Here is a 55237-nt window from a genome sequence, read left to right as displayed (position 1 = left end):
CCAGCTGGACACGCTGGACGCATGGCTGCGGTGGATGTACACGGAGGCGGCGACGCGCCTGCTCTCGCGGCCGCCGGTGACCGCGCGATGGATCCAGAGGGGGCGGCGCGCGCCGGCCCGGCCGGACCGCGATGCGATCGACCTCTCGAACGACCACGTGCGCGACGAGGGCGTCTACGCCGGCGAGGCGGTGCTTCGTTCAGGCGATTACGAGGTGGTCTCGCCCGTCCGGCTCGCCGGACACCTCGAGCCGCTCGACGGTCGCTACCACTGGTACGGCACCGTCGACGACCTGGAGATCGGCGCGGCGCTCAAGAAGATGCCCCGTGGCAGCGTGACCGTGTCCGTCGGCGGGGGAGAAGCCGCGCCGGCGATGGTCACCGATAAGACGGTATGGGGCACCTACCGCCTGGTCGGCGTGGGCGCGCCGCCATATCCGCTCTGACTCAGCCCATCTCGGCCGCCGGCCCGGAGACGAGGCGTCGGATCTCCTCGACGATCAGCTCCGGGTCGGTCATCGGCACGAGGTGCCCCGAGTTCTCCGCGAGCACGTGGCGTCCCCGCGGAGAGGCCTGAGCCCGCGTGGCGTGAGAGTCGTTGGCGGCGGCGCGCATCGACGCGTTCATCCCATCGCCGGCGTTCGCACCCGAGATCACGGTGACCGGGATGTCGCCGAGGTCCGGAGCTCCGCCGCGCCACGCCGCGAGCTCGGCGAGGAAGGTCCGCGCCTGCCGGCGATGGGTGGTCATCACGCCCGGTGTGAAGGCCTCACGGTGCGCGTCCTCGCGGACATCGGCGGGCGCATCCGCGAACTGGGCCGCGTAGACCCGCTCCAGCAGGCCCAGCCGGGCGAGCACCCAGCCGACCCGGACCATCACTTGCTCGAGGATCCTGAACGGCGCACCGAAGAGCACGTCGGCGGCCTCGTCCGTCGGATCGACGAGCACCAGAGCCGCGATCCGTTCAGGGCGGCGGGACGCCGCGAGCCGCACGATCGGGCCGCCGGCGCTGTGGCCGACGAGGATGAACCGCCGGTCCGCACCGAGCCCGTCGAGAAGGTCATTCAGGTCGTCGGCCATCCGATCGAGCGTGCGCGCCACGGGATCCGGTGCGCTGCGGCCGAGGCCGGACCGGTCGTAGGCGACTGCCGTCGCGAACCCAGCGACCGCCGGCTGGACGGCGGCCCAGGTGGATCGGCTCGCCGCGGCGCCCGCCTCGAAGACCACGATCGGCGCGTCCTCCGGCCCCGGCAGGACCGCCGCGTGGAGCGTCCGTCCGTCGCGGGTGGGCAGGTGGGCGCTCTCGCCCTGTGTGTGCATCGGACCCCCGTCATCGACTACTAAGGCGAACCTAACACGGAAGGTCCTCGCCGCGCCTGTCCGGTTCTGGCAGGATCGAGGTATGGCAGCGGCGCTGTGGCTCATCGGAGCGATCCTGCTGGCCGTCGCGGAAGTCGCGGCCGGCGAATTCACTCTGCTCATGCTGGGTGGCGGAGCCCTTGTCACCGCCGGCGTCACCAGTGTCTTCGATGTACCGCTGTGGGCGCAGGGCCTCGTATTCGCGGTGTCGTCCGTCCTCCTTCTGGTGCTCGTACGGCCGCCGCTGCGGCGATACGTCGAGAGCAAACGGGGTGAGGCACCGTCGTATCTCGAATCGCTCCCGGGCACGACGGCGACTGTGCTGCAATCCGTCTCGGGCGAGGCCGGCCGGGTGCTGATCGGCGGCGAGGAGTGGTCCGCGCGGACGCCGTACGACGGTGCGCCGATCCCCGTGGGCGTGGAGGTGACCATCGTCGAGATCGACGGCGCGGTCGCCGTCGTAGTGGACAGTTGAGCCGACAACGAGAGGCATATCCATGGATGGCATAGGAATCGGACTGGTCGTACTCCTCGTACTGATCCTCGCGGCGGTGGTCGTGCTGGTGAAGTCGCTGGTGCTCGTCCCGCAGGCGCAGGCCGCGGTGATCGAGCGGCTCGGTCGGTACACGCGAACGGTTTCCGGCCAACTGGCGCTGCTGATCCCGTTCGTCGACAAGGTCCGCGCACGGGTAGACCTGCGTGAGCAGGTGGTCTCGTTCCCACCCCAACCGGTGATCACGCAGGACAACCTGACGGTGAACATCGACACCGTCGTCTACTTCCAGGTGACCCGGCCCGAGGCCGCGGTGTACGAGATCAGCAACTACGTGGTCGGCGTCGAGCAGATCACCACGACCACGCTGCGCAACGTGGTCGGCGGCATGACGCTGGAGGAGACGCTGACCTCGCGCGAGAAGATCAACGGCCAGCTCCGCGGCGTGCTCGACGAGGCCACGTCGCGGTGGGGCCTGCGCGTCGCCCGGGTCGAACTCAAGTCGATCTTCCCGCCCCCGTCGATCCAAGAATCGATGGAGAAGCAGATGAAGGCCGACCGCGAAAAGCGGGCCACCATCCTCTCCGCCGAGGGGCACCGCGAGGCCGCGATCAAGTCAGCCGAGGGTGACAAGGCCAGCCGGATCCTGCTGGCGGAGGGCGAGCGGCAGGCCGCCATCCTCGCCGCGGAGGCCGACCGGCAGGCGGAGATCCTGCGGGCCGAGGGTCGCCGCGCCGCCGCGTACCTGGAGGCCCAGGGCGAGGCGAAGGCCATCGAGACCACGTTCTCCGCGATCAAGTCAGGGCGTCCGACGCCCGAGCTGCTCGCCTACCAGTACCTGCAGACCCTGCCGGAGATGGCGCAGGGCGACGCGAACAAGGTGTGGGTGGTGCCGAGCGACTTCAACGCGGCCCTGCAGGGCTTCATGCGCAACCTCGGCACGCCAGGATCCGACGGGGTCTTCCGGTTCGAGCCTTCCGAGGACGCGCCCACGACCGCACCGGACATCAACACCGAAGGCTGGTTCGATACGCCGGAACCCGTGGCGCCCGTGGTCGTGACGAAGGACGAGGTGCCCGATGCGCCGATCGGGTCCTCCGCGCCGTCGCCCTCTGCGCGTGCGACGGCACCGGACTTCCTCTCGGACGGCACCGCACAGCTCCCGAGCGGCCAGTCGGCGAGCCAGCTGGGCCAGGGGCACACGCGCTGGCAGAGCCTCGCGCCGTCCGAGGCGCAGCAGCCGGAACAGGTGCCGCCGCAGGAGGGTTGACGCCGCGCCGGATAGGGAGCTCCGCGGCGGTCAGCGCCCCAGGGCCACGGCGACGCCGGTGCACGCGACCGCCCACAGCACCGAGACGAAAGTGCCGATGATGAACTGCTCCGCAGCGCCTGGGTGGCGCAGCTCGGGGTAGCGCGCGAGGCCCTTCGCGGCGATGATGACCGCGAGGCCGCCGCCGAAATTCGCGAGCACGCACACCGCGATGGCGGCCCGCTCGAGGACGCCGATCGCCAGCCCGCCGCGCAGCGGCGAAGCGGGCACGGGCTCATCGCGCGGCTCGTCGTTCGGCGCGCCGCCCGCCCGGCGGGTTTCGTCGCCATCGGGTGATCCCTCCGAGCCGTCGGGAGTCGGTGCGTCCGTGCCATCCGCGGGCGCCGTTTCGGCCTCGGACTCGGACTCGCCCGCGGGTTCGTCCTCCCCGGTGGCACCGGCTAACGCGAACGCAGCGGTGACCAGGGCGCTGCCGCCTGCCATGGCCGCGAGCACCGCGGCGACGCGCACCGCGGCCAGGCCGAAGCCGCTGGTCGCCGGCGCGGCGAGCGCGACGACGGCCGCCGCGCCGACGAGGACCGCCGGAACCGCTGCCCACGCCAATCCCGCCGGTCCGCGCGCGCCGCGTCGCGCGACGAGGACACCGGCCACCGCGGCGGCGAGCAGCAGTGCGACGACGACGCCGATCATCGAGTCGCCTCCGTGCCGAGATCGGCCGCGGCCAGCAGCTCGACAGCGAGGGCGCGGCCTGCCGGCTCCACCGACCAGCCCGCTGCCGCCGCGCGCTGCGACGCTGCCTGCCGCGAGACGCCGAGCTCCGCCGCGGCCGCCGTGATCGACATTCCCGTGTTCAACAAGGCGGTCACCTCCTGTCCCTCCCGTGATCTGCGGCCCACGATAAGGCCGAGCACCGACAGGATCGCCTCGGCGCGGGCCGTTGCGGCGGCGTCGTCGCCTCGGACCTGCAGGGGAACCGCGGCGCCCTTGGCTGCCTCGACCGCCTCCCGTGCCTTCTCGAAGGCACGGCCGCGGCCCGCGCGGGTCTGGGCGGGAAGTGGTGACTCGACCGGGCCGGCTCCGAGGCCGACGCTCCAGTGCCCGTCGGCGAGGAGGGCCAGCGCCGCGTCGACGGCGACCGTGGGGTCGTCGGTGACCGCCTGCAGTTCATCGCCCGCGGTGCGATCGGGCGGACGGAGCCATGCGAGGGAGGCCAGGAGGGCGCGCGCCGCCTCGACCCGGTCGGTGTCGGTGCGGCTGCTCCGTTGGTCGGCGGTGAGGACGATCACATCGCAAGTGTAATGACTTGCGATGAGCGGAAGCAAGTATTGAGGCTTGCTTTCTGTGTGGGGAGGCTCAGGCCGTGAGTTCGGGGTGACGGAGCAGCGCGCCGCTGACCACGGCGCGGGCGACGGTGCCGCGTGCGGCGGCCACCCAGCCGGACACCAGGCCGAGGAAGAAGACGACCGCGAGCACCGCGTATCCGGTGGCGCCCGTGGCCGCCGCCATCGCGCTGAAGCCGGTCGCGCAGGTCCCGATGGGGAAGGTGAAGGACCACCAGGTCAGCGCGTACGGCAGGCCTTCGGTCGTGCCCAGGGCGGTGCGGGCGGTGAGCACGAGCGCGACTGCGGTCCACATGAGGACGACCACCGTGACGGTCCAGCCGTAGTCCGTACCGAAGCGCTGCAGGCTCGCCGCGAGGTCGCGGTCCACCGCGAGGTGGGCCGTCGATCCGAGGCCGTTCGCCGCGGTGATCGACTGCCCGAGTGGGCCGAGCACGATCCACGCGGTGGGGATCATCGGTGCCGCCCAGAGAGCGCCGCGGAGGAGGCGCAGCAGGACGGCTGGCAGCACGATCAGCGACGCGGCGAGGGTGAAAGCGAAACACCCGTAGCTGAACCACAGCAGCGCGACGCGCACGCCGCCCTCCGCCGCGTAGGGCAGCAACACCGCGCCACCGGCGGCGGTGACCATGGGGGAGACGACGGGCATCAGCCAGCCCGCGAATGCGGCGTCCGTGCGGTAGTGGCCGCCGCGGACCATCAGTACCGGGATCAGGATGGCGAAGAACAGGCCGAGCACCGAGCCGATCACCCAGAGCGTGGTGCCCAGCGCGAGCGCGGCGGTCAGGCCGATCCAGTCGCGGCCCACCAGGACGGCCCCGATACCGACGGTGAGGAAGGCCATCGCCATGGCGCCGTAGAAGTTGCCGATCACGGGGTCGCGGTGGTGGCGGCGGGCGAACGCGGGGTACCGGATCCAGTGTGCGACGGTGCCGAGGGTGAGCATCGTGAGCAGGACGGCAGCCAGGACCCACACCGCGGCGGCCGCGGTGCGCAGGCCGGGCACGTGGACGGGGAGCCCCACGGCCGCGTTGGCGATGATGCCGGTGCCCATGACCGAGGCGAACCAGTTCGGCGTCAGGTTGGAGACGGCCTCCCAGGGGCTCCGGAGGTCGCGCAACAGCCCGGTCGGGGCGGGGCTGGCGGCGCGGGTGGCGGTGGTCATGACGTGCATGGGACCACTCTGTCGCCGGATCGCAGCATTCAGAACCCACAGGGCGCCTATCTACCCATAGGATGGGACTATGGACATGCCGTCGGTCGAATCTCTGCGCCTGCTGGTGGCCGTGGCGGATCTGGGATCGATCTCGGCGGCAGCCCGGGAGTGCTCGATCTCCCAGCCCAGTGCCAGCTCCCGCCTGCGCCACCTCGAGCGCCAGCTCCGGCTCGATCTGCTGGACCGGCGCACCCGCGGCGCCGAGCTGACGCCTGAGGGCGCAGCTGTCACGGAGTGGGCGCGGTCGGTGGTGACCGCGATGGCGGCCCTGCAGACCGGCGCGGAGGCGCTGCGCTTCGACCACACCGTGCGGATCGCCTGCAGCCAGACCATCGCCGAGTACCTCATGCCCGCGTGGCTCGCCCGCCTGCGCGAGCACACCGACGAGCCCGTGCACCTGACCGTGGGCAACTCCGCCGCGGTCATCGCCGACGTGCGTGCTCACGTCGCCGACCTGGGCTTCATCGAAGGCCCGACGGTGCCCGACGACCTCGTCTCGCGGACCGTGCGGACCGACCGGATGGTGCTGGTCGCGGCGCCGGAGGACCGGCTGGCGCGGCGGCGGGACGACCGCCCCGTCACCGCCGCGGAGCTCGCGGAACTGCCACTGGTCACCCGCGAGCCCGGGGCCGGCACCCGCGACGCGCTCGAGGCCGCGCTGCGGAGGGTGGGGCTCGAGCCGGACCCGCGATCCATCGCGCTCGGCACGAACGCCGCCGTGAAGATCATGGTCGCCGCGGGCGGCCGGGCCGCCGTGCTCAGCGAACTCGCGGTGAATGCGGAGCTGCGCGACGGCCGGCTCGTCGAAATCCCCACCGACGGCGTCGACCTGCACCGACGCCTGCGCGCGGTGCGGCGCAAGGACGCCGCACCGCGCGAGGTGGTCGATACGTTGCTGGCGGTGGCTAGCGGGCGCGCCGCCGGAACGCCGAGAGCACGCCGAGGATCACCACGGTGATCAGAACCAGGAACATCGTGTTCGCGGCCGCGCCGAACAGGTCCCCGCGATCCGACTGGGTGAACACCGTGACCGGCAGGGTCCGCCACGACGCCGGGTAGACCATGATGGTTGCGCCGAGCTCGCCCATGCACAGCGCCACCGACAGTCCGGCCGCCGCGGCGATCGACGGCAGGAGCAAAGGCAGGCGCACCGTCAGCAGCAGCCGCAGCGGGGACGCGCCGAGCGAGCCGCCGACCTTGTCGAGCATCGGATCCAGCTGCGAGACCGCCGCCGAGACCATCGAATAGGCGAAGGCGAAGACCAGGATCGCCTGTACCAGGATCACGATCGACGGGGTGCCGCCCAGGACGATCGGAGGCGCCGAGAAGGCCACGAGCACACCGAGGCCGACCACCACCGAGGGCACGGCGACGGGCAGGTGGAAGAACGCGTCGATCGCGCCGCGGAGTTGCGCGGGCAGACTCGGCACCGCCAGCGCCGCCCACGTCCCGGTCGCGACTGCGAGCGCCGAGGCGAGGAGCGCGGTCTGCACCGAGACGCCGATGCTGGCCGCGTTCTCCGGCGTGAAGACGTCGGCGACGTGGTCGGTGGTCAGCGCGGATGGCAGTACCGAGGTCCAGCTCGCGCTGAACGCGGTGATCACCGTGACGGCGATCGGCGTGATCACCAGCGTCACCAGGACGACGGCGAAGGCGGCCCAGACCCCGACGCGGGCGGCCGGATTGCGCACCAGCATCAGCGCACTCCCTTCTTCACGAGCACGCGGTACGTCACGTACGCACCGATGGAGATGAGTAACTGCACCGTCGCGAGGACGGCCGCCGACGCGAAGTCCTGGCCCACGATCGACCGGGTGTAGATCAGCATCGGCACCGTGATCACGTCCTTGGCGCCGGTGAACAGTACGATCCCGAACTCGTTGAGCGTGAGCAGGAAGGTGAGCGAGCCCGCGGCGGCCAGCGCGGGCAGCACCGCCGGCAGGATCACGCGGGCGATGATCCGGAGCGGCCCCGCGCCCAGCGACGACGCGACGTCGATCTGCACCGTCGGGAACTGGCCGAAGGCGGCCAGCATAGGGCGCACCACGAACGGCGTGTAGAAGGCGATCTCCGCGAGCACCACGCCCCACAGCGACGTGGTGAACGAGCCGGTCGGGACGCCGATCGCCTGCGCCACGCCCACCGGGCCGAGCAGCACGCCCAGGGCGAGCGGGATGAGGAAGCTGGGGAAGGAGACCACGACCTCGATCAGCCGGGAGATCGCCGCCGCGCCCGGGAAGGGCACGAAGGCCAGCACCAGCGCCAGGAAGGTCCCCGCGACGAGGCAGCCGGCCGTCGACAGCGCCGCGACCTTCACCGTCGTGCCCAGGGCGCTCAGTACGGCACCGTCGGTGAGGGTCTCGCGCCAGGTCGCGAGGCCGGCCGGGCGCTCGGCCTTGTCGGTGAACGTGCGCGCGACGATCCCGACCAGCGGGTACACGACGGCGACGAGGATGAACGCCACCGGCGGCAGTACCCACACCCAGCGCGGCACCGCGAACGACTGTCCGGCGGGCGGGGCCGGGGGCGCGGGCGGCGCGTCCAGCACGGCCGTCATCGCGGCACCACCATCACGTCTGCGGGGTCGACCTCGGCCCACAGCGACTCCGCCTTGAGCGGCGCCTCGGTCAGCACCGGCACGTCGACGCCGATCGTCTCGCCCGTCTCGGCGACCCGCGCCGTCACGTGCCGGACGGCGCCGCGCCACTGCTCCTGCTCGACGGTCACCCGTAGGCCGTTCGACGGTGCCGTCCGCGTGAACCGCCACGCCCACGGGCGGACCGCGAGCAGGTGGTCACCGTCGGGCAGCGGCCGTGAGGTGCGCAGCGCCCCACCCGGCAGAACGTCGGCGCCGCCGAGGAAGGTCGCGGTGAAGCGGGTCGGCGGGCGGTGGAAGAGCTCGTCGGTCGTGCCGATCGCCTCGAGTCTGGCGTCGCGCATGATCGCGACGCGATCCGCCAGCGCGAGCGCCTCGCTCTGGTCGTGCGTCACGTAGACCATCGCGACGTCGGGCAGCTCGGCGCGCAGGCGCTGCAGCTCGCCGAGCATGTCCTTGCGCATGCCCGCGTCGAGGGCCGAGAGCGGCTCGTCGAGCAGCACGACATTCGGCCGGGTGGCCAGCGCGCGGGCGATCGCGACGCGCTGCTGCTGGCCGCCGGACAGCTGCCGCGGCAGGCGATCCGCGTACTCCGCCATCCCGACCATGCCGAGTACCTCTGCGACGCGGGGCGCGATCGCCGACCGGTCGGCGCCGCGCGAGCGGAGGCCGAAGGCGACGTTTTTCGCCACGGTCATGTGCGGGAACAGGGCGTAGCTCTGGACGACGATGCCGATGCCGCGCTTCGCGGGGGACAGGTGCGTGACGTCGCGGCCGTCGATGGTGACGGCGCCCGAGGAGACCCGCTCGAAGCCGGCGATCGCCTTGAGCGCGGTCGACTTTCCGGATCCGGACGGCCCGAGCAGCGCGACCGTCTCCCCGCGCGCGACCTCGAAGCTGCAGTCCCGCAGGGCGACGGTGTCGCCGTACGTGACGCTCACGTCGGTCAGGCCCACGGCGACCGTGCGGCGGACCGTCCGGTCCACGGCGTCGTCGTCCAGGCCCTTCGGCGCCTGAACGGTGCGCTTGGGGGCGGTCACTGGCCGGTTGCCTTCTCGTAGGCCTTGACGTCGGCGTCCAGCCCGGTGAGGACCTGGTCCCAGTTCGGGTACCAGATCTCGACGCCGTCGATCGCCTTCTGGAAGGCGTCCCATTGCGGACCCGACGGGGTGACATCGCTGCGGACCGGTGCTCCCCAGGCACGGGCGGGCACGTTCTGCTGGACGTCCTTGGACAGCAGGTGCTCCATGAGCTTCTTACCGTTCGCCGCGTGGGGCGCCTTGTCGGCGAGACCCATGTAGTACGGCAGTGGCAGCGTGGTGCGCTTTCCGCCCCACGCGGGGTAGAAGACCTCGTAGGCGACCTTGTCGGCGGCGATGGCCGCGAGGGCCATCTGGACGTCCGAGTTCGCGACGGTGAGCTCGCCCTTGGAGGTCTTCGGGCCGAGCTTGCCGGTGGACGTCGACGGGCCGACGTTGTTCGGCTGGAGATCGGTGAGGTACTTCAGCGCGGCTTCCTTGCCCATGACGTGCTGGAGAAGGAGGAGCAGGGCGGTGCCGTCGCCGGCCTTGCCGGGCGTCGAGTACTGGATCTTCTGCTTGTACGCGGGACTGGTGAACTCGGCCCAGTCGGCGGGCATCGGTTGCGCGGCCGTGTTGCGGATCATCGCGAAGTAGTTGTTGACCACGGCGACGTAGGTGCCGTCGGCGGCCTTCAATGTGTCGGGCACCGCGGAGGTGTCGACGTCCGACTTCACCAGCGAACCCTGCTGCTGTGCCTGCTGGATGAACGGCGGCAGCGTGACGAGGACGTCGACCTGCGGGTTCGCCTTCTCCTTCTGGGCCCGGGAGACGACCTCACCCGAGCCGGCCTCGACCAGGGCGACCTTGACTCCGGTGTGCTTGGTGAAGTCCTCGAATTCGGCCTTGTACCAGTCGCCGAGGCCGTCGGCGCTGTAGACGGTGACGGTGTCGGAGGAGCCGGCGCCGCCGCCGGTGCCGCCGCACGCGGCGACCGCGAAGACCGCGGCCACGGCCGTGATCGCGGAGAGGGATCGGGTGATGCGCATGAGGGATTGCCCTTCGTTCGAGTGGAGCGGAGGTGAGGTGGTGGTGGGACGAGGTGTTCGGTCGGGTCAGATCGGGAAGTGCCGGCGGGCGAGGCCGTGGGCGATGGTCATACCTACGCCGGAGGTCACGATGCGCACGCTGAGGCGCTTCTCCGGCTCGGCGATGAGGTAGGGGTGCAGGGGGCTGGAGGCGTAGACGCCCTGCCAGCGCTCGATGATGCGCAGCCGGTCGACGCCGAGGACGCGGGCGGCTTCGGCGCGGAGAGTCTCGGTGACCGCCTCGTCGAGGAACGGGGCGACGGTGCGCGCGGTGTGGTGCGAGTCGCCGATGAGCAGGGTGCCGTCGGGACGCTGGGTGAACATGACGTTCGCGTCGATGTCCAGCAGGTCGGGCCGGTCGGTCTCCATTCGGGTGCGGAGCGCTGCGGCGCTGGCGGTTTCGGCGAACGCGGGGTAGCGCAGCAGCGAGGTCGCGGTGAGCACCGCGGGCGTGACGACCGCGCCGGGGTCCGCCGCGCGGGCCATCTGCAGGGCGCACCGCTCGATGCGGTGCTCCTCCGCGAGTCCGGGGTACAGGTGGTCCAGGTCGTGCCCGACGCAGACGATCACCCGCTGCGCTGCGATGGGGCCGCGGCTGGTGTGGGCGCGGGTGCCGTCGAAGCCGAGGTACGCGGTGCCGAACCGAACCTCGGCGCCCGCCTGCGCATCGACCCAGGCGGCCAGTCGCGCGACGGTGACGCGCGGGTCCACCCGCAGGTCCGCGAGCAGCGCGGCGCCGCCCACGACGTCCTCGGCGCCGCCGCCGGGGAGTTCGGTGCGGACCTCGTCGGCGGTGCGGAGCTCGACCTCGTCGGGCCGGGCCGCGGCGAGTTCCTCGAGCACGGCGAGCTCGGTGGCGTGGCGCGCGACGGCGAGGCCGCCGGTGGCGCGGGCGCCGAGGCCGGCGCGGCCGTCCAGGTCGAGCCAGCGCTCGCGCGCCAGGTGCGCGAGGTCGGCGAGGTCGCCCGACTGCCCGGTCACGCACGCGTGCCCGAAGTTGCGGATGGAGGCGCCCACGGCGCGGCTGTCTCGCTCGACGACGGTGACGGTGAGGCCCCGGTCGAGCGCCTCGACGGCGTGCGCCAGGCCCACGACGCCGGCGCCGACGACGAGGACGTCCGTTGCGGTGTTCATGGCACCCAGCGTGGCGTCCCGACGCCGAGCTTGGCAAGCCCGAACGTTCGATGTCTATACAAGTTGGTCCGATGTACATCGAGGTAACGCGGTTGTTCATCCCATGTTCACCGTGCGTGCAGCCGGGCAATGCTTTAACTTGTATACTCAATGGCGTGGTCGCAGCTCAGCCGCTTCATCAACGTCTCGCCGCGGAGTTCCGTTCGCGCATCGCCTCCGGTCGTTGGCCGGAGGGGGAGCAGGCACCCAGCGAGGCGTTGCTGTGCGAGGAGTTCGGCACCTCCCGCGGGCCGGTTCGCCAGGCGCTCGCCACCCTGCGCGCGGAGGGGCTGATCGTCGGCGGTCAGGGCCGTTCGCCGATCGTCCGCCGCAACGTCCCCAGCCACAGCGCGAGCGCCCTCGGCTCGTTCACCGCCTGGGCCCGCGAACAGGGCCGTGAACCCGGACAACGCACCACGCTCCAGGCGCGCGTCCCTGCGTCGCCGGACATCGCCGAGCGCCTGCAGGTGGAGCCAGGGGAGCCGGTGCTCGAGCTTCGCCGGATCCGCACGCTCGACGGCGCCCCCGCGCTCTGCGAGACCATGTTCTTCGTCTGGGCGCTGGGCAAGCGCCTCATGGAGTTCGACCCCGACTCGGGCTCGGTGAACCGCTTCCTGCTCGACGCCGGCGCCGACCTCTACGCCTCCACCCATCAGATCGACGCCGTCGCCGCGACTGCCGAGGACGCGGTACAGCTCGGCCTGTCCGAGGGTGCCCCGCTGCTGCGGGTGCGCCGCACCACCACCGACGCCGCCGGCGACGTCGTCGAATACTCCGAGGACCGCTACGTCCCCGGCGTGACCACCGTGATCGTCGAGAACCGACTCTTCGCAGCGCCCACCGCGAACCCGCCCGTGCTGCGATCAGTACCCGTCAGGAGAGACGCATGACCGAATCCGACCGCACCATCGAGCTCGTCGCGCTGGACATGGCCGGCACCACGATCGACGACGGCGGCGCCGTCTACGAGGCGCTCCGCGGCGCCGTCGAGGACGGCGGGGCCACCGTGGCGCAGGCCGACCTGCAGGTGTGGATGGGCACCGACAAGGTCGAGGCGATCACCAATCTGCTCCGTCTCGGCGGCGTCGAGCCGACGACCGAGCGCGTCGACGCCGGCTTCGACCGGTTCCGGGAGCGTCTGCAGGAGGCCTACTCGTCGACCCCGCCCACCGCGATCGACGGCGTGCCCGCCGCCCTCTCCGAGCTCCGGGGTCGAGGGATCAAGGTGGCTCTCACCACAGGATTCGACGATGCCGTCGCCCTCCCGCTCCTCGCCGCGCTCGGCTGGAAGATCGGCGACGGTGCCGACGCGGTCGTCGACGCCGTGGTCACCACGTCCGACGTGGCCGCGGGCCGGCCGGCGCCGTACATGATCCACCGCGCGATGGAGCGCACCGGCGTCCGCGACGTCCGCCGCGTGCTCGCCGCGGGCGATACGGCCGTCGACGCGCAGGCCGCGACCAACGCCGGCGCCGTCTCCGTCGGCGTACTCACCGGCAAGGCTGACCCGCAGGTACTCGCCGACGCGGGCGCCGACCACGTGCTCGCCGGCGTTGTCGACATCCCCGGCCTGCTGAACATCTAGAGGCAAGGTCAGAAGCTTGCGATAAAATCAATCAAGCCTCTGGCCTTGCGGGCATGCGGGCGTCGAGGAGTAGTCCCGCGATCCCGGTGGCCATGAGCGCGCCGCTGATCACCACGAGCCACGGCGAGGATTCCCCGGTCAGCGCATCGCCGAGGAGGACGACGGCGACGGTGCCGGGCGCGAGGCCCGCCACCGTCGCGCCGAAGTACGGCCAGAACGGCACCGGGGACAGCGCCGAGGCGTAATTGACGAGAGAGAACGGCGCGGCGGCGATGAGCCGCAGCGACCCGACGGCCAGCCACCCGCGCGCTCGGAGTCGGGCGGCGATCGGCGCGTAGGCGCGGTGCTCGCGGGCGCGGGCGATCACGCGCGAGGGATGGCGCCGGTCGATCTCCCGAACGCCGAGGAAGGCGACGGACGCCGCGACGGTCGACGCTGCCATACAGACCGCGATGCCGACGACGGGCCCGAACAGGAAGCCCGCCGAGACCGTGAACACAGTGCGGGGGATCGGGAACACCGTGATCACGGCGTGCGCCACAAAGAACAGGGCGAGGAACCAGGGCCCGGTCGAATCCGCCCACGCCCGAATGGTGGCGGCCCCGGGGTGCGGAAGGAACATGCCGAGCGCGACGAGCCCGAGGATGGCGGCACCCCCGCCGACCGCCCGGATCACCAGTCCGCGGTCGCCGGGCCGGATCCGAGAGTCGTTGGCACCCACGGGACGACCCTACTGGGGCGTAGCAACAGCAATCGGTTAACGTGGGTTCTCGGCCGCCGATGTGACGCGACGGCCGGTGCCCGGTCGTGCGTGTGCGCGGCCACAGGTGAGGAGGCCCACGTGGTGGACAGTCCCTTTCAGGCATGGCGCGAGTCCGTCGGCGCCGTGCTCGCGAAGTCGCGCGGCGGCACGCCGCCCGAGGACCCGATCGCCGCGCTGACCACCCTCACCGAGGACGACGGCGTGCAGATCGCGCCGCTGTACTCGCAGCGCGACGAGCTCCCTGAGGCCCCGTTGCCCGGCACCTTCCCCTATGTGCGCGGCGGCAACCCCACCCCGGACGTCCGCCTGGGCTGGAAGGTCGCCGAGCGGTTCGACGCGACCACCGACTCCGCCGACGTGCTCGGCGCCCTGGAGTCCGGCGCGAGCGCCCTCTGGTTCATGCGCCCCGACCCCGCGCCGCTCCTCGACGGCGTCTACCCGGACATGGCGCCGATCCTGCTCACCGCCGGCGGTCGTGCCGCCGAGGCCGCGGCGCAGGTGTACGCGGCGCTGGACAAGGCCGCCGAATCCGACGCCTACCGCGCCGACCTGGTGCGTGTCAGCCTGGGCGCCGCGCCGCTGACCTCCGAGGTCGTGGGGCGCGCGGACGTCTCCCTCGACGAGGCCGTCGAGCTCGCCCGCACCGCCGATGCCCGCACCGAGGACGTGCGTGCCCTCGTCGCCGACGGTGCCGACCTGCACAACGCCGGTGCCACCGCCGCACAGGAGCTGGGCATGACTGCCGCCGCCGCCCTCGACCAGGTGCGCGCCCTCACCGCGGCCGGCCTGACCACCGCCGCCGCGCTCAACCAGTTCACTATCCGCCTGGCCGCCACCGACGACCAGTTCCTCACCCTTGCCAAGATCCGCGCCTGGCGCACCGTCTGGGCCCGCGTCGCGCAGCATCTCGGCGCGCCCGAGGCCGGGAACCCCCCCGTGCACGCCGTCACCTCGCTTGCCGCGACCACGCAGCGCGACCCGTGGGTGAACCTGCTGCGCACCACCGTCGCCGCCTTCGGCGCCGGTCTCGGCGGGGCGGACTACGTGACCACCCTCGACTACGACGAGGCCCTGCCCGGCGGCATCGAGGGCTACTCGCCCGCCTTCGCGCGGCGCATCGCCCGCAACACGCAGCTGCTCCTGCTCGAGGAGTCGAACCTCGGCCGCGTCATCGATCCCGGTGCCGGCTCGTGGCACGTCGAATCCCTCACCGACGACCTCGCCCGTGCGGCGTGGGGCGTCTTCCAGTCCGTCGAGGGTGCGGGGGGCTTCGCCCGCGGCGCCGCGGAGGAGACCGTCGCGAGGCAGCTCGGTGAGTCCGCGGACCGCCGGGACGATGCCGTGGCGCGGCGCGCGCGCAAGCTCACCGGCGTCAATGAGTTCCCGAACCTGGCCGAGCCGCCGATCGACCCGTCGGCCGCGACCAACGGCCCCGTCGTGCGGTCGTACGCCGCGCCGTTCGAGTCCCTGCGGGCCCGGTCCGACGCCTTCCTCCGCGAGCACGGCGTCCGGCCCCGGATCCGAATGGTGACCATCGGCACCGTCGCCCAGTACAACGGCCGGTCCACCTTCCTGACGAACTTGCTCGCCTCCGGCGGCATCGAAACGGTGCTGGACGCGACCGAGCAGGCCGCGGGCACCGCCACGCTCGACGGTTCGCCGGGGGCGCGGATCGCCGCCCTGGCCGGATCCGACCCCGGCTACGCCGAGGAGGGCGAGGCCCTGGCCCGCTCGCTGCGCGAGGAGGGCGCCCTCGTGCTGCTCGCGGGCGCGCCGGGCACCGTCGACGACGGCCTGATCGACATCTACCTGCACGCGAAGATCGACGCGGCCGCCGCGCTCGACGACCTGCTGACCCGGCTGGGGGCCTGAGATGACCGACACCACCATCGGCAGCTTCGCCGACGTCTCGTTCGACGACGATGCGGTCACGGCAGCCCCGGCGCCCACCGGCGCAGACGTGGACGCCTTCGTCGAGGCCTCCGCCGCGGCCTACGCGTACAGCCCGGACCAGCTGACCTGGACCACCCCCGAGGGCATCGACGTCAAACCGGTCTACACCCGCGCCGACCGCGACGCCGTCGCCGAGGCCGGCTACCCCGTGGACTCCTACCCGGGCGCGGTGCCCTTCATCCGCGGCCCGTACCCGACGATGTACGTCAACCAGCCGTGGACGATCCGGCAGTACGCCGGTTTCTCCACCGCGGCCGAGTCGAACGCCTTCTACCGGCGCAACCTCGCGGCGGGCCAGAAGGGCCTGTCGGTCGCCTTCGACCTGGCGACGCACCGCGGTTACGACTCCGACCACCCGCGCGTCACCGGCGACGTGGGCATGGCCGGCGTCGCGATCGACTCGATTCTCGACATGCGGCAGCTCTTCGACGGCATCGATCTGGGCGGCGTCTCCGTCTCGATGACGATGAACGGCGCGGTCCTGCCGATTCTCGCGCTCTACGTGGTGGCGGCCGAGGAGCAGGGCGTCGGTCCGGAGAAGCTCGCGGGCACCATCCAGAACGACATCCTCAAAGAGTTCATGGTTCGCAACACCTACATCTATCCGCCGGTGCCCTCGATGCGGATCATCTCGGACATCTTCGCGTACACCTCGCAGAAGATGCCGAAGTTCAACTCCATCTCGATCTCCGGGTACCACATCCAGGAGGCCGGGGCCACAGCCGATCTGGAGCTCGCGTACACGCTGGCCGACGGTGTCGAGTACATCAAGGCCGGTATCGAGGCCGGGCTCGACGTGGACAAGTTCGCGCCGCGCCTGTCCTTCTTCTGGGGCATCGGCATGAACTTCTTCATGGAGGTCGCGAAGCTCCGCGCCGCGCGCCTGCTGTGGAGCGAGCTGGTCTCCGAATTCGACGCGAAGAACGCCAAGTCGCTGTCGCTGCGCACGCACTCGCAGACCTCGGGCTGGTCGCTCACCGCGCAGGACGTCTTCAACAACGTCGCGCGCACGTGCGTCGAGGCGATGGCGGCGACGCAGGGGCACACCCAGTCACTGCACACCAACGCCCTCGACGAGGCGATCGCGCTGCCGACGGACTTCTCCGCCCGCATCGCCCGCAACACGCAGCTGGTGCTGCAGCAGGAGTCGGGCACCACCCGGCCCATCGACCCGTGGGGCGGCTCGTACTACGTCGAGACCCTCACCCACGAGCTGGCCGAGCGCGCCCGCGCCCACATCCGGGAGGTGCAGGAGGCCGGGGGCATGGCGAAGGCCATCGGCGAGGGCATCCCGAAGCTGCGCATCGAGGAGGCTGCGGCCCGCACTCAGGCCCGTATCGACTCGGGCCGCCAGCCGGTGATCGGCGTCAACAAGTACCAGGTCGCCGAGGACACGGCGATCGAGCTGCTCAAGGTCGACAACTCGAAGGTCCGCACCGAGCAGCTGGCGAAGCTGGATCGGCTGCGCGCCGAGCGGGACCCCGAGGCGGTCAAGGCGGCCCTGGCGAACCTGACGCGTGCGGCGGGCTCCTCCGAGGGCGGTCTGGAGAACAACCTCCTCGCCCTCGCGATCGACGCGGCGCGGGCCGGCGCCACCGTCGGCGAGATCTCCGACGCGCTCGAGCAGGTCTACGGCCGCCACCAGGCCGAGATCCGTACGCTCAGTGGCGTGTACCGCGACGAGGCCGGCGCGGCCGGCAACATCCAGACGGCCACCGAGCTGGTCGAGAGGTTCGAGGAGGCCGACGGCCGTCGGCCCCGCGTGCTCATCGCCAAGATGGGCCAGGACGGCCACGACCGCGGCCAGAAGGTGATCGCCACCGCCTTCGCCGATCTCGGTTTCGACGTCGACGTGGGCCCCCTGTTCTCCACACCCGAGGAGGTCGCGCAGCAGGCCGCCGACAACGACGTGCACGTCGTCGGCGTCTCCTCACTCGCCGCCGGCCACCTCACGCTGGTGCCCGCGCTGCGCGACGCACTCGCCGAGGTCGGCCGCCCCGACATCACCATCGTGGTGGGCGGTGTCATCCCGCCGGGCGACTTCGACGAGCTGTACGCGGCCGGCGCCTCGGCGATCTACCCGCCCGGCACCGTCATCGCGGACGCCGCGGTGAACCTGCTGTACGAGCTGGGGAACAAGCTGGGGTACCAGCTGGCGTGATCACCGTCGCCGAACTCACGGACGGGGTCCGGGCCGACAAGCGCGCCCTGCTGGCGCGCGCCATCACCCTCGTCGAGTCCCGGCGCCCCGACCACCAGGCCCTCGCGCAGGAGCTGCTGCTCGCGGTGACGCCGGGACCGGACGCGCCGATCGCCACCCGCGTCGGGATCACCGGCGTGCCCGGGGTGGGGAAGTCCACCACCATCGAGGCCCTGGGCAACCATCTGATCTCGTTGGGCCACAAGGTCGCCGTGCTCGCGGTGGACCCGTCGTCCACCCGCAGCGGCGGCTCCATCCTGGGCGACAAGACCCGGATGGGCACCCTCGCAGTGAACCCGCGCGCGTACATCCGGCCGTCGCCCACCTCGGGCACGCTCGGCGGCGTCGCGAAGGCCACGCGCGAGACCATGGTGCTGATGGAGGCCGCCGGCTTCGACGTCATCCTGGTCGAGACCGTCGGCGTCGGGCAGTCCGAGGTCACCGTCGCGAACATGGTCGACACCTTCACCTTCCTCACCCTCGCGCGCACGGGCGACCAGTTGCAGGGCATCAAGAAGGGTGTGCTCGAGCTCGCCGACGTGGTGGCCGTCAACAAGGCCGACGGTGACCACGTGGTCGAGGCGCGCGTCGCGGCACGCGAGCTGTCGAGCGCGCTGCGCCTCATCCACCCGCGCGGCTCCCTGTGGCGTCCGCCCGTGCTCACGCAGAGCGCCGTCGAAGGCACTGGCATCCCCGAGTTCTGGGACGCCGTCCTGCGGCACCGCAGCACGCTGCAGGAGGCGGGGGAGTTCGACCGTCGCCGCCGGCAGCAGCAGGTCGACTGGACCTGGACGATGGTCCGGGACGCCATCCTCGGCCGGGTCGAGCATTCCGACGGTGTGCGGTTCGTGCGGTCCGGCGTCGAGGCTTCCGTGCAGGACGGCTCGCTGACGCCCGCCCTCGCCGCGCAGCGCATCCTCGACGCCTTCGACGGCCGCTGACCGGTACTGACGCCGTGCCCGAGCTCACGCCGCAGGAGGACGCGAACCGCCGACTCCTGCGGGCGCGGGACGCGATGGACCGGCGCTACTCGGAGCCGCTCGACGTCGCGGCGGTGGCGCGGATCGCCCTCATGTCGCCCGCCCACTTCTCCCGGGAGTTCGCCGCCGCCTTCGGCGAGACGCCGCACCGGTACCTGCAGCGGCGCCGGATCGAGCGGGCCATGGCGCGGCTCCGCGACACCGACCGCGCGATCACCGAGATCGCCTACGAGGTCGGCTTCGGCTCGTCCGGCACGTTCAGCCGGACCTTCCGCGCGATCGTCGGGCGCTCGCCCTCGGAATACCGGCGCGACGTGGCGTCGGTGCGCGCCCCGGGCTGCGTCGTGCGGGCGTGGACCCGTCCCGTGCACTGAGCAGTTTCGGATAAGCGGTGTCCGCTCGGGCTTCGTAGGCTCGGTCCCATGTTCACTTCGATCGCTATCACGTCCGTCTTCGTTCTCGACCAGGACGAGGCCCTCGACTTCTACGTCGGCAAGTTGGGCTTCGAAGTCCACGACGACGTCGATATGGGCTTCATGCGCTGGCTCACCATCGCCCTGCCGTCCGACCCCCAGCGCGAACTGGTACTGGAGGTCCTGGGCGTGGGAGGCGGGAGCCCGGAGACCGTCGCCGCGCAACGGGATCTGCTCACCAAGGGCGCGCTCGGTGTGGCCTGCATCCTCAACACCGACGACTGCCGCGGTGTCTTCGAGAAGCTGAGCGCGCAGGGCGTCGAGTTCACGGAGGAGCCGCAGGAGCAGCCCTACGGCATCGACTGCGCGCTGCGAGACCCGTTCGGCAACCACATCCGGATCACCCAGCGGAAGCAGGCCCCGGTCGAGGTCACGCAGGCCGACGTGGACCGCTGGTCCGGAGCGTGACCTGCTGATCCGTGCCACGATGGGATCATGTCGGCACTCGTGATCTGCGCGTCCAAGCACCACGGCAACACCCGGAAGGTGGCCGATCGGATCGGCGGGGTCCTGAACGCGCCGGTGCTCACCCCCGGGGAGGTGACGGCGGATCAGATCGACGCCGCCGACCTGGTCGGTTTCGGCTCGGGCGTGTACTGGATGGCCTTCGACCCGGCCCTCGTCGGCCTCGTCCGCGGCCTCGCCGCGAAGCCGCGCGGGACGGCCTTCGTCTACGCCACCAGCGGACTGCCCGAGACGCCGCTGCGCCGGTACACCCGTACGCTCGCGAATCTCCTCACCGACGCCGGATTCCGGCTCGCGCCCGAGGTCTTCCACTGCCGCGGGCTCGACACGATGGGGCCGTTCGCGCTGGTCGGAGGTATGAACAAGGGTCGCCCGAGCGCGGCGGATCTTGCAGGCGCCGAGGCGTTCGCGCGCAACCTGCTCGGGTAGCAGGGATAAGCGGACAGCGTTCGCCTGCTCTGTTGTGAAGCCGGTCACACCGGCCTACTGTGAGGCTTGTGACGTCAAAGGTCGCTGACAGGATTGCAAATGCTTTGTATGCGTATGGGTTTCGCCACGCATACGGCATTCACGGGGCCAATTCCGAGGACCTGTTCGCCGCACTGCTTCGCGCCCCCGAGGACCGCCGCCTCACGGTGACCATTGCCAAGCACGAGTTCGGCGCCGGCGCCATGGCGGACGGAGCGGCGCGCATGACCGGCCGGCCAGGCTGCTTGATCGCCACCTCCGGCGGCGCGGCGATGAATTGCGTCCCAGCCCTGGCCGAGGCGTACCAGTCCCGTTCGCCCGTCCTCGCACTCATCGGGAGTCCGCCGACCGCCGCCGAGGGGCGCGGCGCCTTCCAGGACATGTGCGCGGCCCCGCGCACCGTCGACGTCCTCGCCGTCCTGCGTGGCGTGACCGGCTTCGCCGCGAAGGTTTCCGTGCCGGAGGATCTCGCCCCCGCGCTCGAAGGTGCCTTTGCGGCGATCGAGCAGGGGCTGCCCGCAGCGCTGCTCCTGCCCAAGGACGTCCAGCTCGCCGACTGTCCCGGACCGGCGGGGCGCGCACCGATCCCACCCGGGCCGGAGGCACCGTCGCAGGAGGTGGTGCGGCTCGTCCGCGCGGCACGGAGGCCCTTGATCCTGCTCGGCGAGGCCGCGTCCCGGGCCCGGCTCGCCGGACCCGTCGCGGCGCTGGCGGCGGCGACGGGCGCCGTGATCGCGGTCGGCCCCAACGGGCGCGACGCCGCGCCCCGGACCGGCGTCGTGGGCGTCGCGGGCGTCATGGGGCATCCCTCGGTGCCACGGGTCGCCGCCGACGCGGACCTCATCCTGGCGCTGGGCACCGAGCTCGACCTCATGGACCGCACCGGGCTGGACGACGCGATGGACGTCACCTGCACGGTGCACGTCGCCGCCGAGCCGCCGCTGCGCGACGTGACGGTCCACGAGCCCGCCCGCGACCTCGCCGCCTACGCGAGGGCCCTCGCGGACGCGGTCGGCGCACGCGCGCGCGTCCCGTGGACCGCCGCGGCGCCCGTCCCGATCACCGTGCCGCGGAACGACTCCGGGTTGCTCACCTGCGCCGATGCCGTCGACGCGATGGCCGCCGCGATCCCCGCTGACGCACTCGTCTTCGCCGATGCCGGCAACGCCGGTGCCGCCGCGGTGCACCGCCTCCCGCTCGGCACCGGCGACCGCTTCCTCGTCGCACTAGGTATGGGCGGCATGGGGCACGGCATCGCCGCGGGGATCGGCGCCGCGATAGCCACCGGCCGGCCCACCGTGATCCTCGCCGGTGACGGTGCATTCTTCATGCACGGCATGGAGATCCACACCGCGATCGAGGCGCGGGCGTCCGTCCTACTGGTGGTGCTCAACAACGACGCTCACGGTATGTGCGTGGCCCGCGAGGGGAAGTTCTTCCCCGACCTGCCCAGCATCAACCGGTTCCGGCCCAGCCGGATCGCTGACGGCCTGGCCGCCATGTTCCCCACCCTGCCCGTCCGCTCGGCCACCACGCCCGACGGTGTGCGGTCCGCCGCGGCCGAGCTCCTGACCGGGTCCGGCGGCGGACCGTCGTGCCTGGAGATCGGGACCGACCCTGCGGAGATCCCGCCGTTCGCAGCGCTGCTGCCCGATACCGCGAAGGAGCGGCAATGATCCCCGTCATCGACATCGAAGGAACCATCCGGATCGAGAGTCACCCGCGCCCGGTGGCGCAGCCGATCCTCGTCGACCGCATGCGCTCGGTGTACCCGCACCAGCAGATCTACGGCGACTTCTGCCCCGTGCAGTCCTACGTCAACGCCCCGCCCGACGATCTCTACGACTGGCTCTCCGACACCCGCTCCCTCGAGGAGTGGACCTACAGCCTGCGCGGCTTCCGCGAGACCGACGAGGCCGGCCTGTGGGTCGCGCGCGACATGCTCGGCGCCGACACCGAGATCTACACGCGCACCGTCGCCCACCCGGACGCGCGGACCGTCGACTACCACTGCGCCTGGGACCAGGGGAAGCATCTCTGGATGATCTACCTGATGCGGATCGTCGATGCGCGGCTCGTGCTGAACAGGCCCGGCTCCGTGGTGCTGTGGGTCAACTGCCACCACCCCTTCTACGACGAGAACCCGTACCCCGAGACGGCGCCGCCCGAGCGGCCCGTCTGGGTCGGCGACCTGTGGGACACGTTCGGAGCGGGCCACCAGATGGAACTCGAGAACCTCAAGGCGATCGCCGAACACCGGCATGCGCACGGGGAGCCGATCAAGCCCGAATGGATGACGTCGTGACCGCCCCGCTCGTGAACCCGCGGATCGTCGGGTTGGCCTCGTACCTGCCCGAGAACCGGGTACCCGCCGAGTACTTCCGGGAGTTCGCCGACGCCGACAGTCGCACGCTCACCTCGAACCCGATGTTCGCGCCGCCCGCGTACCGGCACCATGCGGCGGCGGGGGAGTCGAACGTCGACCTGATGTGCGCGGCGATCGACCGGCTCCGGGAGCAGGTCGGGGACGAGGCCCTGCAGGCCGATGTGGTGCTGAGCCACTCGCAGTTGCCGGACCTGCCGGTCGTTGGCTGCGGTGGCGACGTCGTGCGCCGGCTCGGCACCCGGCCCTCGCTGGTCCTGGACATCCACAACGGCGGCTGCGCCGCCTTCCTGCTCATGCTGCAGCTCGCGCGCACGATGTTCACCGCGGGGACCGCGCGGTCGGCGCTGCTGCTCACCGCGACCAACGCGGCCGGGAACGTCTTCACCCAGGACCGGGTCCGGAACCTGCCGCAGGCCGCCATCCCGGGCGACGGTGCCGCCGCCGCGCTCGTCGTCGCCGACCCGCAGGCGGGTGGGCTGGAGGTCCGGGAGGTGATCTGCGCGCAGCACAGCGAGTACGCGGGCGACATGACCGCCGCCGTCGAGCCGCCGCGCAAGTACTGGGAGGCCGGCGAGGGGCAGCTGCACGTGGGCTTCACCGAGGCCAAGATCGCGAAGGTCCTCGCCCGGGGCAACCGGCTCGTGCCGGAGGTCGCGCTCGCCGCCGCGGCTGCGGGAGGCCTGCGCGGCCCCGACGTCGGGCACCTCGTGACCAATCAGCCCAACCGGACGTTCCTGCGTAATTGGCGCGAGGCCCTCGAGCTCCCGCCGGAGCGGCACCCCGACACCTTCGACGAGTGCGGCAACCTCTTCGCGGTCGGCGTCCCGCACACCTTCGCCATCGCCCGCGCGGACGGGCGGATCGGCGCAGGGGAGGACGTGGTCCTCGCGGCCTTCGCGCACGCCGGCGACTTCGCAGCCGGGGCGCTGTTGCGCACCTAGTCGTTCCGGGCCACCCGTTCCGGGCTAAGTGGGGAGGCCCAGGCGGCCGCCGAGCCAGTCGAGTTCCGCCGTCAGGCCGCCGGACCACACAGTGAAGTCGTGCCCGCCCCGGATCCATCGGGTGCGCACCGTCATTCCGGCTCCCGCGGCGGCGAGGGCCACCCGCTTCGCGGCTGCGGTCGACGCGGGGTCTTCCGTGCCGGCCACGAGCACGCCCGCACTGTCGGGGAAGCGCCGCAGCGACAGCTGGGTGAGCGGATCCGCCCGCGCGTACGCGCCGCGATCGCCGGCGAAGGCGTCCCGGACGGTGGCCTCGCGCCCGCCGCCCAAGTCCGGCTCCGCGTCGGGCGAGAGTGCCAGGAAGGTCCGGAAGACCTCCGGGAACCGGGTCGCCAGCTGCAGCGCGCAGGTGCCGCCGTAGGAGTAGCCGCCGACCGCCCACGCCTGCGGGGCAGCATCCACTGCCAGATTCTGGCGCACCCATGCGGGCACGTCCTCGGCGAGATAGGTCGCTGCCCGAGCGCGCCGGGTGTCGGCGCAGAGCGGGTTCGCGAACTGCCCGCCCGTCGCGTCCGGCACCACCACGACGGGCGCGACGCCGCCCCGCCGCTGCGCATAGGAGTCCATCGTCCGGGCCAGCTTCCCGCCTGAGAACCAGTCCCGCGGCGAGCCCGGCTGCCCGTGCAGGAGCATGAGCACCGGCAGCCGCTCGCGCGCACCGGACAGGTACGCCGGCGGCAGGTAGACCAGCGCCTGGCGGGCCGCGAACCGGGAGCGCGTGGGCGGCACCGTCGCCCGCACGACCACGCCGCGCTCGGCGGTCGCGCCGGGGGAGGGACGAGGCACCGTCGCCGGGTAGTCGACGGGCAGCAGGTCCTCCACCGACGGGTACGCCGAGTACAGCGAGTTCACCTGGCCGGCGCCCATCAGGACCACCAGGCCGACCGCCGCGGTGCTCAGCGCCGTGGACCGCCACGACGGTGCCCGGACCACCCGCACCCCGGCGAGCAGCAGGGCCAGCACACCGAGGGCGATCCACAGCAGCACCAGCGGGTCGAGGCGGTCAGGGAAGGGCTTCCACACGAACTCGACCAGGTAGTCCACGAACGCTGTCGCAGCGAGCGCGGCGGCCACGCAGACAAGGACGGTGCGCGTTGACCCGCCGCGACGGGTCGCGGAGATCAGGCCGGCGAGCGCAGCCGCTCCGGTGAGGAGCAGGAGGAGCGGTACGGGACCTGCCGTGAGCTGCAGGTTCCGCAGGGGATTCACCGGCCGCACTCCCGTCCTCGCACGCGTCCAGAATAGGTGCGCCCGATAAGACGGACCTGTGGGAAAGGGCGGCATTCCCGGCGTTCTACTCTGTGAGCCATGACACTCTCGGACGCCGCCGCGCACCAGGACATCACGACCGTCGAGGTCCCCACCCACTGGTACAACCTGGCCGCGGAACTGGACACGCCCATCCCACCGCACCTGCACCCCGGCACCAAGGAGCCCGTGCAGCCCGAGGACCTGGCGCCGCTGTTCGCGTCGGGCCTCATCGCGCAGGAGGCGTCCACCGAGGCCTACCACGAGATCCCGGAGCCGGTCCGCGAGATTCTCGCGATGTGGCGCCCGTCGCCGCTGATTAGGGCCCGGAAGTTCGAGCAGGCGCTCGGCACCACGTGCCGCATCTACGTCAAGTACGAGGGCGTGAGTCCCGTCGGCTCGCACAAGACGAATTCGGCCGTCGCGCAGGCGTACTACAACTCGGTGGACGGCGTGACGAAGCTGACCACCGAGACCGGCGCCGGCCAGTGGGGCAGCGCCCTCTCCTTCGCCGGTGCCCAGTTCGGCATCGACGTCGAGGTGTGGCAGGTGCGCGCCTCCTACGACTCGAAGCCCTACCGCGGCCACCTCATGCGCACCTACGGCGGCACTGTGCACCCGAGCCCGTCGGAGCTCACCGAGTCCGGCCACGCGATGCTGGCGAAGGATCCGAACACCACTGGCAGTCTCGGCATGGCCGTCTCGGAGGCCGTCGAGGTTGCCGCCCAGGATCCCGACGCCCGGTACGCGCTGGGAAGCGTCCTCAACCACGTGGTGCTGCACCAGTCGGTGATCGGGCTCGAGGCCGTCGACCAGCTGAACCTGCACGAGAAGGGCGCCGAGGTCGTCTTCGGCTGCGCCGGAGGCGGTTCCAACCTCGCGGGCCTCGCCTTCCCGTTCCTCCGGGAGAAGATCCACGGAAGGCAGGACCCGCGCATCGTCGCCGCCGAGCCCGTGGCGTGCCCGTCGATCACGAAGGGCGAGTACCGCTACGACCACGGCGACGTCGCCGGCCTCACTCCGCTGCTGAAGATGCACACCCTGGGGATGGACTTCGTCCCGGACCCGATCCACGCCGGCGGCCTGCGCTATCACGGGATGTCGCCGGCGCTCAGCCACACCGTGGAGCTGGGCCTCGTGGAGGGTATCGCGATCGAGCAGAACGACGCCTTCGCCGCGGGCGTGCTGTTCGCGCGGACGCAGGGCATCGTCCCCGCCCCGGAGTCGACGCATGCGATCGCTGCGGCCGCGGATTACGCGCGGGAGCACTCCGACGAGGTGCTCGTCATTGGTCTCTCGGGCCACGGCCAGCTCGACCTGCCCGCCTACGCGGAGTACCTCGCGGGCGGCCTGGCCTGACTGCGCTCAACTACGCCCCCGGGGTCTCCGGGGGCGCGGCGGGCGAGCCCAGCGACCGGCGGATCTCGTCAAGCTTCGCCTTCGCCGCCTTTTCCCGCTCCTCGAAGGCGCGGACGGCGTCCTGCCCGGCGGAGGTGCCGTGCGCGAGCTCCTCGGCGCCGAGCGCGGTGGTCGTGCGGCGCTCGATCTTCTCCCGCACGTGGTCGAAGGTGGGAACGCCGGCGGTGGTGTAGCCGGTGACCTGCTCGTACGACGGTGCGACGGGCCCGCTCGGCGGAAGGTCGACGATCTCCGCCTCGATGGGCTCCGAGGCGGGGGAAGCCGGGTCGGTGACGGCCGGGTCCGTGGGCGTGGGCTCGGGGGCCGAGGGCTGCGGGGGGTCGCCGGGGTGCGTCATGCCCCCAGCGTAGCGCCGGTCGACGGACACACGGACTCGTCGACCGTGAGGGTTAGGCGCCGTCGCCTTGCGGTGTTGCCCACTGCTGCAGGTGGTCGACGTCCAACGCTCGGGACCACAGGAAGCCCTGCGCGAAGTGGGCGCCGGCGGCGGCGAGCGCTGTGGACTCGGCGGGGCACTCGACGCCCTCGGCGATGACGTCGAGATCGAGGGCCCGGGCCATGGCGACCGCGGCGTCCAGCATCGCCTCGAGCTGTGGGTCGTCGTGGCCGGTCGAGGCTGTGACCACGGATCGGTCGATCTTCACCAGCGCGAGGTTCAGGTCCCGCAGTTGTGCCAGGCTCGACCAGCCGGTGCCGAAGTCGTCGAGCGCGATTCGGATGCCGAGTTCGATGAGCCGGTGCGTGGCCGCCAGCACGTGGCGCTCCGGGACGACCCTCTCGTTGATCTCGAGGATCAGCCGCGCGGGATCGAGGCCGCTGCGGTTCAGGGCGCTCTCGACGGCGTACGGCAACTGAGGGTCGGCGAGGTCCTCCGAGGTGAGATTCACCGAGACCCACCCGAGCTCCGGTGCGGCGGCGAAATCGGCGCACGCGCGATCGAGCACGATCCGCGCCAAATGGGGGAGCATCCCGAGCGCCTCCAGATGTGGGAGAAAGCCCGACGGGGCCAGCTCGTCACCGTCGGGGCCGGGCACCCGCGACAGGGCCTCCGCGCCCACCATTGCGCCGGTCGCGAGGTCCACCACCGGTTGGTAGCGGACGATGACCTCGCCGCGGTCGATCATCGAGCGGACGTGAGTAGCCAGCGCTACTCGTTCCTGCTGGGGGACCTGCAGGCCGACAGAGTGCTGGACGATTCGGTTCCGGCCGTCGCGCTTGGCCTGCAACAACGCCAGGTCCCCGTCGATGAGCAGTTGCGTGATGCCGTCGTCCGTCGCGCCCGATTCGACCAGACCGATCGAACAGGTGACGGTGAGCTGCAGGCCGTCGACCTCTACGGGTTTCGCCATCGCCGCCCGGACCCGCTCCGCCCAGTCCGGCGTCCGGCGCGCGGCGTCCACGCGCGGCCGCAGCACCACGAATTCGTCGCCACCGAGGCGTGCGACCAGGTCGGTGGGGAGGCTCGCGGACTGCAGCCGCCGGGCGACGACCTGCAGTACCTGATCGCCGAGCTTGTGCCCGAGCGAGTCGTTGATCCGCTTGAAGGAGTCGAGGTCGATCCAGAGGACGGCGAGGGTGCCGCCGTCGGCCCGTCTCTGCTCGACGACTTGCGCGGCGCGTTCGATGAAGCCGACCCGGCCGAGCAGGCCCGTGAGGTCGTCGTGGTCCGCCCGCCACCGCAGGCGGCGGTTGAGCTCCCGGATCTCCGACTCGGCGCGCCGGCGGTCGGTGATGTCGGTGTGGGTACCGATGAGGCGGATCGGCAGACCGTCGGGCCCCGTCTCCATTGCGCGCCCGCGGTCGTGGATCCACAACCATCCGCCATCCTTGGTCCGCATCCGGTGTTCGAGCGAGAACTCCGCGGCCCTCCCGTGCAAGACTTCCTGGACGATGAGCCACGATTGTTCGTAGTCGTCGGGGTGAACGCGGGAGGACCAGTCCTCGACCGTCGTGCCCACGTCCTCGGCCGAGTAGCCGAGCGTCGCCTTCCACTGCTGCGAGTAGAAAACGGTGCCCGAGGGGACGTCCCAGTCCCAGATGCCGTCGCCGGCGCCGTCGATCGCGAACTGCCACCGGGCTTCTGCATGCCGCAGCAGCGCCTGATCCCGCCGCGCGGCGGTGATGTCGCGTGAGATGCCGATGAGGCCGACGATCTCGCCGGCGGAGTTTCGGTAGGGCGCCTTGTTGGACAGATAGGTCCGTAGTTGGCCGTCGACCTCGGGGTACTCCTCGACCTCGTTGCCGATGCCGGTCTCCATGATCGCGCGGTCCGTCGCCATCAGCGTCTCCGCGATTGCGGGGAAGACGACCGTGTCGTCGTTTCCGATCGCGGGGGTGGGCGGGATACCCGCGACTTCCGCGACCCCGTAGTTGATGTACTGGTAACGCCCCTGCCTGTCCTTGATGTAGACGAGGTCGGGCGCGGCGTCGATGACAGCCTGCAGGAGGCCCGCGACCCGCTCCGAGTGATTCGCCGACTCGACCACGCGCTCCTCGAGCCGGCGTTGAGCATCGCTCATCGCTCGGACGGAGGCGACGCGCTCGGAGATATCGCGCGCCAGGCCGGCGATGTACTTGCGACCACCGACCTCGCGGACGAAGAGGTGCGCCTCCACAGGGAAGGTGCTCCCGTCCTTGCGACGATGCATCGCGGGCAGCACGAAGGACTGTCCGGCCAGCGCAATGCCCCAGCTGCGGCGGGCCTCGTCGACGGTGACCTGCGCGATGTCGAGGGCGTTCATGCGGAGGAGCTCGGCCCGGGTGTAGCCCGTGCTGGTGCAGGCTGCCTCGTTGACCTCGACCAGGCGGCCACCCTCGTCGTGGACGAAGAATCCGTCGATGGAGTGGTCGATGAACGCGCGCGCGATGTCGACTTCGTCCGGGGAGCCGTCCAGCGCGTCCCCGACTTCGTCGCTCACTGCGCCGTCGGGCCGGCGCCGGCCCGGATCTGCCCGATGACGCGCTGCACCTCGAGTCCGCGACGTACGTCCAATGGGTGAGCAGTGCTAGTCGCGATCGCGGTGAGGAACTCGTCGAGGAGCACGCGGAAGCACTCGGTCGACGAGGTGTCGCGGCGCTCGAGTACGGCCGTGCCCCGCGTGGAATGCGCGGACACGCGCATCACCGTCGGGAGCACCGGCGTGCGGAGCGACAGTGAGACGGTCGAGGCGCCGCCGCCGACGTGTGCGAGCTGCGCGGTCCAGGTGTCGCTCCCGGCGTCGTATCGAGCGGCGTCCACACCGGTGATCGGGCCGGCGACAGCGTCGAGCAGATCCAGGACATGCGGCCCTACGTCGAACAGCGCTCCCTGCTCCTGACGCCATGTGGAGGCCGCGAACTTCCCGGCGAGCGCGGCTCCGGAGAGCCACTGTGCTTCGGCAGCCACGGGGACCAGCTCGGCGGCGCGAGAGAGGAACTCTCTGGTCTCCGGTGCGAACCGCCGGGTGAAGGCGACGATCGACCGGACATCCGCGGCGGCCACCGTCTCCGCGAGTTCCGTCGCCGACGGCAGGTCCAATGCGATCGGCTTGTCGAGGACGAGATGCTTGCCTGCGCGGGCCGCCTCTGCGGCGAGGGGAGCCTGGACGTCCGGCGGTACAGCGAAGGCGACGGCATCGACGGCATCGAACAACGCGGCGGGGCTGTCGAAGGTTCGGGGGAACACCTCGGCGGCGGCGCCGGGGTCGCGGGCCCAACCGCCGACGAAGTCGACACCCGGGTGCGCAGCGAGCGCCGGGGCATGGGTTTCCCGCGCCCAGGGACCCGCTCCGACCAGACCGATGCGCACTGTCACTCGCCAGAGTCTGCCATGGTGACTTCCCGACTGGCCACAGAGCGGTGACGACCGCGCGCCGGGTGGTATTGCCCTCGTCTGCGAAGCGGCAGACGTGGACGAACCACCCGGCGCCGGGTGCAGTGCGGGGAGGCCGATCAGGCGCGCACCAGAGCGGTCTTCGCCTCGGCGATGAAGCGCTCGACGTCGGCCTCCGTGTGGAAGTCGAGGATCGGCGCGGGCTCGGAGAGCAGCCCGAACAACGCGGCGCCCACCGCATCGTCGGCGACTGCGCCGGCGAACAGCAGGCCCGCGGCGAAGGCGTAGTCCGGGTCGCCCAGGAACAGGCGGGTGACCTCGGCCGCAGCGTGGCCGCGCTCCTCCCAGTGCCGGTCGAACTGGTCGGTGATCCACTCGGCGGTGAAGTCCGAGCCGCGCGCCTCGATGGCCTTGACGAGCGCCGCGACCTGGATGAGGCCGGTCTGAGCGCCCTGCCCGGCGATCGGGTCGAAGGCGATCGCGGAGTCGCCGAGCGCAAGGACGGGACGGCCGCCGCGGGTGTGGCCGACGCCCTGGCGGACCGTCGGGGTCACGGCGCCGCGAAGCCATGAGTGCTTGTCCTCGTCGATGACGCGGAGCTTCTCGATGTCGGGGAGGTCGTCGGGGAAGTAGTCGCGGTAGACGCTGACCACCACCTCGAGGGCGCTCTGCGCGTCGGTCACCTCGCCGAACCTCTGCACCCAGTCGCCGTCGGGCTTGGCGAACCCGAGCACGCTCCACGACGCGCCCGCGTCCTTGTGCCAGTAGGGGCCGATCCAGATCTCTCCCTGGTCGGTGTGCAGGTTGAAGACATTGTGCTTCCCGGCGCCGTGCCCGCGCGCGGTGAAGACATCGTCGCCGTGGCCGAGCCCGGTGAAGGCGGCGGCCAGCAGGTGGCGCTGCGGGGCGCGATAGAGGGTGCGTGCCTCATCGACGGGGAACAGGCCGGACAAGCCGCCCTTGCCGGTGGAGACCAGCGTGAGGTCGTGCGCTCCGGCGATGTTATCGAGGTTCTCGGGAGTGACGGTCTCGACGTGGAAGTTCCCGCCGGCCTGCTCGAACAGGCGGATCCGGTCGTGCGCGCGCAAGCGCACGTCGATCCCGGCGGCGGTGTAGGTGAAGTCCGGGTCGAAGGCGAGCACCTGCTCGAGCGCACCCGGCGCCCCGGTGTTGAGACGGGTGTTCATGCCGGTCGAGAGCGGGGCGTCGGGGTAGAGCTCCTCGACGAGCGTGTGGTCGACGTCCCGGGAGTGCCCGAAGAGGACGGCGGTGCCGGTCGCGGGGACCTCGTCGCGCAGCTGCTCCGCGGTGCGGTCGCTGTAGAGGTCGACGGGGTGGCCGGCGCGGGCGAGGACGAGCGCGGCGGTGGCTCCCACCACTCCGGCGCCGATGATGGCGATGCGTGCCTGGGTCATGGTCGTGCCTTTCGGTGGTCGGACATGGGGGTGGGACTAGGAGGTGGAGGCGGTGCGGGCGCCCGCGTTCCAGGCGTAGGGCAGATCGGCGCCGTTGAGCAGGAGGTCACCGATGGCGCGGGCCTTCTGGATCGCGGGGTTGTGCACCGCGAGGGTGCGGGCGTTGCGCCAGTGCCGGTCGAGGCGCAGGTCGGCGTCGACGATCGACGCACCGCCCACCTCGAACAGCTCGGTGGTCGCCTTGAGGACGGTGTCGATGACGGCGAGCTGCGCGTGCGCGGCGGCCAACTCGGCCTCCGGCACCAGGTCCTCGTGCACCCGACGGTCCGCCAGGGCGTCGTCGAGCACGTCGGCGACGGCGAGCACGGACTGCTTCGCCGACCACGCGGCGCTGGACAGGCGGCCGATCACCTGCTGCACGAGCGGATCGTGGCGCTGCAGGTCGGCTGCGGCGTGCGAGAACGTGCGGGTGCGGGCCTGCACCCAGGCGACAGTGTCGTCGGTGGCGCGCTGCGCGATCCCGGCGAGGCCCGCGAGCTGTACCAACTGCAGGTAGGAGGTCGCGTACGTGGCGCCCGGCGCGCCGTAGCCGGGGCCGAGCAGCCGGTCTGCGGGGACGGCGACATCGGTGAAGACGGTGGTGCCGCTCGCGGTGAGGCGCTGCCCGAAGCCGTTCCAGTCGTCGACCCGCTCGACACCCGGCGCGTCCGCGTCGACGAGGACGCCGACGCGCTCACCGTCGAGGTCGGCGGCCACCAGGATCTGGTCGGCGTAGAGCGAGCCGGTCGAGTAGAACTTGGTGCCGGTGAGGCGGTAGCCGCCGTCGGGGGCCGCGGTCAATGTCGTGGCGTAGCCGCCGACCGACCCGGCGCCGGGCTCGGTGATCGCGTTCCCGACGACCGTGCCGTCGGCCGCGGCACGCAGCCACGCATCGCCCGCGGGAGTGTTCGCGAGCCGCTGGTCCTCGACGAAGTTCACGTGCACGCGCAGCGCCTGCGGGATGTTGGAGTCGGCAGCCGCCAGGTTGATGAGCTGGCGGAAGAACTGTCGTAGCGTCACGCCGCCGCCGCCGAGCTCCTGCGGCACGCGCAGGGCGGTGAAACCCGCCTCCTTGAGCTGTGCGATCGGCTCGTGGACGAGCTCGCGGTCGCGCTCGCGGGCGACGGCGCCCTCCGCGATCCGGGTGTACACGGGGCCGAGATTCGCGTCGAGCTCGGCGTCGGTCTTCGGGGGCGTCAGCGAAGTGGTCATGGCCGACAACTGTGGTCTGCGAACGATCTGCTGACGAGGGTTCGCCGCGCCGTGAACGTATTCCGGCAGGGGCCAGCGCCGCGGTGGCCTAGGTTCGACGAATGGTATGTCGTCTCGTGCACGCGATCTCCCTGTCCGCCGCTGGAACCGTCGTCGTCGCCGGAGCCCTGGTCGGGGCTCCCGCCGTCGCCGCGGGCCCGTCGACTGTCCCGACCGCCGAGGAACGTCTCTACGATGCGGGGAAGGTGCCGGGCAGCCTCGTCGCCTCCGCGGGCCTTGAGCGGTATCCCCGCGAGCTGACCCGCGCGCTGGCGCGGGCACGGACCGTCGACGACGCGGAACGCGCGGCCGAGCAGTCGTCCCGGGCCGTGTGGCGCGCGGCCGTGCAGCGCGTGCAGAGCGGCACGGACGGGTTCACGGCCGACGACCGCCCGCTGTACTGGACTCGGCTCGCCATGATCCGCGCCGTGCGCGACTGGCGGCCGGGGTTCGCCGTGCCGGATGCGCGCCGTGCCGTGATCGTGACCGCCATCGACGAGGTCTCGCGCGGCCAGCGGCGCGCACCGTCGGGCAGGACGGTGCTGGTCACCGGGTTCGACCCCTTCCGCCTGACCCGGGACATCCGGCAGGGCAACCCTTCCGGCGCGATCGCACTGGCCCTCGACGGCACCCGGATCGACACTCCGAGCGGGCCGGTGACCGTGGTCGCGATGACCTTCCCGGTGCGTTGGCGGGACTTCGGCGCAGGGATGGTGGAGCGCGCTGTGACCCCGTTCCTCCAGCCGGGACCGTCGCGCTCGGTGGGCTTCACGACCGTGAGCCAGGGCCGACCGGGCAGATTCGATCTGGAGGCGATCAACGGCGTGTGGCGTGGCGGCGCGGTGGACAACGAGGCGGCCTGCTTCCGCGGCGAGGCACCGGTGGCCGGGGTCGCGCCGCAGTGGACCCGCAGCACGCTGCCGATGCGCGCCGTCGGTGCGGCGGCGCGGGGCCGCTATCCCGTGGTCCGCAACTCCGAGATCGCCTACGCCACCGAGACGAATCCGCCGGTCTCGACGACGTGCGGCCTGCCTGCGCTCGACGCGACCACGACGACCGGCGAGCCGCCGGTGGGCGCACTCGCGCGGCAGGGTGCGGGCGGGGACTACCTCTCCAACGAGATCGGCTACCGCGTCACTCTCGTGCGCGACCGGCTCGCCGCTCCTGTGCCCGGCGGGCACCTGCACACCCCCGTGCTCGACGGGCTGCCCGCGGACCGGAGCGTCGTCGACTCGGCGCAGTACCGGGCGAATCTGGCAGCGATCGTGGCTCAGGCGCGGTCCGTGGTGGCGGTGGTGGCCCGCGGCGAGCGCGGCTGACCCACGTATCCGGGCGTTTCGCGCCCGATTCCGCCCCGCGATGCGATAGAACCTGTTACAACTAGAACAGGTTCTGTTGAGCTGAATGGCTTCGCAGGTCAGGAACAGGAGTGCGCATGAAGTTCAACCTCGCCGATGTCTTCGAGGCGGTCGTCGACGCGGTTCCGGAACGGATCCTTCTGAGTTTCGAGGGTGACCAGACCTCGTATGCGGAGATGGATGGGCAAGCGAACCAGGTGGCACACCTGTTCGCTGCGAACGGTATCGGCGCGTACGACCACGTCGCGCTGTTCCTCAAGAACAGTGTGGAGCACGTGCAATCGCTGTTGGGGCTCATCAAGATTCGCGCGGTGCCAGTCAACGTCAACTACCGGTACACCGCGACCGAGCTCGAGTACATCTTCACCAACTCCGACGCGCGCGGGATCATCGTGGAGCTGCCGGAGCATCAGCGCACGCTCGCCGGACTGATCCCGGCGCTGCCCGAACTGCGGACCGTGTTCGTCATCGGTGAGGCCGATCCGGCCCTCACCGCCGCGGTCGACGGTGCCGACGGCGTCGCGCTGGTGCCCTTCGCCGAGGCCGCGGAGCAGTCCGTGGAGCGCGACTTCGGGGAGCGCACCGGCGAGGAGCACTACATCATCTACACCGGCGGCACCACCGGCTACCCGAAGGGGGTCGTGTGGCAGCACGACGACTTCTTCCGCAAGCCGCTGTCGGCGGGCGTGCCCTACGGCGGCGAGCCGCGGCAGAACCTCGACGAGGTGGGCGAAGGGGCGAAACAGTTCCCGCCGCTGGCCTTCCTCGTGGCCGCCCCGCTCATGCACGGCGCCGCCGCGTACTCCCTGTTCACGTTCTTCGTGCTCGGCTCGCGGATCATTCTCGAGCGGGACTTCAAGGCCGAGCAGATCGTGCGGAACATCAAGCGCGACCAGACGCAGACGATCCTCATCGTCGGTGACGCCATGGGCATCCCGCTGGTCGAGGAGATGGAGAAGCAGAAGGACACCGCGGACTTCTCGTCGCTGTTCTCGATCACCTCCGGTGGCGCGATCTGGTCGAAGCACGTGCGCGACCGGATGGCTGCGATCAAGCCGGAGCTGATCCTGCGCGACAACTTCGGTGCCTCCGAGTCGGGCAACGACGGCGTGATGACGCTGGACGAGAACGGCAATCTGCACGCGCCCCCGACCGACAAGATGATGGTGGTCGACGAGTCTTTCGAGCAGATCACTGAGACCGGGCAGGTGGGGCTCATCGCCCGCGTCGGCAACGTGCCGCTGGGCTACTACAACGATCCCGAGAAGTCGGCGCGCACCTTCCCGACGCTGCCCGACGGCCGGCGGATCTCGGTGCTCGGCGACATGGGCTATCCGGCCGAGGACGGCGGCATCGTCTTCCTCGGGCGCGGTAGCCAGTGCATCAACACGGGTGGCGAGAAGGTCTATGCCGAGGAGGTCGAGGCCACCCTGCACGGGCATCCCGCGATCGCGGACGCGCTCGTCGTGCCCGTGCCGGACGCCCGTTACGGGCAGCGCGTGGCGGCGGTGGTCTCCGTCGCTGCGGGCCAGGATCGGCCGTCGATCGAGGACGTGCAGACCTTCGCGCGCAACGAACTCGCCGGTTACAAGGTGCCCCGTACGATCGTCTTCGTCGACGAGGTCAAGCGCACCCCGGCCGGCAAGGCGGACTACCGCTGGGCGAAATCGACGGCAGAGGACGCCGCCCAGGAGGCCTCGGAGGAGCAGCCGGCCTAGGCCTGCGTCGCCCGCAGCCCGTTCATCGCGACTCGACCCAGGCCAGGTACGCGGCGCCGCGGGGGGAGAGCTCGTAGCCGACCTCGTGGCTGATCGTCAGGCCCATGCCCTTGAGCTTGCGGATGTCCGCCTTCATGGGCAGCAGCTCCACGCGGCGCTCGGCCGCGAGCTCCTTGGAGACGACGTGCGGGTGGTCGCGGATCCACAGCAGGATGTCGCGGGTCCAGGGCCCGGTCTCGCGGGCGTCCAGCCGCGCCAGGCGCTTCGCGATGGCCGCGAGTTCGGCATCGTCCGGAAGTTCCTCGCGCAGGGCGAGCCGCGGGTCCTCGCCCGCCCATTCGAGGTGGACCCGGTATACGTGCTCGCCGCCGCGGGCCGACCGCTCCCGGCGGGGCGCATCCGGATTGCGGGGTGTGAGCAGCTTCCGGAGGGCCGCAGCGTCCTTGGCGCCCGCCGCCCGCGCTGCGCGGTCGGAGATCTTCTCGACGTCCGGAACGCGGGTGACGCGGGTGAACCGCAGCAGGCCCGCGGGCGTCAGCTGGGTACCGCCGACCTTCACCCGCGGGGTGTCCCAGCGGCGGTACTGCGTGGTGATGCGGCCGTCGCGGACGCCCTCGGCGATCGCCTTCGGAATGAGCATGGCTTCAGTCTGCGCGTTGCGTGACCACGTCGCGACAGATCTCCATGTGTCCGGTGTGCTGGGTGAGCTCGCGGAGCATGTGGGTCAGCACCCACTCCGGCGTCGCAGTGGCGGCGTTGCGCCGGGTGGTGCCGGTAGCCCCGGGATTGCGGATCCCGGTGGCGGCCACGGCGGCCCACCGCGGCAGGTCGTCACGCAGCCTCGCCACGATCGCCCGCGCCCGGTCGACGGTGCCGGTCGCGTGGAACTCGGAGGACCGGTCGCGCGGGATGTCCTCGCCGGCCATGAGCGAGCCGCCCCAGTAGCCCAGCGCCCCGCCGACGTGCGTGACGAGGGCGAACACCGAGTTCACCCCGGGGACCGGCGGAACGGCGTTGACGGTCGTGTCGTCGAGGTCGCCGAGCACGCGGTCGATCGTGTCCAGGGTCTCCGCGGCGACGTCGAGGAACGCCGCGATCTGCGCCTCAGTCGCGGCCACGGGCCAGCCCTGCGATCGAGTCGAGGAGGTCGTCGAAGAAGGCCGCCTGATCGGTGGCGACGGCGACCTGTGCCGTGTCGGGGCGGTTCCACGCGCCGTGCACGTCCGCGACCGTCGTGCCGCGGGTCAGCGAACCGGTGAGCTCCACGTCCACGGGATAAGCGCGGGTCTCCGCGATCGACGGGTCCAGCGCAACGGCCGCGGCGAACGGGTCGTGCATGTGCGCGATGTAGCCGAGGTCGTGGTCGCGGTGGAACTCGAAGTAGAACCGCACGGCGTCCGATGTGGCCCGGACCACGGGATTGCTCGCGGCCGACCGCGTCCCGTCGGCGTCCTCGGGGGCGAGGCACTCGGCCGGGGCGCTCCCGGCGGCGTCGGCGAGCCGCAGCAGGTGGTCCGGGGTGAGCTCGATGGTCTCGGTGAGGTCGAGCGGGCACAGGATCGGCAGCGGGGTGCCAGTGCCGTCGAGTTCGCCGTAGGCGCGCAGCACCTCCCACAGCGATTCGGGATCGACGGCGACGTTCCACTCCGAGGTGGGGGTCGTGTTGCCGGGGTGCCAGAAGACGCCGCCCATGATGACGAGGCGGCGCAGGCGGTTGAGGATCCCCGGGTCGTCGCGCAGGGCGAGCGCGAGGTTGGTACACGGCCCGGTCACGAGGGCGACGACCTCGCCCGGGTGGGCGCGGGTCAGGTCGGACCAGGCCTGCGGCCCCGAGATCTCCGACGGTCCGCGGCCAGGCGTCGGCAGCTCGGCGTAGCCGACGCCGAAGGGGCCGTGGGTCTCCTCGGTGGTCATCAGCGGCGTCGACAGCGGCGCGTCGGAGCCGGGGAAGACCTCGATGTCGGTGCGGCCCAGCAGCTCCAGCCAGCCCAGGTTGTTCTCCACGACCTGCGGCGCGGGCACGTTGCCGGCCGTCGAGACGATGCCGAGCAGGTTGACACCGGGCTTGCTCAGCAGGTACAGCAGGGCAAGGGAGTCGTCGACACCCGTGTCGCAGTCGAACAGGACCTTCGTTTCCGCCACAGGGGAACCCTAGCGCCCGACGCCGACATCGATCACCGGAGCGGCGGGGCGGCCCGTCACCAGGGCGAGGGCTTGTAGTCCTTGAGGAAGCAGCCGTAGAGGTCGACGCCGTTCTCGCCCTGCACGATCGGGTCGTAGACGCGGGCGGCACCGTCGACCAGGTCGAGCGGGGCCCGGAAGCCCTCGTCGGCGAGGCGCATCTTGGTGTGGTGCGGACGCTCGTCGGTGATCCAGCCCGTGTCGACGGCAGTCATGAGGATGCCGTCCTGCTCGAGCATCTCGCCGCTGGAGGTGCGGGTGAGCATGTTCAGGGCTGCCTTTGCCATGTTGGTGTGCGGGTGGCCGGGGCCCTTGTAGCCGCGGCCGAACTGGCCCTCCATGGCCGAGACGTTCACGACGTACTTGCGCCGCGCGGGCGACGCGGCCAGCGCGGGGCGCAGCTTCGAGATGAGGATGAACGGCGCCACGGAGTTGCACAGCTGCACCTCGAGCAGTTCGAGGGGCTCGACCTCCTCGACGGTCTGCACCCACGAGTTGGTGTGCACGAGGTCGGGCAGCAGCCCGCCGGCGTCGATGGCAGTGCCGTCCTCGATCCGCGCGGCCGACGATGAGCCGCCGCGCAGCGCCAGCGCGGTGAGGGCCGCGGGGTCGAGGGCGGCCAGATCCCCGGAGACCCCGCCGGTGTGCCCGTCGAGGGCCTCCGTGAGGGCGGCGGGGTGCGCGGAGCTCGCCCGCCCGAAACGGATGATCCGGTTCGCGAGCTCGGGCGGTACGTCGCCCGCCTCGGATTCGACCAGCGCCGAGTAGGCGCCGGGGGAGCGGCGCACCGTCTGCGCGGCGTTGTTGATGATGATGTCGAGCGGGCCCCGGGCTGCGACGGCGTCCGCCAGGGCGCTCACCTGCGACGGGTCGCGCAGGTCGATCCCCACGATGTGCAGCCGGTCGAGCCACTCGGCGCTGTCGGCGAGGGCGGCGAAGCGGCGGGCCGCGTCCGTGGGGAAGCGGGTGGTGATGGTGAGGTCGGCACCGTCGCGCAGCAGGCGTAGCGCGATGTACATGCCGATCTTGGCGCGCCCGCCCGTGAGCAGCGCGCGGCGGCCGGTGAGGTCGGTCGTGGCGTCGCGCTTGGCGTGGCTGAAGGCGGCGCACTCCGGGCAGAGCTGGTGGTAGAAGGCGTCGATCCGCGTGTAGGGCTGCTTGCAGATGTAGCAGCTCTGCGGGCGCAGCAGCTCGCCCGCGCTGTCGCCGACGGTGGGCGTGGTCAGCAGGATCCCGGCCGTCTCGTCGTCGATGCGTTCGGCGTTGCCGGTGGCGGTGCGTTCGAGGACGTCGCGGTCGGCGTCCTTGACCTTGGCGCGGGCGGACTTGCGCCGCTCGCGCTTGAGCAGCTTGAACATGTGCCCGACGGCGCGCTGCACCTCGACGGACTGTGGATCGCGGTCGTCGAGGTATGCGGCGGCCTCAAGCACGCGGTGGAACGCGGCGAGGTCTTCCGCAGAGATCGGGGCGGTGGTATCGGGCATGCGGACGATTGTCCCTCATCGCCCGAGGGGCACCGTCGCCTCGTGTGCCGTGAGGTAGACAACGACCGCGTCCTCGAACCAGCGGATGTCCGTGATCGTCAGCGCGTCGACCGCCGCCGGCACGATCCGGGCCCGCAGCGCGGTGATCCACGAGTCGATCGCCCAGGCGATGGGGATCGGTACCGGCACGACGCTGATCGGCATCGACAGGTCCGTGGCGCGCAACGCGACCCGGCCGTCCCGAACCGACACCGCCACGACGACCCGCACGTCCACGCCGAGGCCGAAGGCGACGGGCAGCGCGACGGTGACCGACACCGAGCGGCGGCGCGGGAGCAGCGTGAGGGAACGGACCACGATCGCCGCGTCGTCGGACTCCTCGCGGGCGGTGTCCACGAGGTGCCACATCCAGGACAGTCGCAGCTCGGCGGTCACATCGAGGGATCCGATGGTCACCGCCTCGTCTCCCGGCACCACGTCCGTCGCGTCGGCGGCGAGCACGAGGGCCCGCGGGTCGGCCGCGGCGTGGTGGGTGTCGACGTGCATCCGCGGGATCCGACGGTGCCGTGCGAGCGGCACCAGGATCGGGCGGGAGCCGAGGGTGACCGTCGGCACGGTGCCGAGCGGGTCGGTGGCGGCGCGGCGGATCTCCGAGCGGACCCGGGCGCGGGCCCAGGCCTCCGCGGCGAACAGGGCGAGAGCGAGGAGCAGCACGATCGCGATCGCGGCCACGACAGACACCGGCATCTGGACTCTCTCCCTCGTACGGGGTCATTATGCGTGGCCCGCCGCCGGCGTGGTCGGCGGCAGGTGCACGCTTGCGCCGCGCACGCCCGGGCGGTCGTGATCTACTCGACCGATGGCGATGATCCAGATCTGCGTGATGGGAGTATCCGGCTCGGGGAAGTCGACGGTAGGCGCCGAATTGGCCTCCCGCCTAGGCCGGAGCTTCGCCGACGGCGACGATTTCCACAGTGAAGCGAACCGCGCGAAAATGGGCGCGGGGCAGCCGCTGACCGACGAGGACCGGTGGCCATGGCTGGCCACGATCGGCGCCTACCTCAGGGACGAGATGATCGCGGGGCGCCCCACCGTCGTGGCCTGTTCCGCGCTCAAGCGGGCGTACCGGGACCGGATCCGCGCCGCGGGCGCTTCCGTCTACTTCGTCTTCCTCACGGGCAACGAGGAACTGCTGCAGGAGCGCATGAGCAGCCGCGCGGGGCACTTCATGAAGGCGGGCATGCTCGCTTCGCAGCTCGAGATCCTCGAGCCGCTGGACCCCGACGAGTTCGGGGTCACGGTCAACGTGTCCGGCGACATCCCCGACATCGTGCACGAGGCCCTCGCCGATTTCGCGGCGACGGAGGTCCCGGGCATCGCCTGATCAGCTCACGAATTCGACTGCTCGTGGGTCGGAGGTGTTCCTGACCACCTCCGGCGCATGGAACGTCGACATCGCGAGGCAGCCCGGTCAGTCGCGGGTGGCGATCGCGGCGGTGAGGCCCCCGACGGCGAGCACCGCAGCACCGCGCTGAGCGTCAGGGCCGGCGCAGCGCGCCGGAGAACATCATCGACTTGTACGGGTGGCCGACCGCGGTGTTCCACTGCGACACGACGAGTCGAGCGGACTCCAGTGTCGAGCCGGGGACGAGGTAGCCGCCGTAGAGCTGGGCGACCCGGCCCGCCGCGTGGTCCTCGTCCTGCCAGGACGAGCCCTGCAGCAGCGTCACCGGATCGGACCACGTCCCGTCGATCCGGTCGGCGAAGCGCGCGGCGATCCGGTACCCGGCGGCGTCGAAGTAGGTCAGCACCCAGGTGCCCTCCACCAACGATAGCGAGAGCTCGCCGTAGCCCTGGCCGAGCACGAGGTCCGTCGGCGGGTTGCCCCACGCCCAGCCAGTGTCCTGCCGCCAGCCCCAGGACTCCCATTCGACGTTGAGGCCCTTACGGAGGGTGCCGAGGGTCTCGGTCCGCATGCGGTGCAGCCGCAGGCCCTTGTCGCGCGTAAGGCCGCCTGTGGAGATGTTGTAGGTGTATCCGTCGGGGGCGGGGCACAGCGCCCACATGCACCAGGCGCCGTCCGCGTGGCCGGCGTTGTACTGAGCGACCTCCCGCCAGGTCGCGGCACCGTCGTCGCTGCGCCACAGGCCCGTCTGCACGACGGTGTCGAGGCTCTGCATCGTCATTGTGTGCAGGTACAGGACTTGGTCGACCCGGACGCACGAGGTGGGCAGGATCGTCGTGAATCGGCCGGTGTCGTGCGAGTAGTCGAGCAACTGCCGTGCCCGGTCGGGATCGGGGCCGGCGGGACGGCTCATGACGCCGTTGCGGTCGCCGAACAGGCCGACGGGGGAGCGCCACTCGCCTGCGCCGATGCTCAGCCCCTCGAAGGTGTCCCCGAAGACGTAGAGCACCTCGTCGCCGAAGCGGCACGCGATGCCCAGATCGGTGCCGCCGACACCGAACCGGGTGACGGGTGTGATATCGCGGAGCTTGCGGAGGCGGGTGGGCTCGATCGACCTGGGCACATCCTTCAGCCTGCCAGACGGGGCCCCGTCGCGCGGCGCTCAGGCGGCGGGGGACAGGTTCGGGGGAAGTGTTCCGAATGTCCGGTACGCCGCGGAATCCGTCGCGATCAGGCGCGAACAAGAGCACCATGAACGGCATGGAAACGTTCACGGGACGCGAACTGTACGAGGCCTTCCACGCGGACTACGACGCCGTCACCGATCGCGATGCGCGGATCTTCGACGCGGAGGGCCGGTTGCTGGCGGCGGGGCGCCTGTCGGGACTCCGGCTCGACGAATCGGGCGGCACCGAGACGGTCGAGTACAGCTTCCTGTCGCTGCACGACGACGTCGTATGGGCGCCGACGCACCGCATCGAGCTGGCGCCGCAGCCCGTGCAGTAAAACGCGAAAACCCCGGCCGTGGCCGGGGTTTTCATCGTTGTGCGCGGAGGGGGACTTGAACCCCCACGTCCATTAGTAGGACACTAGCACCTCAAGCTAGCGCGTCTGCCATTCCGCCACCCGCGCTGGGAAGCTCGTTAACCGTAATCCACGCGGGCCCGGGAAACCAAATCGGCACGTCGGGGGCGCCGTGGGCGCGACGAAGTCATCGCCCGTCCGTGGTACTCATATGGGTGTGGCTACTGCAGTGAACGCGCTCGACGAGGTCGTCGAGACCGTGAGCGCCCTGATCCGATTCGACACCTCCAACACCGGTGAGCTCGAGACCACCAAGGGCGAGGCCGAGTGCGCCCGCTGGGTCCAGGCGCAGCTGGAGGAGGTCGGATACGAGACCGTGTACGTCGAGTCCGGGCAGCCCGGCCGCGGCAACGTCTTCGCCACGCTCAAGGGCGCGAACCCGAAGCGGGGCACGCTGCTCGTGCACGGCCACCTCGACGTGGTGCCCGCGGAGCCCGCCGACTGGAGCGTGCACCCGTTCTCGGGCGCCGTCGAGGACGGCTACGTGTGGGGCCGCGGCGCGGTCGATATGAAGGACATGTGCGGCATCATGCTCGCGCTCGCGCGCCAGCTGAAGTCGATGGGCACCGTCCCGCCCCGCGACATCACGTTCGCCTTCCTCGCGGACGAGGAGGCCGGCGGCACCTGGGGCTCGCACTGGTTGGTCAAGCACCGTCCCGAGCTGTTCGCGGGCGTCACGGAGGCGGTCGGCGAAGTCGGCGGCTTCTCGCTGACCGTCGACACCCCGTCGGGCGACAAGCGGCGCCTGTACCTGGTCGAGTCGGCCGAGAAGAGCCTCGGCTGGATGCGGCTGACGGCGAAGGCCCGGGCCGGCCACGGTTCCTTCGTGCACGAGGACAACGCGGTGACGGTGCTCGCCGAGGCGGTCGCGCGGTTGGGGCGGCACAAGTTCCCCCTGGTCCTCACAGACACCGTGGTCCAGTTCCTGCGCGTCCTCGACCGGGAGTCCACCATCGACATCGACGTGGACGGCCCGGACCTCGAGGGGCAGCTCGCCAAGATCGGTGGCCTCGCCCGCATCGTCGGGGCCACGCTGCGCGACACCGCGAACCCGACGATGCTGCGCGCGGGCTACAAGGCGAACGTCATCCCGCAGAGTGCGGAGGCCGTTGTCGACTGCCGCGTCCTCCCCGGGCGGCAGGCCGCCTTCGAGAAGGAGCTCGACGACATCCTGGGGCCCGACATCGAGCGGGAATGGATCACCAAGCTCGAGCCCTACGAGACCCAGTTCGACGGTGCCCTCGTCGACGCCATGAACGACGCGATCCTCGCGTTCGACGCCGACGGCCGGACGGTGCCGTACATGCTGTCGGGAGGGACCGACGCGAAGGCCTTCGCCAAGCTCGGGATCCGCTGCTTCGGCTTCGCGCCGCTGCGGCTCCCCGAGGAGCTGGACTTCGCGGCGCTGTTCCACGGGGTCGACGAGCGGGTGCCCGTTGACGCTCTGACGTTCGGTACACAGGTCTTCGAGCACTTCCTGATGAACTCCTAGAGATCCGCGCACCACGAGAGGAATCGCCATGACTTCGTTCGATCCGTACGCGGGGCTGCCCGCCCTGCCGGCGCTGACCGTCACGTCCGAGAGCATCGTCGACGGGGCCGAGCTCCCCGTGGCGCACCGCAGCGGCATCATGGGCGCGGGCGGCGAGGACGTCTCGCCCCAGCTCTCCTGGAGCGGCGCGCCCGCGGGCACCAAGTCCTACGCCGTGACCTGCTACGACCCCGACGCCCCGACGGCCTCCGGGTTCTGGCACTGGGCGGTCGCGAACATCCCCGCCTCCGTGACGTCCCTCGCCGCCGGCGCGGGCGACGGTGCGCCGGGCTCGCTCCCGGAGGGCGCGTTGACGCTCAACAACGACGCGAGCCTGCCGCGCTACATCGGTGCCGCGCCGCCCGCCGGGCACGGCCCGCACCGGTACATCTTCGTCGTGCACGCGCTCGGCGTGGAGAAGCTGGACCTGCCCGCCACGGCGACGCCCGCCTACCTGGGCTTCAACCTGTTCGGTGCCGCCATCGCCCGTGGCTCCATCACCGCCACCTACGCGCAGGTCTGATCCGTTCGCGAAGGCCGCGCGCCCGGGAATCCCCGGGCGCGGCCTTCGTCGTGCGTGAGGGGCGTCAGCGATCGACGCCGACGGCCTCCGAGATCGAGGAGAAGCCGTCGGCGCGCAGGCGTGCGGCCAGCTCCTTGTGCACGGACCGGGTCCAGGCGGGCCCGCCGTAGATGAACTGCGTGTACACCTGCACCAGCGAGGCGCCGGCGCGGATGCGCTCGTAGACCTCGTCGGCGGTCTCGATCCCGCCGACTGAGATCAGCACCAGGTCGTCGCCCACGCGGGCGGAGAGGCGCCGCAGGACCTCCAGCGAGCGCGCCTTGACGGGCCGGCCGGAGAGGCCGCCCGCGCCCATGGCCTCGACCTCGGCGTCCGGCGTCGCCAGGCCCGCGCGGCTGATCGTGGTGTTGGTCGCGACGATGCCCGCGAGGCCGAGCTCCTTCGCGAGGTCGGCGACGGCGTCGACGTCCTCGTCGGCGAGGTCGGGCGCGATCTTCACCAGCACCGGCACGGTGACTGTGTCGACGACGGCCTGCAGCACAGGGCGCAGCGATGCGGTGGCCTGGAGATCGCGCAGGCCCGGGGTATTGGGGGAGGAGACGTTGACCACGATGAAGTCGGCCAGCGGTCCGAGCAGCATGGCGCTGATCCGGTAGTCGTCGGCCGCGCCCTCGAGCGGGGTGACCTTGGTCTTGCCGATGTTCGCGCCGATCGGCACCGCGGTGGGCCCGGCGTCGCGCTTGCGCAACTCGTTCGCGGCGGCGCCGGCGCCGTAGTTGTTGAAGCCCATGCGGTTGATCAGTGCACGATCGGCGGGGAGCCGGAACAGACGGGGCGTCGGGTTGCCGGGCTGCGCGTGTGCGGTGACGGTGCCGATCTCGGCGAAGCCGAAGCCGAGCGCGCCCCAGCCGTTGACGGCGCGGGCGTTCTTGTCGAAGCCTGCGGCCAGGCCGATGGGCGCGGGGAAGCGTACGCCGAAGACGGTCTGCTCGAGGATCGGATCCCGGTGCGCCAGGCCCCGTCGGATCCCGGCCCGGACGGGCGGGACGGCGGTGGTGCCCCGGATCAGGCCGAAAACCCAGTGGTGGATCCGCTCGGGCGAGACGAGGAACAGCACGTTCAGGAGCGACCGGTAGATCGCCTGGGACATCGCCGGCATGGTGTTCACAACCCCTTCGTGGCGTCCGGCGGCAGCATGCCGGACGTTTTCGTGCGTTTGCGGCGCAGCAGGACCCGCCGCGAACCGTCGGTGTACAGCCGCACGCGGGACAGCTCCCACCCGCCGAACTCGGCCTCGATGGCGAGGCGCATCGCCGCGGTGACGCGGGAGACCTCCCGCGGCAACCTCAGCGGCAGGAAATCGTACTCCTCGTCACTGAACGCGCCGCCGTCCCGTGCGCCTGCGGTCGTGGTCATGGGACTCCTAGCGCCTCGGGATCGCCTGGATGCCGGCGCCCGTCGCCGACTGCACGTACAAGGTCCCGGTCTTCGCGTCCACCGCGATCGCGTTCGGCTGGCGCACGGTGGGGTACAGCTTGCGCTGCTCGGGGATGCCGGTGTTCAGTGCGTAGCCGACCACCTCGTTCGTCGCGGTGCGGGTCACCCACATCAGCTTGTCGGTCTCGTCGTAGTCAACGGCCCAGGGCGAGCCCTTCTCCGGGTAGAGGAACCGCTCCATCAGCGGCGCGGCGGTGTAGCCGATCACCTGGTTCTTGCCCGTGTCCACGGCGAAGACCCGTCCATCCGGCGTGATAGTCGCGTTGGTGACGCCGCGGCCCACGCGCAGCCCCTTGCCGAACGTGCCGCCCGCCACGTCGACCGTGGACACGGAGGACTGCAGCCGGTCGACGACGGCCACGTCGGTGCCGTGAACAAGAACCCGGCTCGCCTCGACGGGCCCGCTGATCTTTTTCGGGTCCTTGGCCGTTCGCAGGGCGACGATGTCGCCGGCGGCCGTTCCCACGACCGCCCACACCGAGTCGTCGTTCAATTCGTCATACGCGGCCACCGACAGGACACCACCGTCGAGCCGCTGCGAGAAGCCCGCCTTGTCCCCGTCGATTTCCAGTACGCCGTTCGTCGTCGCCACGAGGAATCCCGCGCCCCTACGGCCCTTGGCGACGACCTGGTTCGCGCGGCCGTCGGTGGCGATCCGCGCGACCTCCTTCAGCCCGCCGTCGACGGTGTACAGCACGACCTCGTTGCCGGCCAGGGCCGCGAGGCGACGGCCGACCGGATCGAAGGCCAGGCCCTCGCCCGCGGCAGCGGGCGCGATCAGGCCGGCAGGGGCGGTGGTGGGCTCCGGCGCGACGGCGGGCTGGGCCGGGACGATCGTCGGGCGGTCCTCGCGGGCGGGCGTCGTGGAACAGCCGGTGAGGGCGACCGCGGCGACGACGGCGAGGGCGGCGATCCGGGAGGCGAAGGTGCGGGTCATGATCCCTCGAAACTACCGTCCCGGGCCGCCCGTCGGTCCGGCCGGTAGCCTGCCCGGGTGGACATGACGTGGTTGCAGGCGATCGTGCTCGGCGTGGTGCAGGGGTTGACGGAGTTCCTCCCCGTCTCGTCCTCGGGGCACCTACGGATCGTCTCGGAGCTCTGGTTCGGCGACGACGCGGGCGCCTCGTTCACCGCGGTCACGCAGCTGGGCACCGAGCTGGCGGTGCTGATCTACTTCGCGCGCGACATCTACCGGATCGTGATCGCCTGGTTCCGCGGCCTGTTCGACGCCGGCGAGCGGGGCGTGGACTACCGGATCGGCTGGTACGTGATCATCGGCACGATCCCGATCGGCGTGTTGGGCTACCTGTTCAAGGATGAGATCCGTACCGCGGCGCGCAACCTGTACCTGGTGGCGACGATGCTGATCGTCTTCTCCATCGTCATCTTCGCCGCGGAGTACGTGAGCTCGAAGGTGTACGCGAACCGCCAGCGGCCGCTGGAGCAGGTCACGGCCCGCGACGGCATCCTCATGGGCCTCGCGCAGTGCCTCGCACTGATCCCCGGCGTCTCCCGTTCCGGCGCCACCTCGAGCGCCGGCCTGTTCCTCGGCCTCTCGCGCGAGGCGGCGGTGCGACTGTCCTTCCTGCTCGCGATCCCGGCGGTCACCGCGTCGGGACTGTTCAGCCTCCCGGACGCCTTCAAGCCCGCCGGCGAGGGACTCCACGCCTCGGGCCCGCAGCTGTTGGTCGCGACCGTGATCGCCTTCGTCGTGGGCTACGCCGCGATCGCCTGGCTGCTCAACTTCGTCGCGAAGCACTCGCTGAACTGGTTCGTCGGCTACCGCATCGCGGTCGGTTTCCTGGTCCTGGGCCTGCTCTGGGGCGGCGTGATCAGCGCGACCTGAGCGCCGCCCGCGCCGCCCCGATGAGCGGGTCGCGCGCCGCGCCGCGCCGATAGGCCAGCGCGGTGTGCCGGACCACGTCCAGCGGGGTGAGCAGCACCTTCTCCGGCACGTCGACCGCCGCCAGATCGGGGATCACGGCCACACCCTGCCCGGCGTCGACGAGCGCGAGGACGGCGGCGAAGTCGTCGGTGCGGTGGCGGACGCGGGGCGTGAAGCCCGCGTTCTCGCAGGTCCGGACGGTGGCGTCGTCGCACAGCGTGCCGACGGTGCCCGAGATCCAGCGTTCCTCGGCGCAGTCGGCGAGGACGCGCGGGCGATCCCGCGCAGTCGCGAGGTACACCGCCTCATCGAAGAGCGGCTCCGTGTCGAGCGCGGGCTCCTCGCGCGTGGGCAGGCAGTCGTAGCTCTGGAGCAGGGCGACGTCGAGCCGTCGGGAGCGCAGTTCTTCGGGCGCCGTCGCGGGGTCGATCTCGGTCACGCGCACGCGGAGCAGCGGGTGGTCGCGCGAGAGGCGTAAGAGAGCCGGGGTGACCACGGTGCGCATGGCGGAGCCGAACGAACCGATCCGCAACTCGCCCGCGACCTCGGTGCCGAGGGCGTCGATCTCCGCGCGAGCCCGTTCGAGGCGTTCGAGCACCGCGTCGGCGTGGCCGGCGAGGATCCGGCCGGCCTCGGTGAGCCGGACGGTGCGGCCGGTGCGTTCGAGCAGCGGTCGGCCGGCCTCGCGTTCCAGCGTCGCGAGCTGCTGCGAGACGGCCGAGGGGGTGTAGTCGAGCGCCTGCGCGACGGCCGTGATGGTGCCGCGCAGCGAGAGCTCTCGGAGGAGGCGAAGCCGATGCACGTCGAGCATCAGTTCAGCTTACGCTCGACATCGGAATATCGTGCTGGATCTTTCGCTCGCGGTGTCAGAGTCTGAGACCATGCAGCTCACCGGCCTCCACGTCCCCCTCGTCACGCCCTTCGCCGCGGACGGCACCGTCGACCTCGCCTCGCTCGAGCGCCTGGCCCACGACAGCCTCGCCGACGGTGCAGACGGCCTCCTCGCCCTCGGCACCACGGGCGAGCCCGCGACGCTCACCCCCGCGGAGCGCGCCACCGTGATCGACCGCATCGGCGGGGTCTGCGCCGAGCACCGCGCCGTTCTCACCGTGGGCGTCGGCAGCAACGCGACGGCGGACACCGCGGCCGCGCTCGGCGGCATCGTCCCGCGAGCCGACTTCGCGCTCGTCGTGGTCCCGTATTACACGCGCCCCTCGGAGGCGGGCGTGGTCGAGCACTACCGCCGGGTCGCCGCCGCGAGCCCGGTACCGGTGATCGTCTACGACGTGCCGCAGCGCACCGGGCGCACTCTGTCGCTGGACACGCTGCTCGAGCTGGCTGCGATCGACGGGGTGGGCGGGTTCAAGCACGCCGCCGGCGGCGTCACCGAGACGACGGTGCGCCTGCTCGCGGCGATCAACACCGCGACGCCCGGCGCGATCTCGGTTCTCGCGGGCGACGACACCTTCGTCGGCGCCGTGCTGGCCCTCGGCGGACACGGCGCGATCTCCGCCTGTGGCAACGTCGCTGCAGGCGAGTTCGCGGCGCTGGTCGCGGCGTGGCGAGAGCACCGGCTCGAGGAGGCGCGGGTGATCGGCGGCGCTCTCGCGGAGCTGGCGGCGGCACTGTTCGCCGAGCCGAATCCGACGGTGATCAAGGGCGTCCTGGCCGCGCAGGGCCGGATCGCGACGCCCGCGGTGCGCCTCCCGCTGCTCCCCGCGTCCGACGCTGCCGTGGCCGCCGCGTGCGCTCTGGCGAGGTCTGTGGTCGCCGCGTAGCCGCGGACCCATCGGTTCAGCCCTGAGCGATCAGGGGGCGGGGCAGGACGTCCCGCGTGCATAGACTCGGGGCATGACCGTGATCCTGCTGCGCCACGGCCGCTCGACCGCGAACACCTCCGGGGTGCTCGCGGGACGGGCCGAGGGCGTCGCGCTCGACGATGCCGGCCGCGCCCAGGCCGCCGATCTCGTCGGCCGCCTCGCCGATGTCGAGCTGGTGGCCGCCGTCCGTTCTCCGCTCCTGCGCTGCGAGCAGACCCTGGCGCCGCTCGCCGCCGCGCACGGCCTCACGCCGGAAGTCGACGATCGGCTCGTGGAGGTCGACTACGGAACCTGGACCGGCCGCGCGATCAAGGACCTGCTGCAGGAGCCGCTGTGGAAGGTCGTGCAGCAGCAGCCCTCCGCTGCAGTCTTCCCCGACGGGGAGGGTCTCTCCGACGTACAGACCCGCGCGGTCGCCGCGATCCGCGAGGCGGACCGCCGCTTCACCGAGGAGCACGGCCCCGGGGCCGTCTGGGTGGCGTGCAGCCACGGCGACGTCATCAAGGCCGTCGTCGCCGACGCGCTCGGCACCCACCTGGATCAGTTCCAGCGGCTCTTCGTCGCTCCGGCATCCGTCTCCGTCGTGACCTACGGCCCCGCGCGCCCGCTCGTGCAGTGCGTCAACTCGTCCGGTACCGTCACGCTGCCTAAACGTCCAGCCAAGGAGGCCACGGTGGGAGGCGAGGCATGAGCCGCTCCGTCCATGTTTTCCGTACCCCCGACAGGTTCGTCGTGGGCACCGTCGGGCAGCCCGGCGATCGTGCCTTTTACCTGCAAGCCGTGCACGATTCCCGCATCGTCTCCGTGCTGTTGGAGAAGCAGCAGGTGGAGGTGCTCGCCGAGCGCATCGCCGCGCTGCTCGACGAGGTGGCCCGTCGTTTCGGCACCGCGATGCCCGCCGCCGACACGCCTGTCACCGATCTGCACCCGCTCGTGATGCCCGTCGACGCGGAGTTCCGCGTCGGCACCATGGGCCTGGGCTGGGACTCCGAGGAGAAGGCGGTGGTCATCGAGCTGCTCGCGATCACCGAGCAGGAGCTCGACGAGTCCGTCGTGCTCGCCGACGACGCCGAGGAAGGCCCCGACGCGGTCCGCGTCTTCCTCACCCCCGTCGCGGCCCGGCAGTTCGCCAACCGGTCCGAGAAGGTGCTCGGCGCGGGCCGCCCGGCGTGCCCGCTCTGCGGCGAGCCGCTCGATGCCGACGGGCACATGTGCGTGCGCCTCAACGGCTACCGCCGCGGCGCCGCTTTCGGCTCCGAGGACGAGTAGGTGGACCTGACGGTGGACCTCGAGAGCGCCGATCTGACGATCCTCGGCCGGATCACCAGCGCCTCCAACGCCACCCTGCTCTGCGACCTCGGCGACACGGGGGAGCGGGCGGTCTACAAGCCGATCCGCGGTGAGGTGCCGCTGTGGGACTTCCCCGACGGGACGCTCGCCGGGCGCGAGGTCGCGTCGTACCGGGTCTCGGAGGCGCTCGGCTGGGGCCTGATCCCCGAGACCGTGCTGCGCGACGGCCCGCTCGGGCCGGGCATGGTGCAGCGCTGGGTCGTCGAACCGGAGGATGGCCCGGACCTGGTCGATCTGTTCCCACTCGACGGGGTGCCCGATGGCTACCTGAAGGTGTTCACCGGCTACGTCGAGGACGAGGACGCGCCGGACGGCATCGCGGAGGTAGCGCTCGCGCACGCCGACGACTCGCGGCTGCGCCGCCTCGCGGTGCTCGACGTGCTCATCAACAACGCCGACCGCAAGGGCGGCCACGTCCTCACCGGTCCAGACGGTCGCGTCCAGGGCGTGGACCACGGCATCTGCCTGCACAGTGCCCCGAAGCTCCGGACCGTGCTGTGGGGCTGGGCGGGTCGCCCCGTCGGCGATGAGCTGCTCGCCGACGTCGAGGCCTTCCGCGCGGCCCCGCCGGACCTGACGGGGCTCATTACCGACGAGGAGCAGACCGCCCTCGTCGAGCGTGCGCAGATCCTCCTCGAGCTCGGCGCGATGCCGCTGCCGACCCCGAGCCGGCCGATCCCCTGGCCGCCCTTCTGATCGCGCGCTGACCGCTCATCCGCGCCCCGGCAGCCACCACAGCCGACGGGGCGCCTGGGCGTGCGCCGCGTGCGCGTGCGCCGCGTGCGCGTGCGCGTCGAGCTTGTGCCGGCACACCGCCCCGGCGGCCGCGACCTCGTCCGGATCGAAGCCGTCGGGCACGGGACCGTCGGCGACGAGGGCCCGGACCAGGGCTTCCTGGCGTTCCCGCAGGCTCATGCCCACTCCTTCCGCGCGTCCTCGGTGATCGGCGGACAGCCGGCGGCCACGGCGATGGCGTCGAGCTCATCGAAGAGCTCGGCCGTGGGCGGGTAGCGACCGTCGCGCTCGAGCATGAACGGCACGTCGGCGCGCTCCCGCAGGGCCGTGACCAGCTCGAGCACACCGGCGTTGACCGGGTCGGTGTGCGTGTCGTGATAGCGGCCGCCGCCCTCAGAGCCGCCTGCGACGTGGCTGTAGGCGATCCGGTCGACGGGCAGACGCGCCAGTTCGTCGTGCGGGTCGCGGCGCCGGTTGAGTGCGTTGGCGTAGACGTTCGCCACGTCCAGCACGAGCATCGCGCCGGTGCGGTCGAGCAGCTCGGTCAAGAACTCCGCCTCGCTGTACTCGTTCTCGGGCCAGCGCAGGAAGGCCGCGATGTTCTCCACGGCGAGCGGGACCGGTAGGGCTTCCTGCATCCGGGTGATGTTGCGGACCAGCACGTCGAGCGACTCCCGGGTGCGGGGAACCGGAAGCAGGTGGCCCGCCTCGACACCGCCGGCACGGACGAAGGCGATGTGCTCGCTGACCAACGGCGCCCCGAAGGCCTCAGCGCAGGTCGCCAGACGGTGCACCCGCTCGGGCTCGAGCTCGTCCACACCACCCAGCGACAGAGCGACGCCGTGCGGCACAAGTGGCACGCCGCGGTCGCGGAGGTCCGCCAGCAGCGGGTCGATGTGCGCTCGGCCCCGCCGGATCCGGACCGATTCGGCGATCACCTCGCAGAAACCGGGTCGTAGGTCGGCGATGACGCCCGCGATCTCGCGCCGCCAGCCCAGGCCGAGCGGTCCGAGAGCGGCAACGGTGCTCATCCGCCGCACCCGCCGCAGCCACCACATCCCCCGCAGCCACCCCCGTCGCCGCCGCTGCAGGAGGAGCCGCCACAGGTGAAGGAGCTGCCGCAGGACGATCCGGCGCCGCCGCTGCCCGTGCCGCCCGCCACAGCCATCGCCGCGGCATATCGGGGATCGATCTGCCAGAGCGCGGCCGTCCCGAAGAGGGCGACGGACAGCCCCACCGCGGCGGCGCCGTACGTCGCGAAGGCAGGCCGCAGTGCCGGCTTGAGGTAGCTCGCGCGCGCCCGCTCGGACGCGAGGAGCCGCTTTCCCGCACGCGTAGTGCGGGGCACCGACATGAGCGGGGGGAGGAGGAAGACGGCCGTGAGTACGGACGGGACGAGGAAGGCCATCACCGGCGCCTTCGCCGGAGCACTCCCGGTCAGGATCAGCACGGGCGTGCACACGACCCCCGCGACCACGATGGCGGCGAATGGCATCGCGCCGAACCGGGTACGCCAGCGCTCGCCGCCCGTGCGCAGGTAGCCGCGCCGCGCGAGACCATGCTCCAGGTCCCGCAGCGAGACCAGCTGGTCGTGAAGCAGCAGGTTCACGGAGAACTGCGATCCGTCGAGCCGGTGCAGCAGCCGGCGGGTGAAGTCGTCCGTGGCGGGCGGGAGGGGACGCGTGGGATCGGCGCGACCGTCGGCGTCGAGGTGCCCACCCGCTCTGAGGAGGCCCATCGTCGCGACGAGTGGTGCCTGCCACGACCGCAGGCAGGCGATCTCCGCCACGGTGAGCGGTGGGTGCTCGATCGGCGGGCGCCGGACCGCAGTCAGAAAACGCCAGGTCAGGGCGAAGGTGATGCCGCCGAGCAGGCAGTACAGGAACCACCGCGACTCGGTGGGGAGCAGATGGCCGAGGATGTTCTCGAATGGATTGCGGGACATGATATTCACCTCCTGAGACGGACGGACCTTCATGTTTGACAAAGCATGGCGGTAGATCGGACTGCCCGCTAGTAACCGGGGGCAAGAACTTGCTGAGAGTTCTTGTCGCACAGCATCGTCCCTCGTCGGACGGCTGTTCGTTCACCTTCCGCCGCAGACAGTCCGCGTGCCGGATCGGCGAGCGAGCCTCCGCCCGCCGATCCGGCCCGGAATCCACGCCCGGATGAGTGCGCATAGGGTGGGGGGTATGCGTTCCTGGCCGACCCCCACCGTCCCCACCGTGCCCGGACCGTCGGTCCCGCTGCGCCTCTACGACACGTCGGACGCGGCCGTGCGCCCCGTCAACCCCGGCGCGGTGGCCGGCATGTACGTCTGCGGCATCACGCCCTACGACGCCACGCACCTCGGCCACGCCGCCACGTACCTCGCGTTCGACCTGGTCAACCGCGTGCTGCGGGACAACGGCCACGAGGTGCACTACGTGCAGAACGTGACCGACGTCGACGACCCGCTGTTCGAGCGGGCCGAGCGCGACGGGATCGACTGGCGCGACCTGGGTGCCCGGGAGACCGACCTGTTCCGCGAGGACATGGAGGCGCTGCGGGTGATCCCGCCGCGCGATTACATTGGGGCGGTCGAGTCGGTCGACGAGGTCGTCGAGTACGTCGGGAAGCTCCTGGACAACGGCTCGGCGTACGTCGTCGACGATTCGGAGTTCCCCGACGTCTACTACCGCTCCGACGCCACGGAGCAGTTCGGCTACGAGTCGGGCTACGACCGCGCGACGATGGAGACGTTCTTCGCCGAACGCGGCGGCGACCCCGACCGCCCGGGCAAGCGCGACAGCATCGACCCGATCCTGTGGCGCGCCGAGCGCCCGGGCGAGCCGTCGTGGCCCTCGCCGCAGGGCCCCGGACGCCCCGGGTGGCACATCGAGTGCGCCGCGATCGCGGCGAACCGCCTGGGCGCGACTTTCGACATCCAGGGCGGCGGCAGCGACCTGATCTTCCCGCATCACGAGTACTCGGCAGCACACGTCGAGGCGGCGACCGGTGAGCGCCGCCTCGCGCGGCATTACGTGCACGCAGCGATGATCGGCCTCGACGGCGAGAAGATGTCCAAGAGTCGTGGCAATCTCGTCTTCGTCTCGAAGCTGCGGCGCTCGGGCGTCGACCCGGCCGCGATCCGGTTGGGCCTGTTCGAGGGGCACT

57 protein-coding genes and 1 tRNA gene (2 of these 58 only partly in view) are annotated in these 55237 nt (G+C 71.5%); 28 read left to right on the top strand and 30 right to left on the bottom strand.

Features of this window, described 5'->3' with window-relative positions; all coding sequences use genetic code 11:
- On the top strand, window positions 1-445 hold the 3' portion of the coding sequence (locus tag HNP44_RS07415; RefSeq protein ID WP_259143393.1) for a DUF4873 domain-containing protein. Its footprint begins 320 nt before the window's first position; the window shows 445 of its 765 coding nt (coding positions 321-765); its start codon lies off the left edge, out of view; it ends in the stop codon at window positions 443-445.
- A gap of 1 nt (window position 446) precedes the next feature.
- Here HNP44_RS07415 and HNP44_RS07410 read toward each other — a convergent pair whose 3' ends face one another.
- Complete coding sequence (locus tag HNP44_RS07410) at window positions 447-1319, bottom strand: alpha/beta fold hydrolase (RefSeq protein WP_259143395.1); 873 nt, start codon at window positions 1317-1319, stop codon at window positions 447-449.
- 82 nt (window positions 1320-1401) lie between these two features.
- Here HNP44_RS07410 and HNP44_RS07405 point away from each other — a divergent pair, with 82 nt between their 5' ends.
- Entirely contained in the window at window positions 1402-1833 is a 432-nt protein-coding gene (locus HNP44_RS07405; protein ID WP_259143397.1) for an NfeD family protein, read from the top strand.
- A gap of 22 nt (window positions 1834-1855) precedes the next feature.
- Window positions 1856-3121: an SPFH domain-containing protein gene (locus HNP44_RS07400; RefSeq protein WP_259143399.1), complete on the top strand. Its 1266-nt coding sequence runs from the start codon at window positions 1856-1858 to the stop codon at window positions 3119-3121.
- A gap of 30 nt (window positions 3122-3151) precedes the next feature.
- Here the strand turns inward: HNP44_RS07400 and HNP44_RS07395 are convergent, their stop codons facing one another.
- The 3 genes from HNP44_RS07395 to HNP44_RS07385 all read right to left on the bottom strand — a co-directional run bounded on the left by HNP44_RS07395 (window position 3152) and on the right by HNP44_RS07385 (window position 5635).
- A complete protein-coding gene (locus HNP44_RS07395; RefSeq protein ID WP_259143404.1) occupies window positions 3152-3811 on the bottom strand; it encodes a hypothetical protein in 660 nt (219 codons plus the stop codon).
- Window positions 3808-4407, bottom strand: a complete 600-nt coding sequence (locus HNP44_RS07390; RefSeq protein WP_259143405.1) for a hypothetical protein — start codon at window positions 4405-4407, stop codon at window positions 3808-3810. Before HNP44_RS07390 ends, HNP44_RS07395 begins: the two co-directional genes overlap by 4 nt.
- A gap of 67 nt (window positions 4408-4474) precedes the next feature.
- Complete coding sequence (locus tag HNP44_RS07385; RefSeq protein ID WP_259172106.1) at window positions 4475-5635, bottom strand: TDT family transporter; 1161 nt, start codon at window positions 5633-5635, stop codon at window positions 4475-4477.
- A gap of 70 nt (window positions 5636-5705) precedes the next feature.
- On the opposite strand from HNP44_RS07385, the gene HNP44_RS07380 reads away from it, so the two are divergent.
- On the top strand, window positions 5706-6635 hold the full coding sequence (locus HNP44_RS07380) for a LysR family transcriptional regulator (protein WP_259143407.1): 930 nt from the start codon (window positions 5706-5708) through the stop codon (window positions 6633-6635).
- Here the strand turns inward: HNP44_RS07380 and HNP44_RS07375 are convergent.
- The 5 genes from HNP44_RS07375 to HNP44_RS07355 form a co-directional block, all read right to left on the bottom strand.
- Window positions 6583-7374, bottom strand: coding sequence for an ABC transporter permease (locus HNP44_RS07375; protein ID WP_259143408.1), 792 nt, complete (start codon window positions 7372-7374; stop codon window positions 6583-6585). The two genes, HNP44_RS07380 and HNP44_RS07375, sit on opposite strands and share 53 nt — an antisense overlap.
- Entirely contained in the window at window positions 7374-8234 is an 861-nt protein-coding gene (locus HNP44_RS07370; protein WP_259143410.1) for a 2-aminoethylphosphonate ABC transporter permease subunit, read from the bottom strand. The genes HNP44_RS07375 and HNP44_RS07370 overlap by 1 nt, the downstream gene beginning before the upstream one ends.
- Complete coding sequence (locus tag HNP44_RS07365; protein ID WP_374758755.1) at window positions 8231-9313, bottom strand: ABC transporter ATP-binding protein; 1083 nt, start codon at window positions 9311-9313, stop codon at window positions 8231-8233. The genes HNP44_RS07370 and HNP44_RS07365 overlap by 4 nt, the downstream gene beginning before the upstream one ends.
- Window positions 9310-10341 (bottom strand): 2-aminoethylphosphonate ABC transporter substrate-binding protein, encoded by a 1032-nt coding sequence (locus tag HNP44_RS07360; RefSeq protein WP_259143415.1) that lies wholly within the window; start codon window positions 10339-10341, stop codon window positions 9310-9312. Before HNP44_RS07360 ends, HNP44_RS07365 begins: the two co-directional genes overlap by 4 nt.
- Before the next feature lie 66 nt (window positions 10342-10407).
- The gene (locus HNP44_RS07355) at window positions 10408-11514 is read right to left on the bottom strand and encodes a TIGR03364 family FAD-dependent oxidoreductase (protein ID WP_259143417.1); all 1107 of its coding nucleotides are present in this window, start codon (window positions 11512-11514) and stop codon (window positions 10408-10410) included.
- Between the two features lie 155 nt (window positions 11515-11669).
- Between HNP44_RS07355 and HNP44_RS07350 the strand changes: the two genes are divergently transcribed.
- Together HNP44_RS07350 and HNP44_RS07345 are read left to right on the top strand one after the other, a co-directional pair.
- On the top strand, window positions 11670-12443 hold the full coding sequence (locus HNP44_RS07350; RefSeq protein WP_259143419.1) for a GntR family transcriptional regulator: 774 nt from the start codon (window positions 11670-11672) through the stop codon (window positions 12441-12443).
- Entirely contained in the window at window positions 12440-13138 is a 699-nt protein-coding gene (locus HNP44_RS07345) for a phosphonatase-like hydrolase (protein WP_259143421.1), read from the top strand. The genes HNP44_RS07350 and HNP44_RS07345 overlap by 4 nt, the downstream gene beginning before the upstream one ends.
- Before the next feature lie 31 nt (window positions 13139-13169).
- On the opposite strand, the gene HNP44_RS07340 is transcribed toward HNP44_RS07345, so the two are convergent.
- Complete coding sequence (locus HNP44_RS07340) at window positions 13170-13859, bottom strand: TVP38/TMEM64 family protein (protein WP_259143423.1); 690 nt, start codon at window positions 13857-13859, stop codon at window positions 13170-13172.
- Between the two features lie 120 nt (window positions 13860-13979).
- Between HNP44_RS07340 and HNP44_RS07335 the strand changes: the two genes are divergently transcribed.
- The 9 genes from HNP44_RS07335 to HNP44_RS07295 all read left to right on the top strand — a co-directional run bounded on the left by HNP44_RS07335 (window position 13980) and on the right by HNP44_RS07295 (window position 23767).
- Entirely contained in the window at window positions 13980-15773 is a 1794-nt protein-coding gene (locus HNP44_RS07335; protein ID WP_259143425.1) for a methylmalonyl-CoA mutase family protein, read from the top strand.
- A 1-nt stretch (window position 15774) separates the two neighbouring features.
- The gene (gene scpA / locus HNP44_RS07330) at window positions 15775-18015 is read left to right on the top strand and encodes a methylmalonyl-CoA mutase (protein ID WP_259143429.1); all 2241 of its coding nucleotides are present in this window, start codon (window positions 15775-15777) and stop codon (window positions 18013-18015) included.
- The gene (gene meaB, locus HNP44_RS07325) at window positions 18012-18995 is read left to right on the top strand and encodes a methylmalonyl Co-A mutase-associated GTPase MeaB (RefSeq protein ID WP_374758754.1); all 984 of its coding nucleotides are present in this window, start codon (window positions 18012-18014) and stop codon (window positions 18993-18995) included. The genes scpA and meaB overlap by 4 nt, the downstream gene beginning before the upstream one ends.
- 74 nt (window positions 18996-19069) lie before the next feature.
- Window positions 19070-19408: a helix-turn-helix domain-containing protein gene (locus tag HNP44_RS07320; protein ID WP_259143795.1), complete on the top strand. Its 339-nt coding sequence runs from the start codon at window positions 19070-19072 to the stop codon at window positions 19406-19408.
- Window positions 19409-19456: 48 nt separating this feature from the next.
- Window positions 19457-19915 carry a VOC family protein gene (locus HNP44_RS07315; RefSeq protein WP_259143430.1) on the top strand — a complete coding sequence of 153 codons (459 nt, stop codon included), beginning with the start codon at window positions 19457-19459 and terminating at the stop codon, window positions 19913-19915.
- A 27-nt stretch (window positions 19916-19942) separates the two neighbouring features.
- Window positions 19943-20401: a flavodoxin gene (locus tag HNP44_RS07310; RefSeq protein WP_259143432.1), complete on the top strand. Its 459-nt coding sequence runs from the start codon at window positions 19943-19945 to the stop codon at window positions 20399-20401.
- A gap of 59 nt (window positions 20402-20460) precedes the next feature.
- Entirely contained in the window at window positions 20461-22116 is a 1656-nt protein-coding gene (locus HNP44_RS07305; RefSeq protein WP_310437665.1) for a thiamine pyrophosphate-binding protein, read from the top strand.
- Entirely contained in the window at window positions 22113-22745 is a 633-nt protein-coding gene (locus HNP44_RS07300) for an SRPBCC family protein (RefSeq protein ID WP_259143435.1), read from the top strand. Before HNP44_RS07305 ends, HNP44_RS07300 begins: the two co-directional genes overlap by 4 nt.
- An 11-nt stretch (window positions 22746-22756) precedes the next feature.
- On the top strand, window positions 22757-23767 hold the full coding sequence (locus HNP44_RS07295) for a 3-oxoacyl-ACP synthase III family protein (protein WP_374758772.1): 1011 nt from the start codon (window positions 22757-22759) through the stop codon (window positions 23765-23767).
- Window positions 23768-23791: 24 nt separating this feature from the next.
- Here HNP44_RS07295 and HNP44_RS07290 read toward each other — a convergent pair whose 3' ends face one another.
- Window positions 23792-25036, bottom strand: a complete 1245-nt coding sequence (locus HNP44_RS07290; RefSeq protein WP_259143437.1) for an alpha/beta hydrolase — start codon at window positions 25034-25036, stop codon at window positions 23792-23794.
- 99 nt (window positions 25037-25135) lie between these two features.
- On the opposite strand from HNP44_RS07290, the gene HNP44_RS07285 reads away from it, so the two are divergent.
- Window positions 25136-26434, top strand: a complete 1299-nt coding sequence (locus tag HNP44_RS07285) for a TrpB-like pyridoxal phosphate-dependent enzyme (protein WP_259143438.1) — start codon at window positions 25136-25138, stop codon at window positions 26432-26434.
- Between the two features lie 10 nt (window positions 26435-26444).
- Here the strand turns inward: HNP44_RS07285 and HNP44_RS07280 are convergent, their stop codons facing one another.
- The 5 genes from HNP44_RS07280 to HNP44_RS07260 form a co-directional block, all read right to left on the bottom strand.
- Window positions 26445-26831, bottom strand: a complete 387-nt coding sequence (locus HNP44_RS07280; RefSeq protein WP_259143444.1) for a hypothetical protein — start codon at window positions 26829-26831, stop codon at window positions 26445-26447.
- Window positions 26832-26883: 52 nt separating this feature from the next.
- A complete protein-coding gene (locus HNP44_RS07275; protein WP_259143446.1) occupies window positions 26884-29412 on the bottom strand; it encodes a sensor domain-containing protein in 2529 nt (842 codons plus the stop codon).
- On the bottom strand, window positions 29409-30287 hold the full coding sequence (locus tag HNP44_RS07270) for a Gfo/Idh/MocA family protein (protein ID WP_259143452.1): 879 nt from the start codon (window positions 30285-30287) through the stop codon (window positions 29409-29411). Before HNP44_RS07270 ends, HNP44_RS07275 begins: the two co-directional genes overlap by 4 nt.
- 137 nt (window positions 30288-30424) lie before the next feature.
- Entirely contained in the window at window positions 30425-31720 is a 1296-nt protein-coding gene (locus HNP44_RS07265; protein WP_259143454.1) for a styrene monooxygenase/indole monooxygenase family protein, read from the bottom strand.
- Between the two features lie 36 nt (window positions 31721-31756).
- Window positions 31757-32971: an acyl-CoA dehydrogenase family protein gene (locus HNP44_RS07260; protein ID WP_259143457.1), complete on the bottom strand. Its 1215-nt coding sequence runs from the start codon at window positions 32969-32971 to the stop codon at window positions 31757-31759.
- Window positions 32972-33072: 101 nt separating this feature from the next.
- On the opposite strand from HNP44_RS07260, the gene HNP44_RS07255 reads away from it, so the two are divergent.
- Window positions 33073-34329, top strand: a complete 1257-nt coding sequence (locus tag HNP44_RS07255) for a hypothetical protein (protein WP_259143461.1) — start codon at window positions 33073-33075, stop codon at window positions 34327-34329.
- A gap of 116 nt (window positions 34330-34445) precedes the next feature.
- A complete protein-coding gene (locus HNP44_RS07250; RefSeq protein ID WP_259143464.1) occupies window positions 34446-36086 on the top strand; it encodes an AMP-binding protein in 1641 nt (546 codons plus the stop codon).
- Window positions 36087-36108: 22 nt separating this feature from the next.
- On the opposite strand, the gene HNP44_RS07245 is transcribed toward HNP44_RS07250, so the two are convergent.
- From HNP44_RS07245 to HNP44_RS07225, 5 genes are read right to left on the bottom strand one after another with little or no spacing between them, the layout of a single operon-like run.
- Window positions 36109-36726 (bottom strand): ASCH domain-containing protein, encoded by a 618-nt coding sequence (locus HNP44_RS07245; protein ID WP_259143467.1) that lies wholly within the window; start codon window positions 36724-36726, stop codon window positions 36109-36111.
- Between the two features lie 4 nt (window positions 36727-36730).
- Window positions 36731-37204, bottom strand: coding sequence for a DinB family protein (locus HNP44_RS07240; protein ID WP_259143468.1), 474 nt, complete (start codon window positions 37202-37204; stop codon window positions 36731-36733).
- Window positions 37191-38228 carry a nucleoside hydrolase gene (locus HNP44_RS07235; RefSeq protein WP_259143472.1) on the bottom strand — a complete coding sequence of 346 codons (1038 nt, stop codon included), beginning with the start codon at window positions 38226-38228 and terminating at the stop codon, window positions 37191-37193. Before HNP44_RS07235 ends, HNP44_RS07240 begins: the two co-directional genes overlap by 14 nt.
- Before the next feature lie 56 nt (window positions 38229-38284).
- Window positions 38285-39751 carry an SDR family NAD(P)-dependent oxidoreductase gene (locus HNP44_RS07230; protein WP_259143475.1) on the bottom strand — a complete coding sequence of 489 codons (1467 nt, stop codon included), beginning with the start codon at window positions 39749-39751 and terminating at the stop codon, window positions 38285-38287.
- Between the two features lie 15 nt (window positions 39752-39766).
- Window positions 39767-40498, bottom strand: coding sequence for a hypothetical protein (locus HNP44_RS07225; RefSeq protein WP_259143478.1), 732 nt, complete (start codon window positions 40496-40498; stop codon window positions 39767-39769).
- 112 nt (window positions 40499-40610) lie between these two features.
- On the opposite strand from HNP44_RS07225, the gene HNP44_RS07220 reads away from it, so the two are divergent.
- Window positions 40611-41135 (top strand): gluconokinase, encoded by a 525-nt coding sequence (locus tag HNP44_RS07220; RefSeq protein WP_259143480.1) that lies wholly within the window; start codon window positions 40611-40613, stop codon window positions 41133-41135.
- 154 nt (window positions 41136-41289) lie between these two features.
- Here HNP44_RS07220 and HNP44_RS07215 read toward each other — a convergent pair whose 3' ends face one another.
- The gene (locus HNP44_RS07215; RefSeq protein WP_259143482.1) at window positions 41290-42279 is read right to left on the bottom strand and encodes a DUF4185 domain-containing protein; all 990 of its coding nucleotides are present in this window, start codon (window positions 42277-42279) and stop codon (window positions 41290-41292) included.
- Between the two features lie 128 nt (window positions 42280-42407).
- Between HNP44_RS07215 and HNP44_RS07210 the strand changes: the two genes are divergently transcribed.
- Entirely contained in the window at window positions 42408-42662 is a 255-nt protein-coding gene (locus HNP44_RS07210; RefSeq protein WP_259143483.1) for a hypothetical protein, read from the top strand.
- Window positions 42663-42702: 40 nt separating this feature from the next.
- Here the strand turns inward: HNP44_RS07210 and HNP44_RS07205 are convergent.
- Window positions 42703-42788, bottom strand: a tRNA-Leu gene (locus tag HNP44_RS07205).
- 103 nt (window positions 42789-42891) lie between these two features.
- On the opposite strand from HNP44_RS07205, the gene HNP44_RS07200 reads away from it, so the two are divergent.
- Both HNP44_RS07200 and HNP44_RS07195 read left to right on the top strand, forming a co-directional pair.
- Window positions 42892-44232: a M20/M25/M40 family metallo-hydrolase gene (locus HNP44_RS07200; RefSeq protein ID WP_259143486.1), complete on the top strand. Its 1341-nt coding sequence runs from the start codon at window positions 42892-42894 to the stop codon at window positions 44230-44232.
- A gap of 28 nt (window positions 44233-44260) precedes the next feature.
- Window positions 44261-44794: a YbhB/YbcL family Raf kinase inhibitor-like protein gene (locus HNP44_RS07195; protein ID WP_224645181.1), complete on the top strand. Its 534-nt coding sequence runs from the start codon at window positions 44261-44263 to the stop codon at window positions 44792-44794.
- A gap of 64 nt (window positions 44795-44858) precedes the next feature.
- Here the strand turns inward: HNP44_RS07195 and HNP44_RS07190 are convergent, their stop codons facing one another.
- Genes HNP44_RS07190 through HNP44_RS07180 form a run of 3 tightly spaced genes read right to left on the bottom strand, consistent with a single transcriptional unit; the run spans window position 44859 to window position 47228 of the window.
- Window positions 44859-45944, bottom strand: coding sequence for a quinone-dependent dihydroorotate dehydrogenase (locus tag HNP44_RS07190; protein ID WP_374758753.1), 1086 nt, complete (start codon window positions 45942-45944; stop codon window positions 44859-44861).
- Window positions 45945-45958: 14 nt separating this feature from the next.
- Complete coding sequence (locus HNP44_RS07185) at window positions 45959-46210, bottom strand: DUF5703 family protein (protein ID WP_259143492.1); 252 nt, start codon at window positions 46208-46210, stop codon at window positions 45959-45961.
- Between the two features lie 7 nt (window positions 46211-46217).
- Window positions 46218-47228 carry a YncE family protein gene (locus tag HNP44_RS07180; RefSeq protein WP_259143494.1) on the bottom strand — a complete coding sequence of 337 codons (1011 nt, stop codon included), beginning with the start codon at window positions 47226-47228 and terminating at the stop codon, window positions 46218-46220.
- A 63-nt stretch (window positions 47229-47291) separates the two neighbouring features.
- Between HNP44_RS07180 and HNP44_RS07175 the strand changes: the two genes are divergently transcribed.
- Entirely contained in the window at window positions 47292-48137 is an 846-nt protein-coding gene (locus tag HNP44_RS07175; protein WP_259143496.1) for an undecaprenyl-diphosphate phosphatase, read from the top strand.
- On the opposite strand, the gene HNP44_RS07170 is transcribed toward HNP44_RS07175, so the two are convergent.
- Entirely contained in the window at window positions 48124-48987 is an 864-nt protein-coding gene (locus tag HNP44_RS07170; RefSeq protein WP_259143498.1) for a LysR substrate-binding domain-containing protein, read from the bottom strand. The two genes, HNP44_RS07175 and HNP44_RS07170, sit on opposite strands and share 14 nt — an antisense overlap.
- Window positions 48988-49057: 70 nt before the next feature.
- Here HNP44_RS07170 and dapA point away from each other — a divergent pair, with 70 nt between their 5' ends.
- The 4 genes from dapA to HNP44_RS07150 all read left to right on the top strand — a co-directional run bounded on the left by dapA (window position 49058) and on the right by HNP44_RS07150 (window position 52042).
- A complete protein-coding gene (gene dapA / locus HNP44_RS07165) occupies window positions 49058-49954 on the top strand; it encodes a 4-hydroxy-tetrahydrodipicolinate synthase (protein WP_259143500.1) in 897 nt (298 codons plus the stop codon).
- Between the two features lie 73 nt (window positions 49955-50027).
- Complete coding sequence (locus HNP44_RS07160; RefSeq protein WP_259143502.1) at window positions 50028-50687, top strand: histidine phosphatase family protein; 660 nt, start codon at window positions 50028-50030, stop codon at window positions 50685-50687.
- Window positions 50684-51265, top strand: coding sequence for a DUF3090 domain-containing protein (locus tag HNP44_RS07155; RefSeq protein ID WP_259143503.1), 582 nt, complete (start codon window positions 50684-50686; stop codon window positions 51263-51265). Before HNP44_RS07160 ends, HNP44_RS07155 begins: the two co-directional genes overlap by 4 nt.
- A 6-nt stretch (window positions 51266-51271) precedes the next feature.
- The gene (locus HNP44_RS07150) at window positions 51272-52042 is read left to right on the top strand and encodes an SCO1664 family protein (protein WP_259143797.1); all 771 of its coding nucleotides are present in this window, start codon (window positions 51272-51274) and stop codon (window positions 52040-52042) included.
- Between the two features lie 15 nt (window positions 52043-52057).
- On the opposite strand, the gene HNP44_RS07145 is transcribed toward HNP44_RS07150, so the two are convergent.
- From HNP44_RS07145 to HNP44_RS07135, 3 genes are read right to left on the bottom strand one after another with little or no spacing between them, the layout of a single operon-like run.
- Window positions 52058-52261, bottom strand: a complete 204-nt coding sequence (locus HNP44_RS07145; protein ID WP_259143509.1) for a hypothetical protein — start codon at window positions 52259-52261, stop codon at window positions 52058-52060.
- Window positions 52258-53112 (bottom strand): DUF692 domain-containing protein, encoded by an 855-nt coding sequence (locus tag HNP44_RS07140; RefSeq protein ID WP_259143510.1) that lies wholly within the window; start codon window positions 53110-53112, stop codon window positions 52258-52260. Before HNP44_RS07140 ends, HNP44_RS07145 begins: the two co-directional genes overlap by 4 nt.
- The gene (locus tag HNP44_RS07135; RefSeq protein WP_259143511.1) at window positions 53109-54026 is read right to left on the bottom strand and encodes a TIGR04222 domain-containing membrane protein; all 918 of its coding nucleotides are present in this window, start codon (window positions 54024-54026) and stop codon (window positions 53109-53111) included. The genes HNP44_RS07140 and HNP44_RS07135 overlap by 4 nt, the downstream gene beginning before the upstream one ends.
- Window positions 54027-54273: 247 nt before the next feature.
- Between HNP44_RS07135 and mshC the strand changes: the two genes are divergently transcribed.
- Window positions 54274-55237 carry the 5' portion of a cysteine--1-D-myo-inosityl 2-amino-2-deoxy-alpha-D-glucopyranoside ligase gene (gene mshC / locus HNP44_RS07130; RefSeq protein WP_259143512.1) on the top strand. 281 nt of this gene lie beyond the right edge of the window, so only the first 964 of its 1245 coding nucleotides appear in the window; it begins with the start codon at window positions 54274-54276; its stop codon lies beyond the right edge, outside the window.

This window comes from Tsukamurella ocularis (assembly GCF_024807615.1).
Lineage (GTDB): Bacteria > Actinomycetota > Actinomycetes > Mycobacteriales > Mycobacteriaceae > Tsukamurella > Tsukamurella ocularis.
Note: the sequence above shows the minus strand (reverse complement) of the source record. Positions and strands in the feature narration are given on the sequence as shown.

Bases quoted from the DNA above. Each gene is read 5' to 3' on its own strand.
- HNP44_RS07310 (WP_259143432.1), top strand. From the start codon at position 19,943: ATGTCGGCACTCGTGATCTGCGCGTCCAAGCACCACGGCAACACCCGG.
- HNP44_RS07320 (WP_259143795.1), top strand. From the start codon at position 19,070: ATGGACCGGCGCTACTCGGAGCCGCTCGACGTCGCGGCGGTGGCGCGG.
- dapA (WP_259143500.1), top strand. From the start codon at position 49,058: ATGCAGCTCACCGGCCTCCACGTCCCCCTCGTCACGCCCTTCGCCGCG.
- HNP44_RS07265 (WP_259143454.1), bottom strand. From the start codon at position 31,720: ATGACCCAGGCACGCATCGCCATCATCGGCGCCGGAGTGGTGGGAGCC.
- HNP44_RS07395 (WP_259143404.1), bottom strand. From the start codon at position 3,811: ATGATCGGCGTCGTCGTCGCACTGCTGCTCGCCGCCGCGGTGGCCGGT.
- HNP44_RS07355 (WP_259143417.1), bottom strand. From the start codon at position 11,514: ATGAACACCGCAACGGACGTCCTCGTCGTCGGCGCCGGCGTCGTGGGC.
- HNP44_RS07360 (WP_259143415.1), bottom strand. From the start codon at position 10,341: ATGCGCATCACCCGATCCCTCTCCGCGATCACGGCCGTGGCCGCGGTC.
- HNP44_RS07300 (WP_259143435.1), top strand. From the start codon at position 22,113: ATGATCCCCGTCATCGACATCGAAGGAACCATCCGGATCGAGAGTCAC.
- HNP44_RS07135 (WP_259143511.1), bottom strand. From the start codon at position 54,026: ATGTCCCGCAATCCATTCGAGAACATCCTCGGCCATCTGCTCCCCACC.
- HNP44_RS07255 (WP_259143461.1), top strand. From the start codon at position 33,073: ATGGTATGTCGTCTCGTGCACGCGATCTCCCTGTCCGCCGCTGGAACC.
- HNP44_RS07175 (WP_259143496.1), top strand. From the start codon at position 47,292: ATGACGTGGTTGCAGGCGATCGTGCTCGGCGTGGTGCAGGGGTTGACG.
- HNP44_RS07200 (WP_259143486.1), top strand. From the start codon at position 42,892: ATGGGTGTGGCTACTGCAGTGAACGCGCTCGACGAGGTCGTCGAGACC.
- HNP44_RS07245 (WP_259143467.1), bottom strand. From the start codon at position 36,726: ATGCTCATTCCGAAGGCGATCGCCGAGGGCGTCCGCGACGGCCGCATC.
- HNP44_RS07170 (WP_259143498.1), bottom strand. From the start codon at position 48,987: ATGCTCGACGTGCATCGGCTTCGCCTCCTCCGAGAGCTCTCGCTGCGC.
- HNP44_RS07225 (WP_259143478.1), bottom strand. From the start codon at position 40,498: ATGCCGGTGTCTGTCGTGGCCGCGATCGCGATCGTGCTGCTCCTCGCT.
- HNP44_RS07155 (WP_259143503.1), top strand. From the start codon at position 50,684: ATGAGCCGCTCCGTCCATGTTTTCCGTACCCCCGACAGGTTCGTCGTG.
- HNP44_RS07145 (WP_259143509.1), bottom strand. From the start codon at position 52,261: ATGAGCCTGCGGGAACGCCAGGAAGCCCTGGTCCGGGCCCTCGTCGCC.
- HNP44_RS07285 (WP_259143438.1), top strand. From the start codon at position 25,136: ATGACACTCTCGGACGCCGCCGCGCACCAGGACATCACGACCGTCGAG.
- HNP44_RS07195 (WP_224645181.1), top strand. From the start codon at position 44,261: ATGACTTCGTTCGATCCGTACGCGGGGCTGCCCGCCCTGCCGGCGCTG.
- HNP44_RS07185 (WP_259143492.1), bottom strand. From the start codon at position 46,210: ATGACCACGACCGCAGGCGCACGGGACGGCGGCGCGTTCAGTGACGAG.
- HNP44_RS07260 (WP_259143457.1), bottom strand. From the start codon at position 32,971: ATGACCACTTCGCTGACGCCCCCGAAGACCGACGCCGAGCTCGACGCG.
- HNP44_RS07160 (WP_259143502.1), top strand. From the start codon at position 50,028: ATGACCGTGATCCTGCTGCGCCACGGCCGCTCGACCGCGAACACCTCC.
- HNP44_RS07190 (WP_374758753.1), bottom strand. From the start codon at position 45,944: ATGTCCCAGGCGATCTACCGGTCGCTCCTGAACGTGCTGTTCCTCGTC.
- HNP44_RS07210 (WP_259143483.1), top strand. From the start codon at position 42,408: ATGAACGGCATGGAAACGTTCACGGGACGCGAACTGTACGAGGCCTTC.
- HNP44_RS07315 (WP_259143430.1), top strand. From the start codon at position 19,457: ATGTTCACTTCGATCGCTATCACGTCCGTCTTCGTTCTCGACCAGGAC.
- HNP44_RS07230 (WP_259143475.1), bottom strand. From the start codon at position 39,751: ATGCCCGATACCACCGCCCCGATCTCTGCGGAAGACCTCGCCGCGTTC.
- HNP44_RS07410 (WP_259143395.1), bottom strand. From the start codon at position 1,319: ATGCACACACAGGGCGAGAGCGCCCACCTGCCCACCCGCGACGGACGG.
- HNP44_RS07280 (WP_259143444.1), bottom strand. From the start codon at position 26,831: ATGACGCACCCCGGCGACCCCCCGCAGCCCTCGGCCCCCGAGCCCACG.
- scpA (WP_259143429.1), top strand. From the start codon at position 15,775: ATGACCGACACCACCATCGGCAGCTTCGCCGACGTCTCGTTCGACGAC.
- HNP44_RS07380 (WP_259143407.1), top strand. From the start codon at position 5,706: ATGGACATGCCGTCGGTCGAATCTCTGCGCCTGCTGGTGGCCGTGGCG.
- HNP44_RS07385 (WP_259172106.1), bottom strand. From the start codon at position 5,635: ATGCACGTCATGACCACCGCCACCCGCGCCGCCAGCCCCGCCCCGACC.
- HNP44_RS07405 (WP_259143397.1), top strand. From the start codon at position 1,402: ATGGCAGCGGCGCTGTGGCTCATCGGAGCGATCCTGCTGGCCGTCGCG.
- HNP44_RS07345 (WP_259143421.1), top strand. From the start codon at position 12,440: ATGACCGAATCCGACCGCACCATCGAGCTCGTCGCGCTGGACATGGCC.
- HNP44_RS07370 (WP_259143410.1), bottom strand. From the start codon at position 8,234: ATGACGGCCGTGCTGGACGCGCCGCCCGCGCCCCCGGCCCCGCCCGCC.
- HNP44_RS07375 (WP_259143408.1), bottom strand. From the start codon at position 7,374: ATGCTGGTGCGCAATCCGGCCGCCCGCGTCGGGGTCTGGGCCGCCTTC.
- HNP44_RS07180 (WP_259143494.1), bottom strand. From the start codon at position 47,228: ATGACCCGCACCTTCGCCTCCCGGATCGCCGCCCTCGCCGTCGTCGCC.
- HNP44_RS07140 (WP_259143510.1), bottom strand. From the start codon at position 53,112: ATGAGCACCGTTGCCGCTCTCGGACCGCTCGGCCTGGGCTGGCGGCGC.
- HNP44_RS07400 (WP_259143399.1), top strand. From the start codon at position 1,856: ATGGATGGCATAGGAATCGGACTGGTCGTACTCCTCGTACTGATCCTC.
- HNP44_RS07250 (WP_259143464.1), top strand. From the start codon at position 34,446: ATGAAGTTCAACCTCGCCGATGTCTTCGAGGCGGTCGTCGACGCGGTT.
- HNP44_RS07220 (WP_259143480.1), top strand. From the start codon at position 40,611: ATGGCGATGATCCAGATCTGCGTGATGGGAGTATCCGGCTCGGGGAAG.